Origin of the sequence: Croceibacterium ferulae, assembly GCF_003660445.1 — a bacterium.
Lineage (GTDB): Bacteria > Pseudomonadota > Alphaproteobacteria > Sphingomonadales > Sphingomonadaceae > Croceibacterium > Croceibacterium ferulae.
Genome location: NZ_QZVQ01000007.1, coordinates 56984 through 114654, shown reverse-complemented (window position 1 = coordinate 114654; position 57671 = coordinate 56984). Strand labels below are relative to the sequence as shown.

The window sequence follows — 57671 nt, the reverse complement described above, 5'->3', positions numbered from 1 at the left end:
GTGGGAGCGGAAGGGCGCCAGCGCCGAACTGCATGTGTTCGCCGATGCACCGCACGGCTTCGCGCTCGACACGCATGGGCTGCCGGTGGCGGTCTGGCCCGTGCTGTGCGAAGCGTGGCTGCGGCAGGTCGGGTTTCTGGACTAAGCGCCCGGGGCCGCCGCCCCGCTGACTTCCTGGCCGAGAGGGATTGCCCGTGCCTGTCACCGATGTTGCCACCCGCGTCTATGACCATGGCTGGCGGCTCGACCCGATCGTGCGGAGCCTGCTCGATACGGATTTCTACAAGCTGCTGATGCTGCAGCTGATCCGCCATGTGCACCCGGACGTGCAGGCGACCTTTTCGCTGATCAACCGCAGTACCTCCGTCCGGCTGGCGGAGATCATCGACGAGACGGAGTTGCGCGAGCAGCTCGACCATGCGCGGACAGTCCGCTTCTCCAAGAAGGAGCTGATCTGGCTGGCCGGCAACAACTTTTACGGCAAGCGACGCATGTTCGCGCCCGAGTTCATCGACTGGCTCGCTGACTTCCAGTTGCCGGAATACCACCTGCGCAAGGTCGACGGGCAGTTCGAACTGACCTTCCACGGTCCGTGGACGCACACCACGATGTGGGAAATTCCGGCGCTGGCGATCATCAGCGAGCTGCGTTCCCGTGCCGCGTTGCGGGGCAGGGGGCGCTTCGAGCTGGACGTGCTCTATGCCCGTGCCAAGGCCAAGCTGTGGCACAAGGTCGAGCGGCTCCGCCATTTGCCCGACCTCGTCATCTCCGATTTCGGAACCCGCCGCCGTCACAGCTTCCTGTGGCAACGCTGGTGCGTCGAGGCGTTGCGGGAAGGGCTGGACACCCGCTTCATCGGCAGTTCCAACGTGTTGCTGGCGATGGACAACGACCTGGAGGCGATCGGTACCAACGCGCACGAGCTGCCGATGGTCTTCGCGGCGCTCGCCGATGACGATGCAGGCGTGGCGGCAGCGCCCTATCGGGTGCTGGAGGAGTGGAAGGCGCATTATGACGGCAACCTGCTGATCGCGCTTCCCGACGCGTTCGGCACCGCCGCCTTTCTCCGCGATGCGCCGGACTGGCTCGCCGACTGGACCGGTTTCCGTCCCGATTCCATGCCGCCGATCCAGGGCGGGGAGCAGATCATCGACTGGTGGAAGATGCACGGCCGTGATCCTGCCACCAAGCTGCTGATCTTTTCCGATGGAATGGATGTGGACAGTATCGAGGCGACCTACCGCCATTTCCAAGGCCGGGTGCGGATGAGCTTCGGCTGGGGTACCAATCTCACGAACGACTTTCGCGACTGCGATCCTGCGGGAAGCCTCGATCTTGAACCGATCTCGCTGGTGGCCAAGGTGACCTGCGCCAACGGACGCCCGGCGGTGAAGCTGTCCGACAATCCCCTGAAGGCCACCGGCGCTCCTGACGAGATCGAGCGTTACCTGCGGATATTCGGGCGGGCAGGACACAGGCAACAGATCCCGATCGTGTGATTTCCGCCAGCTGATCGCAGTCGACGGCAACCATGGCCGGCCTTTATCGTTCAACAGCGATGACCGGACGCTCGATAATCGCCCGCTGCCGGCGGAATGCCTCATGACCAGATCGTGGCCCTCCCGCCTGTGGATCATCCGGCATGGCGAAAGCGCCGGGAATGTCGCACGTGCCGCGGCCTATGCCGGGGGCGCCGAGCGGATCGAGCTTACCCTGCGTGACATGGACGTGCCGCTTTCGGCCAACGGTCGCGACCAGGCCGCCGCCCTCGGTCGCCAGTTCGCGGGCCGTCCGGCCGGCGAACGCCCGGAGGTGCTGTTCACGTCCCCCTATCTGCGCGCACTCGACACGGCGCGGCTGTTCCGGGAGGCGGGCGGCTTCGACCCGGATGAAGCGATCTGTATCGACGAGCGGCTTCGCGAGAAGGAGTTCGGCACCCTCGACGGGCTGACCACCGTGGGCATCGCACGGCACGAACCACAACAGGCGGAGCTTCGCCGCAGCCTGGGCAAGTTCTACCACCGGCCGCCCGGGGGGGAGAGCTGGTGCGACGTGATCCTTCGGCTGCGCTCCTTCATGGACACGGTCGGGCTGCACCATGCCGGGCGCCCGGTGATGATCTTCGCGCATCAGGTGGTCGTGCTCTGCCTGCGCTACATCCTCGAAGGCATGGATGAAGAGGCGATCCTCGCCATCGATCGGGCGGGCAATATCGGCAATTGCGCGATCACCGAATACCGCTTCGATCCCGCCGGGGGACCGGATGGCCGCATGGCGCTGACCTGCTTCAACGTTATCCCCGCGCTCGCCGGAGAGGAAGGGCTGCCCACGGCCGAACCACGCCGCCGGTTGCCCCCGGCATGATCGAGATCGACGCCGCCTGGCGGGCGGCCAATCCGCTCCCGCCGGTTCAGGACGACAGCACCAAGAAGAGCCGCGGCCGTGTGCTGGTGATCGGTGGTGCGCAACGCCTGCCCGGGGCCATCCGCCTAACCGGCGAAGCGGCGCTGCGGGTGGGTGCCGGGCGCGTGCGGATCGCCACGCTGCAGTCGCATGTGGCGCTGCTGGGCATGGCCTTCCCGGAAGCGGGCATCATCGGCCTGCCGGAGCAGGACGGGGAGCTGACACCGGGGCCATCGGACCTGCTGGTGCAGCAGGCGGCCGTGCATAACGCTGTTGTGCTGGGTTCCGGCATGGCGGACAAGGACGCGGCGGCACGGCTGATCGAAACACTCGGCCGGTCGCCTGCGCCCGGAACCGCCCTCGTGCTCGATGCAGCGGGCGTAGCCTGCGCCAGGACGCTCTGCGATCAGCTGAACGGCTATACCGGGCGGCTGGTGCTGACGCCGCACGCTGGCGAAATGGCGGCGCTGTCCGGCCGGAGCGAGGAGGAGGTCGTTGCGGACGGCACCCCGATCGCGATCGAGGTAGCGGCGCGGTTCGGCGCCGTGGTGGCGCTGAAGGGACCGGACACGGTGATCGCGACGCCCGATGGCACATTGATGCATTACCGCAGCGACTGCTCCGGCCTGGCGACTGCGGGTTCCGGCGATGTGCTGGCGGGTATGATCGGCGGGTTGCTGGCGCGCGGGGCCGACCCCCTGTTGGCCACGGCCTGGGGCGTGTGGCTGCATGGCGAGGCTGGGCATGCCTGCGCCGCAAAGATCGCACCGGTGGGCTTCCTCGCGCGCGAGCTTCTGCTCGAGGTACCAGGCCTGCTGCCCCGGTAATGGATCGAGGTCCGCAGCCCCAGGTGGCTTAAGGGCCGGCGACCTCCACGCCCAGGATCTCCAGTGCATCTTCAGCCTGACCGAAGGGCAGCCAATCCCCCACCTGCGCCCCCAGCATCGCGCGGCTTAACGGGGCGTTGAACGAGATCAGGCCCGCGGCCGGGTCGGCCTCGTCATCGCCAACGATCCGCAGCGTGCGTGGCTTGTCGTTCAGGGCAAAGCGAACCACCGTCCCGAACTCGACCTTCTCGCCCGACGGAACGGGCGCCAGCACTGCCGTGACCTGCCGGGTCTGCCAGTAGCGCAGGTCGCGCTGCAAGGCGGTGACCGCTGCCGGTTCTGCCGCCTGCGCAATGGCGGTCTCCAGAGCCGCGATCCGCTCCACGATCAGGGCGAGACCGCGCGCGGTGACCAGGTTCGGGCCGGCGGGGATCGGCAATTCGAACTTCGGCTCCAGATGCTCCTCGTCGCTCTCGCGACGGAATGCCACGCTCATCAGCGCTTCTTCTTGGAGATGGTGGCGGTGAAATCCGGATCCTTGTTCGCTACCCAGTCGACGAACTTGCGCACCGCGGGATTGGCCAGCAGCCCTTCCACATCCAGACCATGGCGCTGCAGTTCGGAATTGGTGAAGTTCACGGTCAGCGTCTGCTGGCAGATTGGATGCATCGGCACGACATCGCGCCCGCCCCGGCTCTTGGGAACGGGATGGTGCCATACGATCGTTTCGCCGGTGGGCCGCCCGCACAGCCAGCAGGGTACCGCGGGCGCCGGGGTGTCGTCTTCTGCCGTAGGAAGGTCTTCGTAGGAACCATGCTTGGGGTGCTTGCGGGCCAAAGTGCTTGCCTTGAACGGAGGTGTTTCCGCAGCCTGTATAGGTTGCGCGCGCGGCATTGCCACGCTGCCAATCCATCGCCGCCTGATCTTCTGAACGGCGATACCGTGCTGCACTGCACAACTTTCGTAATCTGCAGGTAACAATTCTGTCCCAGCGGGCGTGGCCACACGGGGTCAAGCGGCCGCCCAGCCATGGTGCGGCCCGGTAACAGGGCAGGGACACGCAAGTCATGACATCTTCGAACAGCCGCGGCGCGATGGCGCGCCTGCTGGCGGGCAGCGCTCTGCTCGTCGCCACTACGCTGCCGGCATCGGCGCAGCAGGATGTTTCGGCCGCCGACGCGAACCAGGTGCAAGCGGAAGGTGAAAGCGCCGGTACCGACGACAACGCGATCATCGTCACCGGCTATCAGGGCAGCTTGCTGGAAGCGATCGACATCAAGCGGAATACGATCGGCTTTTCTGATAGCATCGTCGCCACTGACATTTCGGACTTCCCGGAACAGAACCTCTCCGAAGCCCTGCAGCGCCTGCCGGGTGTTACCATTGAGCGGGACCGCGGCCTGGGCACGCGCGTCAATGTGCGCGGGCTGCCATCCGAATACACCTTCGTATCCATCAACAAGCTGGCGACCGCATCGGGCAGCGGGGGTCGCGATGTCGAGTTCGACATCTTTGCATCCGAACTGATCCAGACGGTCACCGTGCACAAGTCGCCCGTCGCCTCTGACGAGGAGGGCGGCATTGCCGGCTCCGTCGCGATCAGCACCGCGCGCCCGTTCGACAATCCGGGTCTGCGGGTGGTGGGCTCGCTTGAAGGGGCCTACAATACCATTTCGGAAAAGGTCGATCCGCTGTTCAGCGTGCTGGCGAGCGACACCGTTGGCGATTTCGGCGTGCTGGTCTCCTTCGCCAGCCAGCAGCGCACGAACCGCACGGACAGCAATTCCGGCATCAATTTCCGCCCGATCTCCCGCTGGACCGATCGCGGCAATGCCCAGACTACGCAGGCGCTTGCGGTGCTGGAACGGGACGCGGGGATCGTGTTCGACGATGTTAAAGATCACGACGAGGTGAACCGCGTCGTGTTCCTCGACAAGGTGGGCGACCGCGTCTTCTTCGACGATCAGGAACGCTACGGCCTGTCGGGCTCTGTCCAGTACAAGCCGGGCAATGACTTCAGCCTCAGCTTCGACGGCTTTGTCGGGTCCTACGACACCGATGTGGATGAATATGACGCTGCGGGCTACTCGGCGTCCAGCACCTCCACGCTGGGGGTCATCCACGATTACGACGACACGACGCTGGCCAAGGACGGCATCGTGGTGCTCCGCGACGTGTCCTATACCCGCACGCAGCACGAATTTCTCAGCAAGGAATATCTGAACCGTACCGACTACAAGCAGTTCGGGGGCGAGCTGAACTGGACGCCGGGACGCTGGGCCATCAACGTGCTTGGCGGCTATTCCGGGGCGGAAAAGTCGATCGACTTCTCCAACCTGAAGCATGTCGCCTACGCCCCGTCGCGCACCCGCTACACCGCCAATGGTGGCGAGACGATTCCCAGCGACGATCCGAACACGATCGACATGTACAATGCACCCGGCAGCTACCTGTTCGAGGCATACGAGACCACGCGGGAGCGGATCCAGGACGACAAGTACGCCGCGCAGGCGGATGTCTCCCGCTTCTTTGACGGCGTGCTGGACCGCATCAATCTGGGCGTGCGCTACACCAGCAAGACCAACGAACGCCATTATGGGGAAGAGAAGCTGCAGGGGCCGACCCGCGGCAGCACCGCCTATGTGAACACCCGCACACTGGCCGACAGCCCGCTGGAAAATGTCACCGCCATCACTGGCGGCAAGTCCTATCAGGCGCGCGACCTGGACTGGGCGCAGGTGTCCAACAGCTATGCCCGCGACTTTTTCCGCCCGGACGGGTTCGAGACGCCGTTCGACGATGCGCAATACTACAAGGTGCAGGAAGACAGCTGGGCTGCCTGGGCGATGGCCGATCTGGCGTGGGACTTCGGCAGTGTGCCGGTCTTCGTCAATGGCGGCGTGCGCTACGTCAGCACCAGCGTCGACTCCGAGGGCTTCCATCAGGTGCAGAACCCGGATGGCACCACCGGCTATACGCCCGAGCCGATCTCCAGCGATGGCAGCTACGACAAGTTCCTGCCGTCGGTGAATGCCCATGCGGAGCTGCTGCCCGACCTGCTGCTGCGCGCGGCCGCCTCGCAGACGCTGATCCGTCCGGCGCTGACCGATCTCGCCTACAAGCGGACGGCGAGCTGGAATTCGTTCCGCTTCTCGGATGGGAACCCGGCGCTCGAGCCGACCTTTGCAGACCAGTGGGAGGCCGGACTGGAATATTACCTCCCGGGCGGCGGGCTGCTGTCCGCGTCCTACTTCTGGAAGAAGATCAAGGGCGTCATCACGAACCAGCTGACCGGCACCGTGCCGAACGTGACCAAGTACAATGCGAACGGCACGATCGACGGCGTCTACGACTTCGAGGTGTACCAGCCGGTCAACGCCGACGGTTCGTTCACAGTGAAGGGCATCGAGCTCGCCGCGGTGCTGCCGTTCAGCATGTTCGTGCCCGCGCTGGACGGGTTCGGCCTCAACGCCAACTACACGGTGCTCGACAGTTCGCTGACTGATGAATCCGACCTCGGCATCGACACTTCGCCAATCGGCCTGGCCGACAACACGTACAATGTGACGCTGTACTGGGACAAGGGTCCGTTCGCGGCGCGCGCGTCCTACAACCGCAAGAGCGAGTATGTGGAATACATCCAGAACAACAATTACCCGGTCTATCGTGACGCTTACGGCCAGGTGGACATCGCCGCCAGTTATCAGGTGACTCCGAACTTCCGGGTGGAACTGCAGGGCATCAACGTGACGGAGGAGGCGACAACCGGCTATACGATGGATCCGTCCTTCCCCACGATGTATGAATTCTCCGGTGCACGGTACAGCCTGGGAGTGCGCGCCCAGTTCTGACCGTGGCGGCTCGGATCGGGCCTGGCCGCAACGTCAGGCCCGCCGCTGCCGCTCTTCTTGCTATCGCCAACGATCTGTTCCGAACGGGACGACACCTTTGCCTGCTGAAAGGCCCGCCATGCTGCTTCGCCCACTGCTGCTCGCCACCGTCCTGCTCGCCACCCCTGTTCTGGCGCAGGAAGCGGAACCAGACCTGTCGCGCGCCGCGGGCGGCGATCTGGCCGAACCGGGCGGCGCGCGCCGCATTGGCGGCGACCGGACGGACCAGTTCCGCCAGCTGATCGACGGGGCGCGGCCCCGCAACGTCATCCTGCTGATTGGTGACGGCATGGGGGATTCCGAGATCACCCTGGCGCGCAATTACGCGATGGGTGCGGGAGGCTATTTCCCCGGTATCGACGCGCTGCCGATCACCGGACATTACACGCACTATTCGCTCAACAAGGATGACGGCAAGCCCGACTATGTGACGGACTCGGCCGCGAGCGCGACCGCGTGGGCCATCGGGGTCAAGAGCTATAACGGCGCGATCGGGGTCGACATCCACGAGGCTGCTCATCCCACCATCCTGGAGCTGGCCAAGGCGGCGGGCCTGGCCACCGGCAACGTCTCCACTGCGGAGATCGAGGATGCCACGCCCGCTGCGCTGCTGGCGCATGTCACCAGCCGGCGCTGCTACGGCCCGGTAGCGACCAGCGAGACGTGCCCAGGCAATGCGCTGGAGAATGGAGGCGCAGGCTCCATCGTCGAACAGATGCTGGAACTGCGGCCCGATCTGGTGCTGGGCGGCGGTGCCCGCACTTTCGAGGAGGTGGCAAAAGCTGGTGAGTGGCAGGGCAAGACCCTGTTCGTGCAGGCTGCAGATCGGGGCTACCATGTGGTGCGCAACGCTGCTGAACTGGAAGCGGTAGATGGGGCCGATGCCGACCGTCCGCTGATCGGCCTGTTCGCCCCCAGCCACATGCCGGTGCGCTGGACCGGTCCGAAGGCGGCGCACCATGCCAATCTGGACGAAGCCCCGCTGCGTTGCGCGGCCAATGCGCAGCGTACCGCCGACATCCCGACCCTGGCCGGAATGACCGCCAAGGCGATCGCGCTGCTGCGCGCCAACCCCGCCGGTTTCTTCCTGCAGGTGGAGGGTGCCTCCATCGACAAGCAGGATCACGCCGCGAACCCGTGCGGCCAGATCGGCGAGACCGTCGACCTGGACGAAGCGGTGCAGGTCGCACTGAACTTCGCGCGAGAGCAGGGCGACACGCTGGTGATCGTTACCGCCGATCATGCGCATACCAGCCAGATCGTCGGCAATGATACCCGCTCCCCCGGCCTGACCCGGTCGCTGATCACGCATGATGATGCGGTCATGACGGTGAATTACGCCACAGCGGAGGATGGCTCCCAGGCCCATACCGGCACGCAGTTGCGCATTGCCGCCTACGGCCCACAGGCGGCCAATGTCAGCGGCCTGATCGACCAGACCGACCTGTTCTACATCATGCGCGACGCACTGGGGCTGCCGGCGACGACGCGCTAGAGTCGGGCGGACGGGTCGTTGCGCTCGACAGCCGGGGCTGCAGCGCTTTAGGGGAGCGCCGTGGCCCGTCTGATCCTGTTCAACAAGCCGTTTGGCGTGCTGTCGCAATTCACAGACGGCAGCGCGGCCGCCCGCGCAACCCTGTCGGACTTCATCGACGTTCCCGGAGTCTACCCGGCGGGGCGGCTGGACCGTGATAGCGAGGGGCTGCTGCTGCTGTGTGATGATGGGCACTTGCAGGCACGGATCGCCGATCCGCGGTTCAAGCTCGGCAAGACCTACTGGGTGCAGGTCGAAGGCGAGCCGCAGGATTCCGCCCTGCTGCAGCTTGCGGCCGGCGTGCGGCTGAAGGACGGGCCGACCCGTCCGGCCGAGGTGCACCGCATGGCCGAACCTGCCCTGTGGCCGCGCGATCCGCCGATCCGCGTCCGCAAATCCATTCCCGACAGCTGGCTGGCCATCACCATTCGCGAAGGGCGCAACCGGCAGGTTCGGCGCATGACGGCGGCGATCGGCCATCCGACTTTGCGGCTGGTGCGCTGGTCCGTGGGCGACTGGACGTTGGCGGGGATCGCGCCGGGCGAGTGGCGCGAGGTCGAGGTTCCGGGCGGCCGTCTCTGATCCTATCCGTCGAAGGCGATGGCGCCTTCGTTGATCAGGCTCAGCAACAGCTCGGCGGATGGCGGATCGGCGATCGATGCAGGCTCCACCTCCAGGCGGTCGCGGGCACAGATCCGTTCCGCCAGGGCGGCGGCAGGCCCGTCGCAGGGAATGGACCGGCCGTTCACGAACAGCAGCAGGGCGGCATTGCCCTGTCGCACGAAGGAGAAGCGCGCCGCCGGGTTGCGCACCAGATCGCCGGAAGCCAGCATTTCCGCCAGATCGTCCTGGCCGATCGGCTGGTCCGGTCGCCAGTCGATCTCCGGATATTTGGGCCGGGTGCTGTGCTGCCCGAACCAGCGGGCGAAGCCGTCCATGTCCAGCAAGCCTTCGGTCGCCATGGCGTGCAGCCGGGCCAGCGCGGCGGGCGTGATCTCGCCAGGATTGTCCTGCTGCGGCAATGCCGGATCGGCGTAGCGATCATCCTCGGTCAGGGCGTCCAGCAGGTGTTCCGTCCATCCCTCCACCAGTTCGGCGCGCGATGGTGCGCGGAAGCCGATCGAATAGGTCATGCAATCATTGTCCAGCGCGACACCGTCATGCGCGATGCCGGGCGGGATGTAGAGAATGTCGCCCGGTTCCAGCACCCATTCCTGTTGCACGTCGAACTCGGCCAGCAGCCGCAGATCGCCATGCGGCAGCAGCGGGGAGCTGTCGTCGCACCGTTTGCCAAGCTGCCACCGGCGGCGGCCCGCACCCTGGATCAGGAACACGTCATACTGGTCGAAATGCGGACCGACCCCTCCGCCCTTCGTGGCGTAGCTGACCATCACGTCATCCACCCGCCAGTTAGGTATGAAACGGAACGCGTCGAGCAGCGCGGTCACCTCTGGCACATGCTGATCGACCGCTTGCACCAGAAGGGTCCATGGCGCCGCGTCCAGCCCGGCGAACCGACTTTCCTGCAACGGGCCCTGTTCCATTTGCCAGCTACCGGCTGAGCCGGTGACCAGACGGGACTCGACCTCGCTTTCGCACGCCAGCCCGGCCAGCTCGTCCGGCTCCAGCGGGTTGGTCCAGCCGACCCAAGGGTTCCTGATCAGCTGCGGCTGCTGCTGCCAGTGATCGCGCAGGAAGGCATCGCGGTCAAAGCGGGCAGGGTCCATCTGCATCACTCCTGTCCCTGTCCACCGGCTGCGACCAGGTCCATGAAGTTGCGTGCGGCGTCGCGATCGTCCGCTTCGGTGAAGGCGACGTCCAGATCGGGCGAAGCATCCAGCAGGTAGAGCAGGCACCACAGCCCGAACCGCTTGGCCCGGTCCCGCTCCAGCCCGAAATCGACCTGGATCTTCTCGATCCCGGCAGCCAGCGCCCCGGGGGGAACAGAGCCGAGATCGGCCGAGCCGAAGTAGCGTTGCAACAGGTCATCCAGGTCCATCGCCACCTGCTAGACTGTTGGGGCGGCGGCGCAAGGCTGCGGTCAGGCGGCCTTCTCGTCCAGCCGCTCGCTTGCCTCCAGCCAGCGTCCCTCGACATCGGTCAGCTCGCTCACCAGTGCGGCGCGTTCCTTCGTCAGTTCGCCTGCGCCGAAACCGGTGCTGCCACCAAGCAGCCGTTCGTCGATCTTGTCGATCTGGCTTTGCAGGCGTGCGATACGCTTCTCCAGCTCCGCCACCTGCTGCTTCGCTTCGCGCGCCTGCTCGCGGGAGCGGGTCTGATCCGCGCGGCTCTTCTTGGCCGGCTTCTCGGGGACTTCGGCCTTGGGCTGGTTCCGGCCGAGCACGAAGTCGATATAATCCGACATGTTGCCGGTATAATCCTTGGCCGTACCATCATCCACCAGCACCAGCCGGTCGGCCGTCAGCTCGACCATGTGTCGATCATGGCTGATCAGGATGACCGCGCCCTCATAGGCGTTCAACGCCTGCACCAGTGCCTCGCGCGCATCGACGTCGAGGTGGTTGGTCGGTTCGTCCAGGATCAGCAGATGCGGTGCGTCCCGAGTGATCAGCGCCAACGCCAGTCGCGCCCGCTCCCCGCCGGAAAGCTTAGCGACCTGCTGCGTCGCGCGGTGGCCGGAAAAGCCGAAGCGGCCCAATTGTGCCCGCACCGCTCCGGCGGTCTTGCCGGTCATCGCGCGGGTCATGTGTTCCAGCGGGGTGTCGCCGGAGGCCAGCTCCTCCACCTGATACTGCGTGAAATAGCCGACCTGCATCTTGCCCGACGCGTTCATCGCGCCTTCCAGCGGCGGCAGCTGCGCGGCGAGCAGGCGGGCGAGGGTGGTCTTGCCATTACCGTTGCGCCCAAGCAGCGCGACCCGCTCGTCCGGGTCGATCCGCAGGTTCAGGCGGCGCAGCACCGGGGTCTCGCCATAGCCGACGGCGGCGAGGTCCAGCGTGATCAGTGGCGGCCGAAGTTCGTCCGGATTGGGGAAGTCGAAGCTGAGGCTAGGGTCGTCCGCCAGCGCCGCGATCGGCTGCATCTTGGCGAGCATCTTGGCACGGGACTGCGCCTGCTTGGCGGTCGAGGCGCGGGCGCTGTTGCGCGCCACATAATCCTGCAGCCTGGCGCGTTGCGCGTCCTGGGAGGCCGCGGCAGCGGCCAGATGCGCGGCCCGTTCGGCCCGCTGCCGCTCGAAATCGTCATAGCCACCGGCGTACAGCGCGATCTTGCCGCCCTGCAGATGCAGGATCGTGTCGACGACATTGTTCAGCAGGTCGCGTTCGTGGCTGATGATGATCAGCGTGGCGGGGTACGACTTCAGGAAGTTTTCCAGCCACAGGGTTGCTTCGAGGTCAAGGTGGTTGGAAGGTTCGTCCAGCAGCAGGATGTCCGGCGCGGAGAACAGCAACGCGGCCAGCGCGGCCCGCATCTTCCACCCGCCGGAAAAGCTGCTGAGCGGCTGCGCCTGCATCTCCTCGTCAAAGCCCAACCCCTGCAGGATGCGGCCGGCACGTGCCGGGGCGGTGTAGGCGTCGATCGCCAGCAGCCGGTCATACAGGTCGCCGAGCCGGTCGGAGTCCTCGCAGGTCTCGGCTTCCTCCAGCAGCTGGGTCCGCTCCACATCGGCGGCGAGGACCGTGTCGAACGGCGTCGCCGAACCGTCAGGCGCGGATTGCGCGATGTAGCCCAGCCTTGCGCGGCGCGGCACGCTGATGGCGCCCGCGTCAGGCTCCAGCTCGCCGATGAGGACCTTCATCAGGGTGGACTTGCCGGCGCCGTTCCGCCCGACGATGCCGGCCCGTGCGCCCGGCGGGATGGAGGCGCTGGCGCCATCCAGGATCGTGTTGCCGCCAAGCCGCACGGTGATGTCGTTGATCGTGATCATGTGCGGCCCCCTATCAGGGCTGGCGCTGCTGCCAACGGCGAAGGGCCGCTTTTTGTCGCCGCCAACGCTGCCGCCCGCCTGGAAACGGCGTCATCGATCCCGATCTTGGCCCCATGATGGACCTCTTCGGCACACCTGTCCTGCCCGGCCTGGCGACGGTTCCGGACCTCGTGGCCGAAGCCGAGGAAGCGCGCCTGATTGCGGCGATCGACGGCACGGATCTCACGCCCTTCCGGTTTCAGGGGTGGGAGGGCAAGCGTCTGACATTTTCATTCGGGTGGAACTACGACTTCGATACGCAGCAGGTCGCCCGTGCAGAACCGATTCCGGAGTGGCTGCTGCCGATCCGGTCACGCATGGCGGAGTTTGCCGGGCTGGATGCCGGCACCCTGATACAGGCGCTGCTGATCCGCTACGATCCAGGCGCCGGGATCGGCTGGCACCGCGACCGGCCGATCTACGAACATGTGCTCGGCCTGTCGCTCGGCGCAGCGGCGGAGATGCGATTCCGGCGGCGCCGGCCTGACGGCGGGTTCGATCGGCGCACGGTGCCGCTGGAGCCGCGGGGCGCCTACCACCTCTCCGGCGAAGCGCGGCATGGGTGGGAGCACAGCATCGTCGAGCAGGACCAGCCCCGCTGGTCGGTCACGTTCCGCACGCCTTCCGCGCGGTGGAGCCTGCCGCGGGAGCCTTAGCCACGCAGTCACGATCGCGCTCGCCGCTCGCATCGTGCCGTACAATGCGCGCCGGATGACAGCGTGCCGGACAAAGGCCAAATCCGGCAGTCCAGGCCAGCCGCCATGAGCCTCGCCGCCACTTCGGGCTTGTCCCCGGGGCACACGCCGCACTAGGCGGCCGGCATGACGCGACCCGGCTTCGACATCATCCCATGACCCAGTCTCTCCAGAGCCGTTCGGCCGGGCTGGACTTCGGCACCACCAACAGTGTCGCCGCGCTGGCGGGCGCTGGGGGCGGGGCGCCGCAGATGGTCATGCTGGAAGGACCGGACGGGCCGGCGGAGGTGTTCCGGTCGGCGCTGTGCTTCTGGCGGGATGCCGATGTGCGCGGTGGGCTGGACGTGGAGGTCGGGCCGGCCGCGATCCACGAATATCTCGAATTCCCTGGCGACAGCCGTTTCCTGCAATCGTTCAAGTCCGTCGCCGCCAGCCGCTCGTTCGAGCGCGCATCCGTGTTCGGCCGTCCCTTCAAGTTCGAGGATCTCGGCCGCATCTTCCTCGACAAGCTGGCGTCCCATGCCGGCGGCACGCTGGACAGGCTCGACCGGATCGTGGTGGGGCGCCCGGTCCATTATGCCGGCGGGCGACCGGACCCGGCGCTCGCGCGGCAACGCTATGACGCGATGTTCGACGGCTTCGCGCGGGAAACGCATTACGTCTACGAGCCGCTGGCCGCCGCCTTCAGCTATGCCTCTCGCCTGAGCCAGCCGGCGACGTTGCTGGTGGCCGATTTCGGGGGCGGCACCAGCGACTTTTCCGTGGTGCGGGTCGAGGAGCCCGGGGCGGCGCAGCGCTGTGTTCCGCTGGGCCATGCCGGCGTGGGACTGGCGGGCGACCGGTTCGATCAGCGGATCGTCGATCACCTGGTGCTGCCGAAGCTGGGCAAGGGCACGTCCTATCGCTCCTTCGACAAGATTCTGGAGATCCCGCCCGGCTATTTCGCGGACTTCTCCGACTGGTCCAGGCTGGCGCTGATGCGCAACCGCCGGACGCTGGACGAGCTTGCGCGCCTGCGGCGCAGTGCGGTCGATCCCGACGCCATCGGCCGCATGATCGCGATGATCGAGAATGAGCTGGGCTTCCCGCTCTACGATGCGGTGACGCAGCTGAAGCGGACGCTGACGGCGGAGGATCACGCGACATTCCGCTTCTCCGGCGCCGGCGTGGAGATCGAAGCGCCGGTAAGCAGAGCCGAGTTCGAAGGCTGGATAGAGCCGGACATCGCCCGCATGGCGCAAGCGGTGGACGATGCACTGGCCGATGCCGGCGTGACGCAAGGTGAAATCGAGCGGGTCTTCCTGACCGGCGGCACATCGCTGGTCCCCGCCGTCCGCCGTGTCTTCACCGACCGCTTCCGGCCGGAGCAGATCATGTCCGGCGGAGAGCTGACCTCGATCGCGCATGGCCTCGCCCTGATCGCACAGGAGGATGATCCTTCAGCCTGGCGGGCCGGCGAGTAGAAGCCTCCTCCGCCTCGTCGCGCCGTCTTCCACCTGCGCAGTCGATGCGCGGCCTGCCTGCATCGCTGCGCATCGAATGGCCTACGCGGCTGCGCGCCGCGCGACATCGCCGATCGCGGAGACGACCCGCTCCGGGAAGGCGTAGTGGAACAGGTGCCCCTGCTCGGCAATCGTGCGCAGCTCCGCATCTGCGATTTCATCCGCGAGGCGCTCGGCATGCTTGTTCACATGGGTGATGAGGTCTCCCGTGCCTGCCATGACGATCACGGGAACCGCCAGCCGATCGTAGCGACCGCTGAGCTCGATCGCGGCCGGCACCATCATCGCAGTGTCAGCCGCAGTTGCCCTGACCTGTGAGGGGCGCAGCGTCAGTGCCAGCGGGAAGGCGGCAAACTTCTCAGGTATTGGTGCGGGCGAGAAGCTCGCCTTGATCGCTGCCGGACCGATCAGCCGACCGGCCAGCGGCGAAAGAGTGTTGGCCAGCAGGTCGCCGAGCAGCGGTATTGCCGGCACGGAGAACGGCCAGACATCGGGCCGCGCCGTGCCGTAATAATATCCCGACAGCAGGACCAGACCTGAAACTGCCGCAGGCTCATCAAGCGCCATGGCCAATGCGACCAGCGTACCCCAGCTGTGACCCACGACCACGGCCGGACCGACGCCGAGTTCATTCAATGCCTTGGCGATCAGGCTGGCCTGGGCGGCGGGCGTCCAAACCGTCGTGCGTGGGCGCTCGCTGTATCCGAAGCCGGGCCGGTCGAATGCGATCACCCGATGCTGCTCCGCCGCCAGATCGAGAACGCCGCTTGCCTCGTAGTCCTGGAAGGTCACGCCATTGCCGTGCAGCAGCACGACCGGCGTGCCGCTGCCCCGGTCCACATAATGCAGGCGCACGCCATCCACCTCGATGAACGAACCGGCCGGCGGTGTGGCAGCCTCCGCGCGCCGCTTGCTCGCCCGATTGAACAGGGCGCTGGCAGCCAGGGCGCCGAGGCCAGCAGCTCCCGCGATCCAGCTCGGCCCCGACCCCCTGCGACCGCCTCGTGTTGGGAAGTTGATGCCGTGCGGCAGGTGCGATCGGAGGCTGGTTTTCTGTGTCATGTCCCTAGAACCATTGTGCAGCGCACAAGTTGCTTGCACTGCACAAACTACTGCGGGCGAAGCTGTGCCTCGCAGATGATGTGATCGTGCGGGCACTCGCGGCGCACTGTTCGGCCGCGCCTCGCGGAAGCTTTGGTACGATGCATGACTACATGGACCGAGCGGCTCGCAAGTGATTGCTTCCCTACGATCCGCGATCTAATCGTCGGATTACAGAAGCATGGCACCAGGCAGAACTTGCAGGGATGATCGTGCACGGAGGGGTGAGGTTCCTATGATCATCGAGTTCGCTCTCTCGGTGCGTGGTCTGCGGGCAATGGCGCTGTGCGGCGTGTGTTCGGCGGCGGTCTTGCCGGGTGCTGCCATCGCGCAGGATGCCGCCTCCCTCCCTGCGGAGGCCAGTGCAAGTGCGGACACCTCCGCTTCGCGGGACGTGCCCGGCAATGCCATCATCGTCACCGCCACCAAGCGCGAACAGACGCTGCAGGAAACTCCGGTGGCCGTAACCGTGACCACGGCCGAGACGCTGGAGCGCGAGCAGATCCGCGACCTGCGCGACCTGCAATCGGTGGTGCCATCGCTGCGGGTGACGCAGCTGCAGAGCTCCGCCAACACCAATTTCATCATCCGCGGCTTCGGCAACGGCGCCAACAATGCCGGCATCGAACCCTCGGTCGGTGTGTTCGTGGATGGGGTCTATCGTTCGCGCACCTCCGCGCAGATCGGCGACCTGCCCGATGTCGCCCGCATCGAGGTGCTGCGTGGGCCGCAATCCACCCTGTTCGGCAAAAATGCGAGCGCGGGTGTCATCTCCATCGTCACCCGCCTGCCCAGCTTCACGCCGACCGGATCGGCCGAGCTGTCCTATGGCAATTACGACGCCCTCGTCGCCCGCGCCTATGCCAGCGGCCCGCTGGACGATCACGTCGCGGTGAGCCTTGCCGCCGGCATCAACCGGCGGGACGGATACAATCGCGACGAAGGCTCCGGCACGCGCACCAACGAACGGGATCGCTGGTTCATTCGTGGGCAGGGGCTGTTCGACAATGGTGGAGCGCTGACCGCGCGCCTGATCGTGGACTATGATCGCATCGACGAGAATTGCTGCGGCGTCGTGAACCTGCTCAGCTCGCCCGCCACCGCCGCGATCCGCGCGCTGGGCGGGCAGGTGAGCGATCCGGCCGACCGGTTCGGCAATGTGGTGTACAACAATTTCCCCTCCACCAACGTCATCGACAATGTCGGAGTGTCGGGGCAGTTCGACCTGGACCTCGGCCGGGTGGCGCTGACCTCCATCACCGCTTTCCGCACGACCGACGGTACCTATGGCCAGGATGTGGACTTTACCTCCGCCGACCTGCTGCGCCGTTTCTACGACCAGACGCTGGAAACCTTCACGCAGGAACTGCGCGCCACCGCAACCTTCGGGCCGGTCACCGCGCTGCTCGGCCTCTATTACTTCGATGAAAAGGTGCGGGAGCGGCAGGATGTCGTCACCGGCGATTCTTTCCGGACCTTCGCGGACATCAGCGTCGGTGGGAATGGCAGCGGCGCGGCGGTGACGAACCTGGAAGGCACGCTGGGCACGCTGTATGGCAACCCTGCGCAATATATCGGGCGGTTCTTCGTGCCTGGTGTGAGCGAAACGGGCACCTTCGATCTCGAGAACCAGGCGCTCTCCCTGTTCGGCCAGTTCGATGTCGAGATCGCTGCTGGCCTCGTCCTGACACTGGGCGGGAATTACACGATGGACGAGAAGCGGGCGACCACCACTTACGCTTCCTCCGATGTGTTTTCCGGCATCGATCTGGTGGATGCCGGCGGCCGGGCGATCACAGCGCAGGGCATTGCCACCACGGTGGGCACTCTGCTCGGGCTCGGCCGGCCTGCCACGCAGGCGGAGATCGGCGGCTTCGCGCAGGCCAGCCCGGCCGGCTTTGCCCAGGTGCAGGCAGGGGCGCAGGCCTTCGCCGCCGTCAACGCGGCCAACCCGCAGGTTAACCCGCTGCTCGGCGCGCGCGCGCTTCAGCTGTTCCCACCCTTCGTCAACCTTCCCAATGCGGTGGAGAGCGGTGAGACCGACGACAATGATTTCGCCTATACGATCCGCCTGGCCTACGATGTGGATGACGCGCTCAATGTCTATGCAAGCTATGCCACCGGCTTCAAGGCGAGCTCTTTCAACCTGTCGCGCGACAGCCGCCCGTTCCTCGGCGACGCGGCGGCGCTTGCCGGGGCGGGGCTGGCAGTCAACAATCTCACCTATGGCAGCCGCTTCGCAGGTCCGGAGGAGGCCAGCGTCATCGAAGTGGGACTGAAGGCCAGCAGGGGCCGTTATTCGGCCAATCTCACCGGTTTCCGGCAGGACATCGACGGCTTTCAGTCCAACATCTTCACCGGCACCGGCTTCTTCCTCGCCAATGCCGGCAAGCAGCGCACCTGGGGCGTGGAGTTCGAGGGCACGGCCAATCCGGTCGACCCGCTTACGCTCAGCCTGGGCGTCACCTGGCTGGATGCGACCTATCAGGAGTTCCCGCTATCCTCGGTCGGCGACCTGTCTGGCCTGAGCGTGGCCGGGGTGCCGGACTGGACCGTGGTGGTGGGCGGACAATGGATCCAGCCGCTGCCCGGCGGGGACGAGCTCGTGCTGCGCTCGACCTTTCATCACGAGGCCGAGACCAACATTGTGGAGGGCCTGCCAGGCTTTGTCAGCCAGGGTCAGGGCGCAGCCATTGCGGCGGCCGACCAGTTCACGCGGGAAGTGAACGAGCTGTCGGCCTCGCTCACCTATGTCATGGATAGCGCTGGCGTGGAGCTGTCGGTGTGGGGCCGCAACCTGCTCGACAATCGCTACCTGCTTTCGGTGTTCGACTCGGTGGCGCAGCCCTTCGCAGTGTCGGGATATACCAACCAGCCGCGCACCTATGGCGTGGGGGCGCGCTACCGGTTCTGAGCCCGCCACCCCGCGGCGCGGGGTGATGGGCAATCCAACTCAGAAAATTCCGAGGAATTTCTTGCGCGGCTTGGTGGTCGCCGTGGCGGTTTCGCCATCGCCGACGTCGTCGCGCCGTTCGCCGTCTCGGGTGCGTTGCGCCTCTGCAGTGGCCCCGGCCAGAACCGGTCCGCATGCAGCGCTTTCCGCATCGCCGACATCGACGAAGGCCAGCAATGCCGCCGGCGGCGCGGCCAGAGCGGCGAGCCCCAGGCCTATTCCGGCACGGCCAAGCAGTTCCGGGCTGACCACCGCCAGCGAAGGCTCCGAGAAATAGCCGCCGACTCGAACCGGCGACTGGCCTGAGAACAGGCTGAACTTCTTGGCGTCCGCACTGAAGGCGAGGTCCATCTGCTCGGTCGCGAAGCTGAACCCGCCTCGCCCGGTGATGACGTTCTTGCGGGTGTCGATCAGGATCGGATCGGCAGCCGCAACCCCGCGCCGCACGGTGAACGCGACCAGGCCACAATTGATGTTCACCGGCTCCTCCAGCCGCTCCTCGAACATCTTCTGCACGAACGTACCCAGGTCCAGTTCGGAAAGCTGGACGTTGCGGGTCGTCAAGGTGCCCTGCGGGATGACAAAGGCGATACGGCCGCGCGAGGTGGCCAGTGAATCATGCAGCGTGTCGCCATCGCCCTCCAGCTGCAAACGGCCGCTGATCGTGCCGTTGGTTCCGGCCTCGGCCACGCCGAATCCGCTCAGCAATTGCGTCATCGGGGTAGCGCCCAGCCGGAAATCATAGGTGATGCGCGCAGGCCGCCTGCGCCAGTCGATGCGCACATCCGAAGTGACGGCGCCACGCGCCATCGTGAAGCCGAACGGGGACAGGCTGAGCAGCCCGTCATCCAGCGCCACGATCACCGCGATATCGGTGACCGGCATCTTGTCCGATCGCAGTCGCGCGACCTTGTAGCGCACGTCGGCGTCGAACGCGCGCAGCCCCTCTGCGCGGAGCGTGGCGTCGGGCAACAGGCGTGCAGGCGCTGCACCCGTCGCCCTGGCTGCTGCGGCATATCCCTTGCTGGCGACCAGATCGGGGTTGTAGCCGATGAAGGGCGCAACATCGACGATGTCGAGCATCCGCGTGGCCAGATCGGCGTCGATATGGACGCGTTCGCCGCCATTGTTGATGGTGAATGCCCCGGCAATGTCGCTGTCGCCGAAGCGACCGGACAAATCGCCGAAGCGGTACCGGCTGTCCCGTTTCACCAGTGTCGTCTTCAGCTGATAGACGCGCGTACGCGGCACGACGATGCCGAGGATGGCGAGCAGTTCGGAAACGTCGTTCCCGCGTGCGGTCACCGCCAGCGGCACGCCTTCAATATCGGCGAGACTGGGCAGCGTGCCGGACATGGTGATGTGATCGTTACCGGCATCAGCCTGCAGGACGAGCCGGTTGCGTCCGCCTGCAGCCGTCGCGTTGGGGGTCAGCAACTCGCCGCGCAGCGTGAACGGGGTCTTCCGGATGCGTCCGTCGCCGGTGAAGCGGACCGCCTCACCGATACGGGCGTTTTGCGAAGTGACTGACGAGAAATCGAGATCGGCCAGGAGGTCGAGCTGCGGATCGCGGTAGCGAAGCGCGGTCGAAACCAGCTTGGCGCGCTCGATGATCGGCATCTCGAACGGCTCGCCACCGCCGTCGCTGGAGAAGGTCCAGCTGTTGGCGGTATGCGCCGCATTCCATTCCAGATCCAGGGCGGCATCGTCCAGGTCCAGCCAGCGCAGTCGCCGCTTGCCGAACAGCAGTGACAGTGGCGCAATCCTGGTATCAATGCGGCGCGCGGCGAACAGATGACGCTGCGTGGTCCATGCGGGATTGGCGACCGTCAGCCCTTCGGCGAACAGCTTGATATCGAACGGTGCGAAGTAGAGCTGGAAGTCCCCGCGTACCGTCACCGGCCGGTCGATCAGGCTGGTCACCGTGCGCTCGAACGGACCCTTTAGAAAACGACCCTTGGTGATGAACAGCACCAGCCAGAGGATGGCGATGACGGCCACGAGGCAGACAGCGACATTACGGGCGATCCGCCAGGCCTTGTGACGGCGCGTGTCCGCGTCAGTCACGCCCCCGGCGGCTTCAGGCTGCGCGCCGGTCTTGACCGGATCCGCCTCGTCACCCTCGATCATGCCGTGCACCAATCATCACCGTGGATCCAGTCTGGCCCATACGCCTCAGCACCTTGCCACAATATGGCCAGTTCCCGGCGCAAACAGTCGCGGGACGCTTCTCTGCCGCTGCCCTGCAACAATCGCTGGCCAGCCCAACGGTTTCGTCGATCAGCTCTGGCGTGCTGTGTCGGTCATCGGTTCGGCGAGTTCCCGCGGAGAAGCGTCGCGCATTCCGGGCAGCGTGCTGGTCTGGCGCTCGATCATGCGGTGCACGACAGGCCGCGCGCCGCCGATGTGCAGCGCCAGGATGTCACGGGTGTTCTGCGCGTCCTCCTGCGTGCGACGCTGGTTGTGGCGCACGTAATCGAGCCAGGTCGCGACATGGTACCGCTCGATCCACAATGCGCTCTCGCCCAGATCGCGCAGCAAGGTCCAGTGTCTCGCCCCGTCGCGCCTGCGGATCCGCCTGCGCTCGTGCATGACGTTGAGGAAGCGGGCGATATCTTCGGGCGCGATGCGATATTCGATCGTCACCACGATCGGTCCGCTACGTTCGTCGACCGACACGGCCGTCTCCGGTTCCGCCCACTCGCGCAGCGCCAGGTCCAGGTCGCGCGCGGCGGGAAGGGGAAGGACGAGCCCTGCCAGAATCGTCAGCGCCTGAACACCCGCCGCCACAAGCAAGGTAGTCTGCACGCCCTCAACATCGGCGATGCTGCCGAACAGCACCGCTCCGCCCGTCATGCCGCCGAACGCCGACATCTGATAAAGCGACAGCGCCCGCGCCACGACCCAGCGCGGTGCCGACAACTGCACCGTGACGTTGAACGTCGACAGCGCCAGCACCCAGCCGCCACCAGCCAGTGCCAGCGCCGGGATGGTCAGCAGCAAGGTCTGGCTGAGCCCGGTCACCACGCTGCCGCCTACCATCGCGGCGGCTGCCACACGGACGATCATCTCCACCTTCATGCGGTCGCGCAACCGGCGGACCATCAGCCCGCCGCCGACGGCGCCGATCCCGAAAGCGCCCAGCAGCACGCCATAGGTGAGCGAATTGCCCACGATCACGTCCCGCGCGATCAGGGGCATCATCGCCGGCACCGCGCTCGCGCCCACGCCGAATATCAGGGCGCGCATGAGCACGGTGCGGATGTCGGGCGACATGGCGACGTAGCGCACCCCGGCCGCCATCGCATGGCCCAGCGTCTCGCGCGGCAGGACGCGCACGGCAAGGTCGGGTTTCCACCGCGTGAGTACGGCGATCAGCCCGACATAGCTGACCGCATTGACGACGAACGCGGCCGCCGCGCCCGCGGCAGCGACAATGGCCCCGCCGATCGCCGGACCAAGGCTGCGCGCGATGTTGAAGCCCATGGAATTGAGCGCGACCGCACCGGGCAGCGCGGCACGGGGGACCATGTCGCCCACCGATGCCTGCCATGCCGGGCCGTTCATCGCTGCGCCGCAGCCGATCAGGAACGTGAAGCAGAGCAGCAGCCAGGGGGTGATCCACCCGGCAAAGGAGACGGCCGCCAGGGTGACGGACACCAGCAGCATGAAGCCCTGCGCGGCAAGCATGACACGCCTGCGGTCAAGATTGTCCGCGACCGCGCCCGACCATAAAGAGAGCAGCAGGATGGGGAGGGCCGTGGAAGCCTGCACCAGGGCGACCATCTGGGAGGACGGCGTAAGCGAGGTCATCAGCCACGATGCGCCGACCGACTGGATCAGCCCGCCGAAGTTGGACGCCATGCTCGCGATCCACACGGCGCGAAACACCGGGAACGACAAGGGCGAGTTCGGCGAGGGATCTGCCATCCCGTGCCAGATGCGCGATCCTTTGATCGATGCCAAGCTCGGAAACCGTGCACCGCAGGTGAGTTACGCCAATCTGCGGCGGACAGACCCTATGACTTGCTGCGGCGGGCCGCATGCGCCTGCGCCCGCATCAGCAGGGCGTCGAGATCGGCCCGGCTGATGTCGAAGCTTTCATGCATCTCGTCCAGCGCCCTGTCGATATCGGCAGGCTGCAGGTTGGGGGTCGGGGCGGGCAGCGGTGGGACATGGGGGTAGGAGCGGGCCGTCGCACGATGGATGAACAGCGCCAGCGCGACCAGGGCGATCGAATTGATCCCGACGGGCGCAAATGCGAAGGCATAGCCCGCCCCATGCACCCCTGATCCGCCGATCACCGCCGTCAACGCCGCCGCGCCGCCTGGCGGGTGGAGGCAGCGCAGGAGCGACATGACCAGGATGGCACCACCCACTGCCAGTCCGGCCGCCACCGCTGGCTGGGGCACCAGTTGAAATGCGGTGACGCCCACCAGCGTGGAGATGATGTTGCCGCCAACCACCGGCCAAGGCTGCGCCAAAGGGCTGCTCGGCACAGCGAATACCAGCACGGCCGACGCCCCCAGCGGCGCGACGATGATCGGGATATCGGCCGCGCCGATCGGCAGGCCGGCGCACACGACCATGGTCAGGCCGATGCCGATCGCGGCGCCAAGGCATGCGAGAAGCCGCTCGCCGAAATGCGCGCCGGCCAGCAAGGGTCTGAACAGGGACATGCCGTCGGCAACTAGGCGAATGCAGGGCCGCGAAGCAAGCTCAGGCAGGAGGTGGCGGCGTTACTCGACGGCCTGGTAGATCAGGGTCCGCAGCTTGCCATGATCGTCGATGTCTCCACCGGGCAGGAGCTGCGTCAGATAAACGACGGTGAGGCCCTCCTTTGGATCGACCCAGTACTGGCTGTGATACGCGCCGCCCCAACTGAACTCGCCCTCCGAGCCGGGCTGGCCGGCGGCACCCAGGTCGAGGCGAATGGCGAAACCGAGCCCGAAGCCCATCCCGGGATCATACTCGATCTGCCCGAGGTGGTTGGAGGTCATCAGCTCGACCGACTTGCGGCCCAGATACCGCCGTCCGTCAAGCTCGCCACCCTGTCGTAGCATCTCCAGGAAACGGCTGTAATCGGCCGCGGTCGAGAGAAGACCGGCTCCGCCCGAATAGGCGACGCGAGGACCGTGGAGATAATGGCCCTGGCCAAAATGTCCGCCGCCGGTCCAGGCGTCTGCGTCAGCCGCGCGCCTGACGCCGCCTTGCTCGGCCTCGTAGACGACCGCCAGCCGCCCGGCTTTCTCGCGCGGCAGGTAGAAGGACGTGTCCTTCATGCCCAGCGGCGTGATCAGGCGTTCATCGAGAAAGGCCTGCAGCGACATGCCGCTGAGCTTCTCGACGATCACGCCAAGAATGTCGGTGTTGTAGCCATAGACGAACTTCTCGCCCGGCTGCTCCGCCATCGGCAGCGACGCCATGCGGGCGACGGCAGCCGACACAGGCTCGCTGCGGTCGGCAAAGTACCAACCAGCCAGGCCCGCATTACGCCACGCCTGCTCGGCCGGCCCACCGCCATAGGAGATGCCGGCAGTATGGGTCAGCAGATCGCGGATGGTGATCGGCCGATCGGCCGGGACGATGTCGTAGCCGCCTTCGGGCGTGGCGACCGCCACTGTGGGATTCTGCCACTCCGGCAGGTGCTTGCCGACAGGATCGCCGAGCAGCAGCTTGCCTTCCTCCATAAGCATCAGCACGGCGACGCTGGTCAGAGCCTTGGTCTGGGACGCGATGCGGAAGATGCTGTCTTCCTGCATCGGGTCGCCCGCTTCCCTGTCGCGCCAGCCCACGGCTTCCGACAGGACAGGCGTGCCGTTCTGCGAAACCCGGACCACCGCTCCTGCCAGCCTGCCTTCATCGACATAGCGCTGCAGTTCGGCACGAAGGCGGTCCAGCCGCTCCGAAGAAATGCCGGGCGGCGACGCAGCAACGGCCTGATGGGATGCCTGGGCATGGGCCACGCCCGAAAAGCCCAGCAAGGCGGTCGAGATCACAAGGGACGAGGCGATCCGTGCGGCCGTCATACCTAATCGCTTCATACCCTGTCCCTTGCCCTGTTTCCCGTGCCGCGTCGCAGGCATCTGCCCGCGCCGCTCTGATCGTCGCGCATAGCAAGCACCTGCCGCCAGTTCGCGCGCTTTCTTCTCCACAGCGTCGATCGAAAGCAGGCAAGTAGTCATCGCCACCGGCGGGATCTTGGTGCCCATCCTCCGTCCGGCTCGCCTGTTCCTGGCGGCCTAGATATCTGGGCCGATGTCGCCGCTCCGGCCGATTGCATTGGAGGCGCTGGATGGCTGCCGGCGTTCACGAGCAGGAGACGGACCGGGCACCATCGGTGCCAAAGCGCCAGATCGTTGTCTGGCGATAGGTCTGGCCGGGTCGCAGGATCGTCGTCGGGAACTGCGGTTGGTTGGGGCTGTCGGAAACATGCTGCACCTCCAGCGCGATGCCGTCGCCGGGCTGATAGACATGGCCGCTCGGCCCGGCATCGGTGCCGTCGATGTAGCCGCCGGTATAGACCTGGATCGAAGGCTCGGTCGTTTCGATCGTCAGCGTCCGGCCTGACCCGGGATCGATCAACAGCGCGACCGCCGCAAGCTGCCCATCGGCCTTGTCGAACAGCCATGCATGATTGTAGCCCCGCGCGGTAAGCGGCGGAGCCGGGTTCGCGATCCGCTCACCCAGATTGTACGGACAGCGGAAATCCATCGGCGTGCCGGCTACCGGTGCCAGCTCTCCCGTCGGTATGCCGCCCTCGTCGGTGACGATGTAGCGATCCGCCTCCAGCTTCAGCCATTGGCCGGCAACGATTCCGCTACCTTCGCCCGCCAGGTTGAAGTAGCTGTGATTGGTGATGTTGAACGCCGTCGGCCGGGTCGTGCGTGCGCTGTACTCGATGTGCAGCGCATTGTCGGCAGCCAGTCGGTAAGTAACCGACACCGACAGCTCGCCGGGGAAGTTCTGGAAGCCATCGGGGCTGACCAGCGTGAACGTGACCTCGTCCGCGCCAGCCTCACTGCTGGCCGCGTCACCGGCAGACGGGCGGCTGACCTGCCAGTCGGCAGTATCGAAGCCTTCGGCTCCGCCACCATGGAGCGCATTGGCGCCGTCATTCGCCACCAGATCGATCTGCCGGCCATCGATGGTGAAACGCGCGCCTGCGATCCGCCCGGCATAACGCCCGATTGTCGCACCGAAGCCGTTCTTCTTTACCTTGGTGCGATAGTCGGTAGCCTCGGGATAGCCGAGCACGACGTTCGCCATCTCGCCTGTCCGATCCGGCACCATGATCGCCTTCACGATCGCACCCTGGGGAATGACCTCAACGGACATGCCGCCTGCATTGCGCAGGACAATGGTGGGATCCTCTGACGACTGCGCGGCAGCGCCCATGGGCAAAGCGGCGGCAAGAAGGGCGATGATCTTCATGCGCTGCTTTCTATGGCAAGCGCTTCGGGATCGCGACCCTCATCTTGCGCGGTACTCTGGCCCGCTCGGCCAGGGCAATTATGCGCCCGGCCGGATCGGTCGCATGACTGGCGGTATTCAGTCCCCGCCGATCTCCTTAGCCGGGGTGTTGAGCGCGGCGAGCGCCTGCTCCAGCCGGCCCTCCCGCTCGGCGTTCCGCAGGAAGCCTACCCGTTCCACCAGGATCTCCGGCGGGGTCGGCACTTGCGAGAACAAGGTCATCACCTCGTCGATGAACGCGTCCAGCGGGAGGTAGCCTTCGCGGCTCTCCTGCCCCGGAGTCAGCTTTGTCTGCACCGCCGGGGGGACGAGTTCGATCACCTCGATCCGGCCACGCAGGACCTCTCTCAGCGACATCGTGTAGGAGTGGATTGCCGCCTTCGTCGCACTGTAGGTCGGCGATGTCAGCAGCGGCACGAAAGCCAGCCCTGAACTCACATTTATGATCGCGGCATCGGGCTGCGCCGCCAGATGATCGATCAACGCATTCGTCAGCCGGATCGGTCCGAGAAGGTTGGTGGTGACCGTCGCTTCCGCATCGCCGAGATCACGGGCGTGGCCCAGCTCCTCGATGCGCATGATGCCGGCATTGTTGAACAGGACGTTCACGGTCGGATGCTCCGCCAGCAGGCGCCGGGTGAAATCGGCAAGGCCTTCCGCATCCTCGACGTCCAGCTCGATCGCATGCATGTTCTCGCGTCCGGCGATGGCGCTTTCCAGTGCCTCTCGCCGACGCCCGGCGACGATCACCGTGTTGCCGGCATCGTGGAACCGGTGCGCCAGGGACTCACCGATGCCGGAGCCGCCGCCCGTGATCAGAATGGTGTTCCCGCTTGTCTTCATGGTTCCGCTTTCCTTGATGGTTGATGCAACGCTGGGATGCGAAAGGCGGCATTTGCTCTAGGTGGTGTTGCCGACCATGGCACAGTCTTGAGAAACTGCAGGGGCGCAGCGAGGTTTCACTCCTATGCCGTGCTTCTACACACATGTGTCCTATGCGAAACAGTGCGCCCGGGACCTTGAAGGAGAGTGGTTTGCAGATCTCGACGCAGCTCGTGAAAGTGCACGCCAGAGCGCGCGCTTGATGATCTCCCAGATGATTGCTGCCGGAAACGACGCGATCAGGCTCGAATACCGGATCTGCGACGCGGCGGGGGCGCTGCTTGCCACGGTACCGGCCTCCGCATCGATCTCGTGGCTTGAATAGATGCAGATGTCAGGGCGGTCGTGATCCGCCACTTCAAGCCGGCGCCGTCGTGGCCGGTCATTGAACGGAATCGTGATGGCATCCGGCCTCGACCCACAAGGCAGGGAGTCGACGGCCCCACGTGACACTCGCCCAGCATGGCGGGGCGCCCCCGGGCGCCCCGTTCGACCTCAGAGCTGGCCCAGCATGTATTCTGCGCTGCTGACCTTGAAGTCGCCCGCCTGCTCCACGTTCAGCTCGGTCACTACGCCATCGTCCACGATCATGGAGAAGCGCTGCCCGCGCTTGCCCAAGCCGAAGCCGCTGCCGTCCATGGTCAGGCCCAAGGCCTCTGCGAACTCGCCATTGCCGTCGGCCAGCATGGTGATGTCCTGCGACCCGGACGCCTCGTTCCACGCGCCCATCACGAAGGCATCGTTCACCGCGGTGCAGGCGATCTCGTCCACGCCCTTTGCCTTCAGCTCGGCCGCTTTCTCCACGAAGCCGGGCAGGTGACGCGCGGAGCAGGTGGGGGTGTAGGCACCAGGGACGGAGAACAGCGCCACCTTGCGGCCGGCGAAATAGTCGGCGGACTGCACTGCGTCCGGACCCGCGGGCGTGACCTTGGTCAGCTTCACGTCGGGCAGGCGGTCACCTTTGGCAATGGTCATGCGGATAGAGCTCCTGTTGATGTCCGTCGCCCAGATAGGGGGTGGGGGCCCTTGCGCAACCGCCGGTTTGCAAGGCTCCGTCCGCCGCGCTAAGGGGCGCACCACCACGGCGCCGCGTGGAGCCCCGGCAGCGCCCTCAGCCAACCAGCAGGAGTTCGTCCACGTGGCCACCGTTGCGCCTGAACACGACTACGTCATCAAGGATATCAGCCTTGCCGATTACGGCCGGGCGGAGATCGAGATCGCCGAAACCGAGATGCCCGGCCTGATGGCCGTGCGCGAGGAATACGGTGCACAGCAGCCGCTGAAGGGCGCGCGGATCACCGGGTCGCTGCACATGACGATTCAGACCGCCGTACTGATCGAGACCCTGGTGGCCCTTGGCGCCGAAGTGCGCTGGGCCACCTGCAACATTTATTCGACGCAGGACCACGCCGCCGCGGCGATCGCCGCGGGTGGCACGCCGATCTTCGCCATCAAGGGCGAAAGCCTGGCCGATTACTGGGACTATGTCGGCCGCATCTTCGATTGGTCGAGCGAGGCCGACGAGGACCTGACCTGCAACCTGATCCTGGACGATGGTGGCGATGCCACCATGTTCGCGCTGTGGGGCGCCCGGGTCGAGGCGGGCGAGACCCTGTTCGAGCCGAGCAACGCCGAGGAGATCGAGTTCGTCCGCGCACTGAACGCCTTCCTGAAGGCCAAGCCCGGCTACCTGACCCGCACCGTGCAGGCGATCAAGGGCGTCAGCGAGGAGACCACCACCGGCGTCCACCGCCTGTATTCGCTGGCCAAGCAGGGCCGCCTGCCGTTCCCCGCGATCAACGTGAATGACAGCGTCACCAAGTCGAAGTTCGACAATCTGTATGGCTGCAAGGAATCGCTGGTCGACGCGATCCGCCGCGCGACGGACGTGATGCTGGCCGGCAAGGTCGCCTGCGTCGCCGGCTTCGGCGATGTGGGCAAGGGCAGCGCCGATTCGCTGCGCAATGGCGGCGCCCGCGTGATGGTGACCGAAATCGACCCGATCTGCGCATTGCAGGCCGCCATGGAAGGCTACGAAGTCGTGACGATGGAAGAAGCGGTGACCCGCTGCGACATCTTTGTCACCACCACCGGCAACGAAGACGTGATCACGGCCGAGCACATGAAGGCGATGAAGCCGATGGCCATCGTCTGCAACATCGGCCACTTCGACAGCGAGATCCAGATCAGCGCACTGGACAATTACGACTGGCAGGAAGTGAAGCCCGGCACCGACGTGGTGACCTTCCCTGACGGCAAGAAGATCATCATCCTGGCCAAGGGCCGGCTGGTGAACCTGGGCTGCGCCACCGGTCACCCCAGCTTCGTGATGAGCTGTTCCTTTACCAACCAGGTGCTGGCCCAGATCGAGCTGTTCCAGAAGGCGGAGCAGTACAAGAACGACGTCTATGTCCTGCCCAAGCACCTGGACGAGAAGGTCGCCGCGCTGCATCTGGAAAAGCTGGGCGTGAAGCTGACGACGCTGAGCCAGAAGCAGGCCGATTACATCGGCGTGCCGGTCACCGGCCCCTTCAAGTCGGACCATTACCGCTACTAAGCCGGCCGTGGCTCTTGCATCGCGCCGCCTGCGCCCATAGCGCTGGCGGCCGATGCAATTGTCGCCCCTCGCGCTGGTCCTGCTCGGCCTGCTGCTCTCCGCCTGGAGCGTGGGGGCGGCGTGGATTGCGCTGGGGGCCCGGTCGCGGGAGCGGCAGGCCCGCAGCGCCCGGGCCAATGTCCGCCGTCTGACCCGCATGATCGACACCGCGCCGGCCCTGCCGCTGCTGGTCCGGTCGGACGGGCGGATCGAAGGGCCGGAACGACTGGCATCGCTGCTCGGCCTCGATCGCTTGCCCGAATACCTGCCCGAGCTTGGCCGGCATGCGACCGGCCTGAACCCGGCCGATGTGGACAGCCTGGCGGAACAGGTCCGCCGCACTCAGAAAAGCGCCGCATCCTTCTCCATCGTGCTGCAGGCACGCGGCGGCAAATCGCGCAGCCTGTCCGTGCAGGGCCAGCTGGCCGATCCCGCCGTCGCACCGGAAGGGACCGCGCTGCTGTGGTGGTTCGACGTATCGGACAGCGATGCCGAACTTGCCAGCGCGCGCAAGCAGGCGGCGGAGGCTTCCGCCGATTTCACCGCGCTGGTCGGGCTGGTGGAACAGGCGCCTCTGCCCATGTGGGTGCGGGGCCCCGATGGCACGTTGCGGTTCGTCAACCAGCCCTATGCTGATGCGGTGGGTTTGCCCGACGCCGCAACCGTGCTTGAATGCGGGCTGGAGCTGGTCGAACCGGTCGACGGCATGAACGCCCGCGCCGCCGCCGCCCGCGCAGCGGAAAAGGGCGCGCCCTTGTCGCGCCGGGTGCAGGCGACGATCGCCGGCGAACGGCGCGCGCTGAAGGTCACGGACCTGCCGATCGCAAACACTGAAAACGTCGCCGGTTACGCGCTGGACGTGGAGGAGCGCGAGCTGCTGGCCCGCGAACTGGCCGCATTCCAGTCCAGCCAGCGCGTCCTGTTGGACAATCTGCCGCTGGGCGTCGCGCAGTTTTCCGCCGCCCGCCGGGTGGACTTTGTCAACGATCCGTTCACCCGCATCTTCGGTCTGGATCCCACCGCGGCGGTGGACAGCCTGCCGCTCGATCGCGTGCTCGATCGGATGCGGGAAGCCGGACGCCTGCCAGAGATGCGCGACTTCCCCGCATTCCGCCGCGAACTGGCCGGCTGGTTCCAGGCAAGCGAGCCGATGCGGGCGGACTGGGTGGTGAAGGGCGGTACGCATCTGAAGGTGCTGGGCCTGCCGCTGCCGGATGGCGGGTTGGTGCTGGTGGCGGAGGATCGGTCGGAACAGCTGTCGGTGCTGGCTGCACGCGATACGCTGCTGCGGGTGCGCACCGCCATGATCGACAATCTGTTCGAGGCGGTTGCGGTGGTCGCGCCGGACAGCCGGCTGCAGCTGTGGAACCGCCGTTTCGGACTGTTGTGGGATCTGCCGGAAGACCTGCTGCCGCCGGGCACCGGTCCCGATCCGGCGGCGCCGCGCTTCGACACGGTACTGCAGGCGATCGCCACGCGGCTGGCCCGCCCGGCGCAATCCGCTGCGATCGCCGATGTGGTGCGTGCGGCCACGCTCGACCGGCGGATGCGGGCAGGGCAGGTGATGCTGGCGGATGGCCGCACCCTGGCCTTTGCCGGTATCCCGCTGCCTGATGGCAACGGCCTGCTGACCGCCGTCGATGTCACCGGCCAGAAGTTGCGCGAGGATGTCCTGCGAGAGCGGGCCGATCTGGTGGAACGGGCCGATCAGGCGCTGCAGCACGAGACCGGCCCGATCGTGTCCGGTGCCCGCGAGACGGTCGAACTGCTCCCGTTCGTGACCCGAACCGTCCGTGCGCAGGAACAGGAGATCGTCGCCCGCGGCCTGAAGCTGGATCTCCGCGGCGATCGCAGCGCGGGCGAGGTGCAGTCCGATCCGCAGCAACTGGACGCCGCGTTGGACATCCTGCTGCAACGGGCCATTGCCGATTGTCGGGACGGCGGTCGCATCCAGGTCACCCTGGCTGGTCCCCGCAAGCCGGAGCGTATCGTGCTGGCGCATGACGGACTGCCGCTGGCGCCCGTTGTGCTGGAGGAGGCGCTGGGCAGTGCGCCGGCGCGCAGCGAGGCCGGGCGGGCGCTGGCCCGTGCACGGCTGCTGGTGGAGGCGCAGGACGGGCAGCTGCGCCTGCGATCCGATGGTGTGCGCGGCACCGTTGCCAGCATCGTGCTGCCGTGACCCGCACGATTGACCTGCCGGACGAAGCCGCCACGCAGGCACTCGGGCGGCAGATAGAGGCGGCATTGCGCCCCGGCGACGTCGTGGCGCTGACCGGCGGGCTGGGTGCGGGCAAGACCACGCTGGCGCGCGCCATCATCGCCGCTGCGGGCCATGCGGGGGAGGTGCCGTCCCCCACTTTCACCATCGTGGAAACCTATGATCCGCCCGCCGTACGCCTGCCGCTGGTTCACGCGGACTTCTACCGGCTGCGCTCGCCGGACGAGGCCGCAGAGATCGGGCTGGACGATTACCGCGCCGGCGCGGCGCTGATCGCCGAATGGCCCGACCATGCCGGCGGCTTCGCGCACGAGCCCGGCTGCCTGTCGGTCCACATCGAAACAGTGGGTGAGGCGAGAAGGGCGATTGTGGAACCGGGCGCGGATTGGCATGGCCGTGCCCCATGAATGATGCTCTGCCTGCGGGCCTCGACGAATTCCTGAGTGAAGCCGGCTGGGCCGATGCCGCGGTGGAGCCGCTGGCCGGCGATGCCAGCTTCCGCCGCTACTTCCGCATCCGCGCCTCCGACGGTCGCACGGCCATGCTGATGGACGCGCCGCCTCCGCATGAAGATCCGCGCCCCTTCCTGCATGTCGCCGGATGGCTGGCCGATCACGGGCAGCGCGCGCCCAACATTCTGGCCGCCCAAGCGGAGCAAGGCCTGGTGCTGCTGGAGGATTTCGGCGAGGCGCGCATGCGTGACTGGCTGGACGACCATCCGGAGGATGAAAGCGATGTCTATGCCGCGGCGATCGACACGCTGGTGGCATTGCACCGGCAGCCGGCCGGACCCTTCCCGCCCTATGACCTGACCATATACCAGCGCGAAGCCGCCCTGTTCGTCGAATGGTACTGCCCGGCCATGGGGCTTTCGGTCGATGCGGCGGGTTGGCACGCCGCCTGGGAACAGGTGCTGGAGCCGTTGCTGGCCCGGCAGGCGCCTGGCGTGACCGTCCTGCGCGATTACCACGCAGAAAACATCATGCTGCTGGATGGTGGCGCGCAAGGGCTGATCGACTTCCAGGATGCGCTGGTCGGGCACCGCGCCTATGATCTGGTGTCCCTCCTTCAGGATGCCCGGCGCGATGTTGCACCGGAACTGGAGGCCGCGATGCTGGACCGGTACTGTGCCGCCGCCGCAGCCGACGATACCTTCCGCGCCGATTACGCCCGCCTGGGTGCACAGCGTAACGCCAAGATCGTGGGCATTTTTGCCCGGTTGTGGAAGCGCGACGGCAAGGCGCGCTACCTGGCCTTCGTACCGCGTGTCTGGGATGCGCTGGAACGCGACCTTGACCACCCCGCGCTGGCACCGGTCGCCGCCTGGTTCGCAGCCAACATTCCGCAGGAAGTGCGCGATACGCAAGGCGGGGAACTGCAATGAACGCACCGGTAAAGGGCTTGTTGCCGACGCTGGCATCGGACACCTGCATGGTGCTGGCCGCGGGTCTGGGCAAGCGCATGCGGCCGCTGACCATCAGCCAGCCCAAGCCGATGGTGCGCGTCGCCGGCAAGCCGCTGCTGGATCACGCGCTCGACCGCCTCAGCGCCGCCGGCATAGCTCGTGCCGTGGTCAATGTGCATTATCTGGGCGACGCGATCGAGGCCCATGTAAAGGAGCGCACCAACCCGCAGGTCGTGATCTCCGACGAGCGGGACCAGCTGCTGGAAACCGGCGGCGGGTTGGCGCGGGCGGCCGGCCTGCTGCCCGATCCGTTCTTCTGCATGAACAGCGACAATCTTTGGCTGGATGGACCGTACGACGCCTTCCATGAACTTTCGCGCGCCTGGGATCCGGCGCGAATGGATGCGTTGCTGCTGGTGACGGGTCACGCCCGCACGCACAACTTCCTCGGCACCGGCGACTTCCACATGGACGGCCTGGGCCGCCTCAGCCGTCGCCGCGCCGCCCGGGTCGCGCCCTTCGTGTTCACCGGGGTGCAGCTGGTATCCAAGCGCCTGCTGCGCGACGCACCCGACGGGCCGTTCTCCACCAACCTGCTGTGGGATCGCGCGATCGAGGAAGGCCGGCTGTTCGGCATTGCCTTCACCGGCGAGTGGTTCGAGGTCGGCACGCCGCAGTCGATCGCGCCGACCGAAGCGATCCTGGCAGGCGGCTGACCGCCTTGAGCCAGGAGAGCATAGGCGGGGGGCTCAGCCGCGGCGCGCCGCGCGTCCACGCGATCACCGCCCATCGTGGCTTCGCCGATGCCCTGGTCGCCGGGCTGGTGCCGCGATACTCCGATACGGAGCTGGGCCTCGCCCGGCTGACCCTGCTGCTGCCCAGCACCCGCGCCATCCGCACCGTGACGGAGGCGTTCATCCGGCATTTCGGCGAGCATGGCGGGCGAAAGGCGGCTGACGGGCAGCGCCGGGCCGGCCTGCTGCTACCACGCATGGTGGTTGTCGGCGATCTGGATCTGGACGAGGCGCTCGGCCCCGTGCTGGACCCGCTGGCTGCGGGTGCGGACATCCCGCCCGCTGCCGACCCGACCTATCGCTGGCTGCGCCTCGCCGAACTGATTGCGGGCGAACGGCCGGGCTTGCCCGGCGCGGCGCTGCTGCGACTGGCGCACGAGACCGCGCGCACCATGGACCGCCTGCTGGTGGAAGAGATCGCGCCGGAGGACCTGCTCGGCGACCTGGTGCTGGATACGCTGGGCGACCTGGCAGAGCACTGGCGCAAGAGCCTGGCGCTGTTCGCACGCGTCCAGCAGATGTGGCGCTTCGAACTGGAGGAGCGCGGGCAGGTTGACGCCGCCACCCGCCGCAACCTGCTGTTCCGCCACGCCGCGCAGAGCTGGCGACGCGATCCGCCGGCCACCCCGATCATCGCGGCCGGTGTGACCAGCGCAGCGCCCGCACTGGCGCGCCTGCTGCGGGTCGTTAGCGAACTGCCGCAGGGCGGGGTGGTGCTACCCGACTTCGATCTCGCCTTGCCGGAGCATGTGTGGGACGAACTGGGTCACGCCGGAGCGCCCGATGCAGTGCCGCCGCTGGCGCATGGCGACGCGGTCACGCACCCGCAATATCACCTCAAGGTGCTGCTCAACCGCATGGGCGTAGGGCGGGAGGAGGTGCAGGCCTGGCATCGCGCCGGCCTCGGCGCCGCGCCGCCGGCCCGCAGCCAGGCGCTCAGCAGCCTGTTCCTGCCGCCGTCTGCCAGCAGAGGCTGGATAGACCTGCCGCCGGAAAAGCGCCGCATGTCCGGCGTGCGGCTGATGCAGACCGCTCACCCGGAGGAGGAGGCGCAGGCCATCGCCCTGCTGGTGCGAGAGGCGCTGGAGGTGCCGGCGCGGCGCGTGGCAGTGGTCACGCCCGATCGCGGACTGGCCGGGCGGGTGGTGGATCATCTGCGCCGATGGAACATCCAGGCGGACGATTCGGCTGGGCGCCCCTTGCCGCAGACCGCCGCCGGCCGGCTGTTCCTGCTGCTGGCGCAATTGGGGGCGGAGGGCGCCGCGCCCGTGCCGCTGATCGGACTGCTACAACATCCGCTGATGCAGGCCGACGATCCGGTGACGCGCGCCCGCTGGCTGGACCACGTGCGACGCCTGGATCTGGCGCTGCGCGGTCCGCGTCGTGCGCCCGGGCTGGAGGCGATCGGCTCCGTCGCTCAGGCGGCGCGACTGGATCGCTGGTGGGACGCGCTCGCGCCAACGCTGACGCCCGTGGTACAGACAGGTACGGCTCCGCTGGCGGACCTGCTCGACGGGCTGGTCACGGCAGGGGAGGTGCTGGCCGGCGAAGCATTGTGGGCGCGGGAGGATGGCCGGGCGCTGGCCGAGTTTGTGGAGGATCTGCGCCTGCACGCCGGTGCGGTCGGCACGATGCTGGACGTGGCGGAGCTGCCGGCCGTGCTGCGCGAGGCGATGGAGCGGGTGGCGGTGCGGCCATCCTATGGCGGGCACCCGCGGGTCACCATCTACGGCCTGCTGGAATCGCGCATGGTCCGCGCCGATCTGGTCATCTGCGGCGGGCTGAACGAAGGAGTCTGGCCTGCCACGCCCAGCACCGACCCGCTGCTTGCCCCCGCCGTGCTGCGGGCGTTGGGCGTGCCCGGCGCGGATTTCCGCATCGGCCTTGCTGCGCATGATCTGGCCGGGGCGCTGGGCGCGCCCGAGGTGGTGCTGAGCCGGGCGGAGCGCGATGCCGGCGGTCCGGCGATCGCCAGCCGTTTCTGGCTGCGCGTCCAGGCGCTGCTGGGGGAGGACCTGCTGCCCCGGCATCAGGAACTGCGCATCCCGGAACTGGCGCGACTGCTGGACCAGACCGGCTACGAACCACCGCACCCCCGCCCGCAGCCCAGCCCGTCGCCCGAACAGCGGCAGGTGCGGATCAGCGTCACTGCGCTGGATCGGCTCCGGTCCGATCCGTACCAGTTCTACGCTTCCTCCATCCTGCGGCTGAAGGAACTGCAGCCACTGGATGCCGAGCCGGATGCCGCATGGCGCGGCACCGCGGCGCACGCCATCCTGGAGGCCTGGCACCGATCCGGCCGGCCGCTGCCCGATGTGGCGGAGGAGGAGCTGGCGAAGTTCGGCCAGCACCCGCTGATGCTGGCGCTGTGGCGCCCGCGCCTGCTGAAGGCGCTGGAATGGGCAGCGGCGGAGATCGCCCGCCATCCGGAACGTGCGCCTGCCCTGTTCGAAGAGTGGGGCGAGATGGTGGTGCGCGGCGTCACCATCTTCGGCAAGGTCGACCGGATCGACCGGCTACCCGGAGGCGAACTGGCCATCATCGACTACAAGACGGGCCGGACGCCAAGCGGTGCGGAGGTCGAGGCCGGCTATGCCCTACAGCTGGGCACGCTGGGCCTGATGGCGCGGGCTGGCGGCTTTCCGGAACTGGAGGGAGAGCCGACCGCCTTCGAATACTGGACGCTGGCCAAGGCGAAAAGCAGCGAGACCGGCTTTGGCGCGGTGGTCACGCCGTTGCTGGTCGGATCGAAGCGCAGCGGCATTCCACCGGCTGACTTCCTGCCGGAGGCGGAACGCTATCTGCACGATGCGCTCAGCCGCTGGATCCTGGGCGAGGAAGCCTTCACCGCGCGCCTCAATCCCGATGCGCCGGGCTATGCCACCTATGACCAGCTGATGCGCCTGGATGAATGGATGGGGGAACTGTGAGCAAGGTCCATCCCCTGCGTGGCGAGCAGGCGCGCGCGGTCAATCCGGCGGACAGCGTATGGCTGAGTGCCAGCGCCGGCACCGGCAAGACGCAGGTGCTGTCCGCCCGGGTGCTTCGGCTGCTGCTGCAGCCCGATGTGTCGCCGGAACAGATCCTGTGCCTCACCTTCACCAAGGCCGGAGCGGCCGAGATGGCGGAACGGGTCAATGCCGTGCTCGCGCGCTGGGTGCGGCTGGAAGAGACGGTGCTGTTCACCGACCTGCTGGCGATCGGCGCACCGACGGACGATGCCACGCGTGATCGCGCCCGCACCCGCTTCGCAGCAGTGCTGGACACGCCGGGCGGAGGTCTGCGGATCGACACGATCCATGCCTTTTCCCAATGGCTGCTGGGTGCCTTCCCCGAGGAGGCGGAGATGGCGCCGGGCACGCAGCCGATGGAGGATCGCGACCGCGACCTGCTCGGCCGGCAGGTGCTGGCCGATCTGCTCGGCCAGTGGCAGAGCACCGGCGATGGCGAGCCGGTCGCCGCACTTGAGGCTTTGTCCTTGCGGCTGGGGCCGGACAAGGCGCGCGGCTGGCTGATGCGCTGCGCCGCCGCGCGCGACCTGTGGTGGGGGCCTGGAGCGTGGCAGGAGCCGCTGCGCCCGCGGATCGAGCCGGCGCTGGGCCTGCCGGTGGGCGCGGGGCCGGAAAGCCTGCACGAATTATGCGCCGACGGGCTGTTCGACTGCGTTGCCCTGCAGCGCTGCCTGGAGGTCAATCGCAGCTGGGGGACGGCCACCGGGCTGAAATGCGTCGACGCGATCGCGCTGTGGCAGGGCAGCGACGGTGCGGCACGGGCAGAGAGTTTCGAGGCGCTGAAAAGCGCACTGTTCACGAAAGAGGGCAAGCCGCGCTCCCTGAAATCGCTGGAGAAGCTCGACGCCAATTACGAGGGCACGGCGGCCCGCGTGCTGGAAAGCATCGTGCGGGTGCAGGAGCGGGCCGCACTGCTGCAGCTTGCGGACATGCTGGTGCCGGCCCTGTCGCTCGGCCGCCGCTTCGCGCTGGCATGGGATGCGGCCAAGACGCGTGAGGGGCTGATCGAGTTCGACGACCTCATCCGCCGCGCCGCCGCGCTGCTGACGGTGCCGGGCATGGGCGAATGGATCCGCTACAAGCTGGATCGCCGGTTCGATCATATCCTGGTGGACGAGGCGCAGGACACCAACAGCAGCCAGTGGTCGATCATTGGCGCGCTGACAGAGGATTTCTTCGCAGGTCAGGGCCAGCACGACAACAAGCTGCGCACCATCTTTGTCGTCGGCGACTACAAGCAGGCGATCTTTCGCTTTCAGGGGACCAGCCCCGAAAATTTCAGAGATGCGAAGAACCGTTTCGCGCAGGCGATGCTGGACCGGGTCGACAATGTCCGCCTGCTGCCCGAACGGATCGACGCGCGCGAACTGGTGGAGCTGGGCCTTGGCCGCTCGTACCGCACGGCGCAGCCGGTGCTGGACTTCGTGGATGCCGCCATTGGCCTGATCGGGCACGGGAGCATGGGGCTTGATCGGCCGACGACCCCGCATGTGGGGGACGAGCGCGCCGGCATGGTCACGATGTGGCGGCCGGTCGTCGCCCAGCCCGGCGAAGACGAGGAGCCCGACGAGGAAGGAGAGGGCGGCGAAGGCTGGCTCTCCGCCCCCGAACGCCGCATGGCCGACCGGATCGCCGCGCAGATCAAGGCGATGATCGGCACCTATCCGCTGGTGAAGGGCACTCCGCGAATGGCGGGGCCGGGCGATTTCATGGTGCTGGTGCGCAAGCGGCGTGAACTGGCGGGGCTGATTGTCGCGCGGCTGCATGCCGCGGGCGTGCCGGTGGCGGGCGTGGATCGGCTGCGGCTGGGCGCGCCGCTGGCGGTGAAGGACCTGCTGGCGGCTTTGCGCTTCGCCACGCAGCCGCTGGACGATCTCAGCCTGGCGTGCCTGCTGGTCAGCCCGCTGGTGGGCTGGAGCCAGGAGCAGCTGCTGCAGCATGGCTGGCGCGGGGACAGCAAGGCGCCGCTGTGGGATCACCTGCGCCGGTCCGACCATCCGGAAGTGCTAGCCCTGCGCGTGCAGCTGGATGCACTGCTGGCGCGCGCGGATTTCGAGCCGCCCCATGCGGTGCTCCACTGGCTGTTGCTCGGTCCATGGCAGGGCCGGGCCCGGCTGGTGGCCCGTCTGGGACGGGAGGCGAATGACCCGATCGACGAGCTGCTGAATGCGGCGCTCGCTTTCTCCGCCACGCAGGTGCCGGGGCTGACCGCCTTCCTGCGCTGGTTCGATGCCGGGGAGGGAGAGCTGAAGCGCGACCAGGCCGGCGCGGGCGGGCTGGTGCGGGTGATGACGGTGCATGGGTCCAAGGGCCTGCAGGCGCCGATCGTGATCCTGGCGGACTCCACCGGCAACCCCGATGCCAGCCCGATGCGTGACCTGGTGCTGCCGGAGGAGGTGCCCGGTTCTGCGCGGGTCATCCCGCTGCCCGATCCACCTCGGGAACTGAAGGTCGGCCGCATCGCCGCGGCCGAGGCGCGGGCGAAAGCAGAAGAGCGGGAGGAGCACTGGCGGCTGCTCTATGTCGCGATGACGCGGGCGGAGGAGGCGCTGTTCATCGGCGGCGCGCTGGGCAAGCGGGAGACCGAACCCGCCGAAGATAGCTGGTATGCCCGCCTGTCGCCCTTGATGTTTGGTACCGAGATTGACGATCCGGTGTGGGGCGGCCGGCGCGAATGGGGCGATCCGCCCGAAATCCCGCGCAGCCTGCAGCGCCGACAGGCCGAGCTGCCGATCCCCTTCGTGCCTCCGCAATGGGCGGTGCGCGCCGTCGGCGAGGAGCCGCGTCCGCCGCGCCCGCTGGCGCCATCCGCTGCCGGCAGCGAAGAGGGCTCCGACCCGCCGCTGGCACCGGGTGAGCCCAGCTTCGCCGCCCGCCGGGGCGTGCTGATCCACCGCCTTCTGGAACGTCTGCCCGCCGTGCCGGTGGCAGTACGGGAAGAGCAGGGCTCTGCATGGCTGGCCCGCCACGCGGCCGACCTGCCGCAGGACATGCGGCGCGAGATGCTGGCGACCACGCTTGCTGTGCTGGCCGAACCCGCCTGGGCGGAGCTGTTTGGGCCGGACGCGCTGGCGGAGGTGCCGCTGGCGGCGACGGTCGACGGGCAGGTGATCGCCGGCACCGCCGATCGCCTGCTGGTGACGCCGGAACGAGTGCTGGTGGCCGACTTCAAGACAGCACGCCGTCCGCCGGCCAGCGTTGATGCGATCCCCGCCGCGACCCGGCGGCAGATGGCCGCCTATCTCGCGGCGCTCAGCGAGATCTACCCGGATCGCCGGGTGGAAGCGGCGGTGCTCTACACGCAGGTGCCCGCGCTCTACCCGCTGGCGGCCGCCCCCGCGGGCACATTGCGGGACACGAAGGAAAGCTTGGCCTGATGGCCGCTTGCCTGCGGGCGCGTCACGCTTACATCACGTCCCAACGATAGACAGGAGCATCAATTCATGGCCACCAAGACCGTTACCGACACCAGCTTCCAGACCGACGTCCTCGATTCCGATGTGCCGGTGCTGGTGGATTTCTGGGCCGATTGGTGCGGACCGTGCAAGATGATCGCCCCCGCGCTGGAGGAGATCAGCGAGGAGCTGGACGGCCGCGTGACCATTGCCAAGATGGACATCATGGACAATCCGGAGGTCGCCGGCCGCATGGGCGTGCAGTCGATCCCGCTGATGGTGCTGTTCAAGAATGGCGAGCCGATCGCCCAGAAGCTGGGCGCCGCGCCCAAGAGCCAGCTGAAAAGCTGGATCGAAAGCGAGATCTGATCCTGGAGGACTGATCGGGGGGAGCCGATGGCTCCCCTTTTCAGATCCGCGAATTGGTCATGGTGTTAGCCGTCGCTCAGCCGCCAGCCGGATGCCCAGCTGATCCAGCAGAATACGGACAGCCGTCCGCAGGCGAAATCTCCACCTGATCTTCCTCGCCCAGATCCAGCCAGCGCAGGACGGCAAAACCGGCCCATTGCAACGCACCGGGCAAACCATGTGGCAGCACCGGATTGGGCCCGACCGCCTGCAAGACCGGCACCTGCCGTAGGGTAGCGAGCAGGGCGCACTCGTCTGCGGAAGGTGGCCCATCATCGCTGCCGGCCTGCAGCGCGCGAGCGAGAGACGCCTCCGTCAACGCGAAGAAGCTGTCGCAGGCGACCGCCAGCTGGGCGCTGGCATCTGCTGCCAGACCAGCCTGCCGGCCATGCTCCGCCGCCTGCCTCGCCATCGCCGGCAGCGGGTTCGCGCCATCCTGACGGTGCCGGTCCCACTGCCGGAACAGCGCCAGCAACGCCTGCTCCCCGCAGCCCGATCCCCCGTCAGCAATGGCGCAGACATACATGCATATTATCCCACGAAGGCCCGCTCGATCACGTAATCGCCAGGCTTGTTGTTCGCGCCTTCCACCAGGCCGAAGGTTTCCAGCTTGGCGGCCAGATCCTTGATCATTGCCATGGAGCCGCACAGCATGATCCGGTCGCTCTCCGGATCGAAGGTGGCCGGGCCGGACAGACCCTTGAACAGGGTGCCATCATCGATCAGCGCATCAATGCGGCCGGTCGTGTGGAACTCCTCGCGCGTGACGGTCGGCACGTAATGGAACTGGCGTGCGGCCTCGTCCTCCACGAGCGGGTCGCCCGCCAGCTTGCTTTCCAGGAACTCGCGATAGGCCAGATCGCCGACCTTGCGCACGGAGTGGACGACCACGATTTCCTCGAACATGTCGTACACGTCCGGGTCGCGCGCCAGGCTTAGGAAGGGGGCCAGACCCGTGCCGGTGGACAGCATGAACAGCCGCTTGCCCGGCTTCAGCGCGTCGGTCACCAGCGTGCCGGTCGGCTTCTTGCCGACATAGACCTGGTCGCCCGGCTGGATATGCTGCAGGCGGGAGGTCAGCGGACCTTCCTGCACCGCGATGGACAGGAACTCCAGCTCCTCGTCATAGGAAGCGCTGGCAACAGAATAGGCGCGCAGCAGCGGCTTCTTGTCGGATGGCAGGCCGATCATCACGAATTCGCCCGAACGGAAGCGGAAGCTTGCGTCGCGGGTCAGGCGGAAGCTGAACAGCCCGTCCGTCCAGTGCTGGACCCAGGTGACCGTCTCCACGCTCAGCGCTGCGGTAGGCTCCAGCACCATGCCATTGCTAACCAGATCGTTCATGTATTCCCCATATCATTCGCGCCGCCACGGCCCTGCGACCGTCCGCCGGCCCGATCTTCCGGCGCTGCGCATAGCAGGTCCCGCGCAAATAGCCGCAATGCAGACTGGCGCAAGGCACCGGCTAGGTGGGGAGCGGGCTGCACATGCACAATCCTTCTGGCAGTATCGCTTCCCTTTCGACACTGCAGCGGCGCAGACCTTGTATCAGCGCGGGCAATCGGCTGCGGCAAAGCCGAGCCTGGCGTCGGCAAAGGCGCCGGCCAACGCCTTGAGACTGGCGGCCAGGGCAGGCGCGGCCGACAGGTCGACCAGCGCTTCGCAGATTGCATCCACCGCCTGGTCGCGGCCGTGATCCGCCGCGACTAGGGCGGAAAGCAGGATCGCCTCGTGCTCCGTCACAGATGTGCGCTCGACTGCGCCGAAGCGCATGGGGGTGCGGCCATGGTGGCATAGCGCCCGCATCCCTTGATGGAGCGGCTCGGTTGCCCCGCGCAGGTCGGCGGAGCGGAAGGCGCAATCCACCAGCCGGCAGACGCACCGCCCGTCGATCGCCGCAGTCGCCCATTGGCGCATCGCCCAGACGAACAGCTGGACCCCGCGATCCTGCCGCGCAAGCGGGCGGTCGACGAATTCATACATCGGCGCGCACCGTTCCGGGGTGGAACCTTCCATCCCGATATCGCAGTGACTGCGCCAATACGGCGCATGGAGGGCGGACCTCCAGGGCTGTGGCGCCGGACCGCGCCGGCCATTGCGAACATCCGCATGCCAGGTGATGGCTGAACAGCAACTCCATCCTGCATCTCCGCTATTGCAACTGAATTGCAGGCAAACTGCAGCTCTGGCGAGGCTTGGTCAAGCTGCCTTTTGCAATTTATTCGCAGGATGGAAGCATCACTCCGGTGGCAACATCGCCTTCAACTCCGCCAGCCACACCGCCGAGCTGGCATCGGACGGCGCCCGCCAGTCGCCCCGTGGGCTGAGCGCCCCGCCAGAGCTGACCTTCGGACCGTTGGGAATGGCGCTGCGCTTGAACTGGGTCGTCGCAAAGAAGCGGTGCACGAACTTCTCCAGCCAGTGCCGGATCGTGGCAAGTTCGTACTGGTTGCGGCCGTGTTCCGGGAACTCGGGCGGCCACATGCCGCCCGTCACATCGCGCCATGCGTGCCAGGCCAGGAAGGCAACCTTGGACGGCCGCTGCCCGAAGCGCATGATGTGATGCAGGAAGAAGTCGTTCAGCTCGTAAGGGCCGACAGTGCCCTCCGTGCTCTGCAACTCCTCATCCTCCCCTTGCGGGATCAGTTCGGGGCTGATTTCCTGTCCCAGGATCGCTTCCAGCACAGTATCGGTCGCCTCGTCGAACTGGTTGGTCCGGGTGGCCCAGCGGATCAGATATTGCATCAGCGTCTTGGGCACGCCGGCATTGACTGCATAATGGCTCATCTGGTCGCCCACGCCATATGTGCACCAGCCAAGCGCCAGTTCACTGAGGTCTCCCGTGCCGATCACGAAGCCGCGATGCTGCCCTGCCAGGCGGAACAGGTAATCGGTGCGCAGGCCCGCCTGCACATTCTCGAAGGTCACGTCATAGATCTTCTCGCCCCGCGAATAGGGATGGCCGATATCGGCCAGCATCCGTTCTGCGGCTGGTCGGATGTCGATCTCCTCCGACTGGATGCCCAGCGCATCCATCAGCTTCCATGCATTGGACTTCGTACCGGCGGAGGTGCCGAAGCCCGGCATGGTGAAACCGCGGATGGTGGTGCGCGGCAGGCCCAGGCGGTCGCACACCTTGGCGGCAACGATCAGCGCATGGGTGGAATCGAGCCCGCCCGACACGCCGATCACCATGCTTTCGCCACGAGTAGACTCAAAGCGACGCATCAGGCCATCGACCTGGATGTTGAACGCCTCGAAACAATCATCGTCCAGCTTCTGTGGACGGTTGGGCACGAAGGGGAAACGCCGGATCGGCCGGATCAGCGCTGCATCGGCCGGGGCAGCGGCGGGCTGGTGGTCGAAGGTGATGGTGGTGAAGTGATCCTCCGGCCGGCCGGCTTCCTCCGCATTGTCGTTGAACGTCTGCAATCGCAGTCGGTCGCCCAGGATACGCTGCGTATCGACATCGGCGATGCACAATTCGGGGCTGCGTTCGAAGCGGGCGCTTTCGGCCAGCAGGTCGCCCAGTTCGTAGATCATGCCCTGACCATCCCAGGCGAGATCGGTCGTGCTTTCCCCATGGCCGGCGGCCGAATAGACATAGGCGCTGGCCGTGCGCGAGGAGTGCGCACGGCACAGCAGATGGCGTTCGTCAGCCTTGCCGATCACGATGTTGCTGGCGGACAGGTTGGCCAAGATGGTCGCCCCGGCGAGCGCGCCGTAGCTGGAGGGCGGGATGGGCGCCCAGACGTCCTCGCAGATCTCCGCATGGAACATGAAGCCGGGCAGCCGGGCGGAGGCGAACAGCAGGTCGCAGCCGAACGGGACATCCTCTCCGGCGACCCGGATGGACATGCCGCCGCGGATGTCGCGGCCATGGGCGAACCACCGCTTCTCGTAGAACTCGCGGTAATTGGGCAGGTAGCTCTTCGGCACGACGCCCAGCAATCGCCCGTCGGCAATCGCCAGAGCGCAATTGTACAGGCGGCCACGATGTCGCAACGGTGCACCGACCAGCAGCACGGGCGCCAAGCTGGCACTCGCCTCCACTAGCATGGCCACGGACTGCTCGACCGCGTCCAGCAGCGCATCCTGCATCACCAGATCGTCCAGCGAGTAGGAGGATAGGGAAAGTTCGGGATAGACCAGCAGGTCCACGCCGCAATCGTGCGCCCGGCGGGCTTCTGTCAGGATGGCATCACGGTTGAAGATGACGTCGGCCGTGCGCACCGCAGGGGTAGAGGTCGCCACGCGCACGAAACCGTGAGTGTGCCGGTCGTAGAATGGGTGATCTGCGCTCACTGGCTCAAAGCCTCCGCCAACATGTCCAGCGCGGTCCTGAGTGCGGCGATACGCACCCCGTCCCGCCCGATCGCGCCGAAGCGCTCCTCCCGGTGGAAGGCCTCTCCACCCTTGCGGGCGCAGCCGAAATGGACAAGCCCTTCCTCACCATCCTCGTCCTTGCCGGGCGGGCCGGCATAGCCGGTTACCGACACCGCGATATCGGCCCGGGATGCCGCCAATGCGCCGGTGGCCATGTCGAGCGCGATCTCCCGACTGACCGCGCCGCAACTGTCGACGCGCTTGCGTTCGATCGCCAGAAGGTCGCACTTGGCCTGCTTGGAATAGACTACGAAGCCACGTTCGAAGGCATGGCTGCGGCCGGGCACATCCGTCAGCAGCGCCGCCAGCAGGCCGCCCGTGCAGCTTTCCGCGGTCGCCAGCATCAGATCGCGGTCGCAGGCGGCATCCAGCACCTTCTCGACGGCTTCCACGATGTCGTCCGGGAGGGCGGGGTCGAGCGTCTCGGTCATTTGTTCTTTCCTCACCCGGCCATCGCAGCTTCCCGGGTGAGAGGACTAACACGTGTCGAAAGCGCTGCGTTCCCGATGGCACATCAGGGATTTGCGGCAAGCCGGGCATGCCGCGCCGCGCTTCGGCGAGCCGGGCCGGCCAGCCTGTCCTGAGTGTCGCGGTGTTCGCGAAGCAGCCGGCCCAGCAATTCACGACCGAAAGTCCAGTCACCCAGGCCGGACTCTGCGTTGATGTGCCCGATCCTGCCAGCGGACACGAATCGCGAACCCCAGTCTTGCGCCAGCATCCGCGCGGTACGCAGCTGGCAATAATCGTCATTGTCGCTCGCCACCAGGAAGGACGGGAAGGGCAGCGTCGCGCGCGGGCAGGCACCGAAGCGGGCGAGGCGCAGATCGGTGCCGGGACGGTCGACATCGGGCGGCGCCACCAGCAGTGCCGAGACGACCGGATTGCCGCGACTGGGCTGCTCATATTCGGCCCACCACGCGACCGCGAGGCAACCCAGGCTGTGCGCGACCAGCACAACCGGCCGCTCGGCCCGGTGAATGGCGAGGTTCAACTTGTTTACCCAGGTGTTGCGATGGGGGTCGTCCCACATGCCGAGGTCCACACGGGCGCAATCGTCCCGCTGCCGTTCCCAGCGCGACTGCCAGTGTCGAGAGTTGGAATTGTTGATGCCCGGCACGATCAGGATCAGCGGATCTTCCGTCAGCCGGTTGGGGGCGAGATCGAGGTAGTGGGCCATGTCTGCTCTCCTGCAAGGTCAGTTGCGCAGCCGTCCGACTCGTGTGGTTCGACAGCTGGATCATAACTCAACCAGGTAAGTAGAGAATAGCTTGGCGGCGGGCCGCATCTGGCGTGAGCCGAAGCGATTTGTTGATCCGGTTGGCAGCGAACAGCATTGGCAAGCCGGCCGGCTTGCAGCAAAGGAACGGTGATGACCTCGCGCCAATTGACCAGCCTGCTGTCCCTTGCTCCCGTCCCGGGAGAAGACGTGCCGGGCGTGCATGGCAGTGACCGGCTGCACCGGCTGTTCTACGGCGCGATCGGCTGGCCGTTCCTGGCTTTCAGCCTGTGGGGTGGCACCCGCGCCAGCAAGCGCCACCTGCTGTCGCGTATCGGGCTGGAAGAAGACGCGTTGCCGCATCTGGGCAGCTGGAAGGCCGACACCGGCTTCCTGCACCGGATCGTGGACGCGATCGAACTGTTGCGTCCTGCCATGGTCGTGGAGCTGGGTTGCGGCGCGTCCAGCCTGGTGGCTGCGCGGGCGCTGGAGCTGAATGGCGGCGGACGGCTGGTCAGTTACGATCAGCATGGTGGCTTCGTGAACGCCACACAGCGCTGGCTGGAGGAGGAGGGCGTCACCGCCAGCCTGCGCCATGCACCCCTGCGGCCGGCGGCGAGCGGCGACTGGCCGGGCAGCTGGTACGATCTGCACGATGTGCCGGATTCGATCGACCTCCTGATCATCGACGGGCCGCCGTGGACCGTGCATCCCTTCGTGCGCGGCGCGGCGGACCAGCTGTTCGGCCGGCTGCGGCCCGGCGGCATGGTGCTGCTGGACGATGCGGCCCGCCCGGGGGAGCGGGTCGTGGCGCGGCGCTGGCGCCGGCGCTGGCCCAACATGCGCTTCGAACGGGTGGGCGGCAGCACGGCGGGCACGCTCGCGGGTCGCAAGAGCGCGGACGTGATACCTCTGCCGCGGCGAGAGATCGCCATGGTCGCCGGCACGCGGCGCGTGGCGTTCGCCGCGGCGCTGCTGGTGGGCGGATGGCTGCTGCACGATGCGGCCGAAAGCGTGGCACCGCCGGTGCAGGCGGCAACCTTCGTGGACGAGGCCGAGGCGTCTTATCGCGCCAGCCTGACCCGGCAGGCGATGCTTTCGCAACCGGAAAGCACCTTGCTGGACCGCACCGAACTGAGCCGCGCCACCGGGCTGAGCCTGCCCGTCATTCCTGCCGACTGGCGGGTGCTGGACGTGCAGGTCTATCCGGCGAAGAGCGGCATGGCGATCGCCATGGTGCTGCAGACGGACAAGGCGGAAACCGTCGCGCTGTTCACCACCCGGGCGGAAACCCCGGCGGAGCGGCTGCCGCTGCTCGACCGGCGCAACGATCGTTCCGTCGCCTATTGGGAGGAGGGCCCGGTTGCCTTTGCCCTGACCGGCGAGCTGCCGACAGCTCGCATGCTGTCGCTGTCGGCAAGTCTCGCCAGCAGCTGAAGCCAACGACGGCAACATTCCGTAATTCGCCGAAGCACCCTTCGCACGCAGCGTCGTCACTACTATATAGCCATGGCTAAGGAGGTGGGCACTTGCGAACAATGCACATGACAAGCCGACGTGATGCGTTGCGGCTGGGTGCGGGGGCCTTGGCATTGGGGGCTCTCGCCGGGTGCGCCAGCGAGCAGCAGGCCGGCTTCACGGTCGTAACCACCTTCACCATCATCGCCGACATGGCCCGCAACGTTGCAGGCGATGCCGCCAGGGTGGAATCGATCACCAAACCCGGTTCCGAAATTCATAATTACCAGCCCACGCCGGGCGACATGGTCCGGGCGCGTGGCGCTGACCTGATCCTGTGGAACGGCCTGGGGCTGGAGCTGTGGTTCGAGCGCTTCCTGAACAATATGGGCGATGTACCATCCGCCGTGGTGTCGGATGGAGTCGATCCGATCGGCGTCGGCTCTGGTCCGTATAGCGGACGGCCCAATCCGCATGCCTGGATGTCCCCAGCGGCAGCGCTGGTCTATGTCGAGAACATCGCGGCAGCCTTGGCCGAGCATGACCCGGCAAGCGCCGCAATTTACGCCCGCAACGCCACCGCTTACAAGCAGCAGATCGAGCAGACCGTGGCGCCGATCCGCGAACGGCTGGCGGCCATTCCGCCACAGCGACGATGGCTGGTGACCAGCGAAGGCGCCTTCAGCTATCTCGCGCGCGATTTCGGCCTGCGGGAACTGTATCTCTGGCCCATCAACGCCGATCAGCAGGGCACGCCCCAGCAGGTACGCAGCGTGATCGACCAGGTGCGGCAACATCGCATCCCGGCGGTGTTCAGCGAAAGCACGATCTCCCCCGATCCAGCGCAGCAGGTCGCGCGCGAAACTGGCGCGCGCTACGGCGGGGTGCTGTTCGTAGATTCGCTCAGCGAAGCAGGCGGCGCGGTTCCGACTTACCTGGACCTGCTGCGCGTCACTACCGAGCGTATCGCGGAAGGTCTCGCCTGATGGACGGCGCCGAAGCCGGATCCGGCCTGGACGTCCGGCAAGCGACGGTCACGTACCGGAACGGCCATACGGCGCTGTCGGATGCCTCCTTTGCAATCCCGACAGGCACGATCACCGCGCTGGTCGGCATCAACGGCAGCGGCAAGTCCACCCTGTTCAAGGCGATCATGGGCTTTGTCCCTGTGCGTGGCGGCAGCGTCTCCGTTCTGGGCCGCCCTGTGCGGCAGGCATTGCGCGAACAGCTCGTCGCCTATGTGCCCCAGAGCGAGGATGTCGACTGGAACTTCCCGGTCCTGGTCAGGGACGTGGTGATGATGGGGCGCTATGGCCGCATGGGCTGGCTGCGCCGCCCGCGGGCAGCCGACCGGGCCGCCGTCGCAGACGCGCTGGAGCGGGTGAACATGACCGCCTTCGCCGACCGGCAGATCGGGGAACTGTCCGGCGGGCAGAAGAAGCGCGTGTTCCTGGCCCGTGCGCTGGCGCAGGATGGTCGCGTCATCCTGCTGGACGAGCCGTTCACCGGGGTAGACGTGACCACCGAAGAATCGATCATCGCCTTGCTGCGCACCCTGCGGGACGAAGGCCGGGTGATGCTGGTTTCCACGCACAATCTGGGCAGCGTGCCGCTGTTCTGCGATCGCACCGTGCTGCTGGACCGGACAGTGCTGGCAGCCGGACCGACTGCGGAGGTGTTCACCGAAGACAATCTGCGCCGGACCTTCGGCGGCGGCCTACGCCGCCACGCTTTGCCCAATGCCGAGGGGCAGGGCACCACCACCCTGCTGTTCGATGACGAGCACCCCTTCATCCTGCACGGTCGGAACGGCGAGAGCGCGGGCGGGGCATGAGCCTGGTCACGTTGCTGGCCGAGCCGTTCGGCTATGGCTACATGGTCAACGCCATGTGGGTCAGTGCACTGGTCGGCGCCGTCTGCGCTTTCCTGTCCGCCTATCTGATGCTGAAGGGCTGGTCGCTCATCGGGGACGCGCTGTCCCATTCGATCGTGCCGGGCGTCGCAGGCGCCTACATGCTGGGCCTGCCCTTTGCCTTCGGGGCCTTCCTGTCGGGCGGGTTGGCGGCGGCGGCCATGCTGCTGCTGAACCGGCGCACCCGGCTGCGGGAGGATGCGATCATAGGGCTGATCTTCACCTCCTTTTTCGGGCTGGGCCTGTTCATGGTGTCGATCTCGCCCACTTCCGTCAACGTGCAGACCATCGTGCTGGGCAACATCCTGGCGGTGACCGCGGCCGACACGGTGCAGTTGGCGATCATCGCCGGCGTGTCGCTGGCCATCCTGCTGGCGAAGTGGAAGGATTTGATGGTCGCCTTCTTTGACGAGAATCATGCCCGTGCCGTGGGCCTCAATCCGACGTACCTGAAGGTCCTGTTCTTTGCCCTGCTGGCTGCCTGCACCGTTGCCGCGTTGCAGACCGTCGGGGCTCTTCTGGTGATCGCGCTGGTGGTGACGCCGGGGGCGACGGCCTATCTGCTGACCGATCACTTCCCGCGACTGATCGCGATCAGCACCGCGATCGGCACATGCACGAGCTTCGTCGGCGCCTATCTCAGCTATTTCGTGGATGGGGCGACCGGCGGAGTGATCGTGCTGCTGCAGACCGTGGTGTTCCTGCTTGCCTTCGTGTTTGCGCCCAAGCACGGCGTGCTGGCGGCAAGACAGCGGGCGAGGCCACCCATCATGGTTGCACGACAGTGATGGACCTTCTCGCACCCTTCGCCTTCCCGTTCATGCAGCAAGCCTTCCTGATCGGGGTGCTGATCGCGGTACCGGCGGCGACCCTTTCCTGCTTCGTGGTGCTGAAAGGCTGGTCGTTGATGGGCGACGCGGTCAGCCATGCCGTGCTGCCCGGGATCGTGCTGGCCTACATCGCCGGCCTGCCGCTGATCATCGGCGCTTTCGTCGCCGGCCTGGGCTGCGCTTTGGCGACCGGCGCGCTGAAGGATCATTGCAGGGTGAAGGAGGACACGCTGCTGGGCGTGGTGTTCTCCGGCATGTTCGCGCTGGGTATAGTGCTGTTCACCAAGGTGCCGACGAATGTGCACCTGGATCACATCCTGTTCGGCGACATGCTGGGGGTAAGCGAGGGCGAGATCATCGAAACCGCCATCATCGCGCTGGTGGCGGGCGGCTTGCTGCTGCTGAAATGGCGCGACCTGCTGCTGCACGCCTTCGACCCGCAACAGGCGCGCGCAATCGGCCTGCCGGTCCGGCTGCTGCATTACGGGCTGCTATGCGTGCTGACGCTGGTGGTGATCGGCGCCTTGCGGGCGACCGGCATCATCCTGGCCGTCGCACTGCTGATCGCGCCGGGCGCGATCGCCTTCCTGCTGACGAAGCGGTTCGAACGGATGCTGGCCGTGGCCGTTCTTACCGCCACCGTCGCCAGTCTGCTGGGCGTCTATCTCAGCTTCTTCCTGGACAGCGCGCCGGCACCGACAATCGTGCTGATCCTGACGCTGATCTTCATCGCCGCGTTGTTCCGGTCAAATCCGATTGTCACGGCGCGCGCCTACGAAGGTCAAGCGCCGGAAGAGCGGTAAATCTGAGGAGGGGTGGTGGACGCACTTGGGCTCGAACCAAGGACCCGCTGATTAAGAGTTTGGCCTGAGCGAGGTTAGCAGGGGTTTGCACAGGTACTCATAAGTAGAATAAACGGCAGAAAAACGCGGTATTTGCCTCGTGGACGTAAGGCGTGGGTTAGCGTAGGTAAGTCCCAGCTACTTACGACAGACTTACGAGGGGTGCTTACCGTGCCACAGCTGAAGCTCACCAAGACCAACATTGACCGGGTTGCCAAGCCGCACTCAGGCAAGACTGACGCGCTGTATTGGGACACCGACACAAAGGGGTTCGGCCTGCGGGTTACGCCCAAGGGTCTGTCGAAGTTCATCACGCAAGGCCGGGTCGACGGCACCATGACGGACGTTCGTATTACCATCGGAAGCTACGGCGCGTGGACGGTGGACGAGGCGCGTCGGAAAGCGGACGAGTACCGGCACCAATTCGAGCAAGGCATCGACCCGCGAGAGGTAGCCAAGCAGCAGAAGGCGCTGAGCGTGACGCTGCAAGCCGTGCTGGATGCCTACGTGACCCGCCCCGGCAAGCTAAAGGACAGCACGGCGGCGGAGTACCGGCGCCAGGTCGAAAGGGTGTTCGCAGACTGGGTCAGCAAGCCCATCGCAAGCATCACCCGCGATATGGTGCAGCAGCGTCACCGCGAAATGGTGGAGCGCGGTCTGGAAGGGAAGAAAGGTGGCAAGAAGGCTGCACCCGCGAGCGCCAACGCCGCCTTCGTCACCCTGCGCATCCTGTTCAACTATGCCATGGATGAATACCGGCGCTCGGACGGGTCTGCCATGTTTGACCACAACCCCGTCGCCGCGCTCAAACGCCACTGGGCCAAGCTGGGCACCCGCACCGAGCGGTACATCGACAAGGGGAAGGTCGGCGCGGTCTGGAACAGGCTGATGGACGAGCGCGCCAGCCCACGCAGCCGGGATGCGCTCGCGGGCATAGACCTGACGATCTTCCTGCTGCTGACCGGCGCACGGCGCGACGAAGCGGCTGCGCTCACGTGGTCAAACGTCCACATTGAGGATGACTCGGCCAAGTGCTGGTGGCACCTGGACGACCGCAAGCGCGGCGATCCCATCTGGCTTCCGCTGAACACGCAGGCGGTCGCATTGCTCAAGCTGCGCCCGCGGCAGAAGCTGGAAGATGGCACGGAGTCGCCGTTCGTATTCCCCTCGTGGGGCAAGTCGGGCCGCATCATGGACGCCCGCGCTGCAATGGAGACGGTCAGCGAGGTAGCGGGCAAGCACCTGTCGCTCCACGACCTGCGCCGCACCTTCACGAACATCGCCATGCGCGAATGCCGCATTGAAAAATTCCGCACCGATATGCTCACCGGCCACAAGCCAGCGCAAGAGGACGTGACTGCCCGCAACTATCTCGATCTAGCGCACCTGGACTGGCTGTACCCCGAGGTGCAGCAGATCGGTGATTGGATCGAGGGGCAGGGCACCGTGGCGGCGGCGCAGGCAAAGGGCGAGAACGTCGTGCCGCTGCGGGCTTGATCCAGCAGTCAGCCCTCTAGCCCTTCCAAAAGGTGAGTTGGGGCCACCTCGCCTTTGAGCAGCTTCACGTAGCCGATCAGGTTGTCGAATAGCTTTCCCGTGCGGTGATACTCCTCGAAAAGATCATCTAGAACTCGGGTTGTCTCCCCTGCCTTTGTGCGCTTCCGCAGTTCCATACGATCTTTCTCAGGTCGTCCAACACACACCACCTGCATCTTTTCGCGGTCTAGAACGAGGTCGATCCTGCCGCCCCGCACAAGCGGACTCGCGTGAGCAATCTCGTTCCTAGCCTTCGCCGCGCTGGCCACGCGGACCAGCAAACTGGGCCAGTGCTTGGCAAGATCATCTTCTCGCCCGATTAACGCGGCTGAGATGATGTTTAGCTTGGCTTCAAGACCTCGAGCCACAGCAAACAGGGCGGCCGCCCGATCTACGTTTCCGCCAAGTGCCGCGCTGAACACGTCGTCCAAATAGTCTTCAACAGACTGGTAGAGCGTCACGCAATGCCCGATCAGCTCAAAGAACTTTTTGTAGTGCTTGTCGAACTCGTCTCGTCGTGCCTGTTCGTCGGGATCAGGAGGTTGATTCATGCTTCACCTTATCTGACTGGCGGCTCGTTGTCAGGCGCGGCCGTGTACCGCGCCCCACAGCGCTGACGGTGGTGCGGTGCCGGTGCAGTGGCGGCGCGCTGCCTGCCGAGCCCCACGCCGGCGCGCTGTCGAGAAATCTGCATGATCTTGTCAGCAGCGGCGGGGGCGGCTAACGAGATATTGCCGTTCAGTCCAAGCGTGATGCGGTGCCGTCCGAAAGGTCGGTTGGACTGGCATAATAGTCTGCATGGCAGGCTGGCGTTGACAGCAAATCGCTTGTCCGCCTGCCTGTTTGAAAATGGCGGATGGGCACTCAAGGAGTGTTCAGAATGATTTCCCAGCTCAAGCAAGTCTTGTTGTTCACCCAAGATGACATTTGGGTGATTCTAGATACGGCGCAGAACGAGATTGAAAGCTGGTTGGAAAAATCCGGTAGAGACAGAATGTCGATCGATGATCTAACTTCGGTTGTTATGCACAGCGTGCGTGTAAATCTTGAGGTTGGTATCACAGAAAGTTTTTACGGCGACGAGTAAAATATCAAACACTGCCCCGCGAGCTTGTGCTAACTAATACCTACCGTGGCACTATCCAAAGTCTCGTGGGGCATACTTTAATCACCCGGCAGATGCCGAAACTCCCAATGACGCCAGGGCAATGGCGGGGAGTTCACGCCATGACCATCAGCCAAACGCTGCTCTCCAATACGGAGGCCGCTGCGCTGCTCGGCATCACGCCCAACACGTTGAAGTTCTGGCGCCATAAGGGGCGTGGCCCTGCCTTCGTGAAATATGGGGAGTCCGCCCGTTCGGGCGTCGGGTACGACCCGGCGGACGTTGCGGCATGGATCGCGGAGCGGAAGTTCGCCAGCACCAGCGCCTACAGCCCGGCAGCGCGGGCGAACGCCAAACCAAACGTAAGGCGGTCTGCCGACGTATCCGCGTGAAATGCGGTCTAGTTTGCGCGTCAGCATGGCGCGGCAAGACCATCGCAAGACCAATCACGAAAAGCGGCAGGACGCACCACCATCCCGCCGCTCATATCGAAGGTTCACCTAACAATGACCACTGTACCGAACGGGCCTGAAAGTCCGCAAGCTGAGACTGCGTTCCTGCAAGCTGCCGACTTCGACGGCGATGAGCAGGACTGGTATATCGAGCAATGCGCCAACGAGATCGGCGTGGACCCGCGCGAAGCGGTCCGCGAGGTGCGGGCCGCCCAGAAGCGGCGCGCTCGGCTGCAAGGGCCGACGGTCGCTGTTGGAGAGCAGGGGGGCGACGCACCAAGCTCCAGCGCTGTAGCCCCGGCGCAGCCGCCCACATCAAGCGGTCTGGCTCCACCCCCCGGCTTTTCTGGCGCATTGGCACAGTTCATCTACGGGGCGGCTCCTCGCCCGGTGCCGGAAGTGGCGATTGTCGGTGCCCTGGGACTGCTCGCAGGTATCTGCGGGCGCGAGTGGAATATCCCGCAATCGGGACTGAACATCTACATGGTGCTGGTCGCTCGCTCTGCCATTGGGAAGGAAGCGATGCATTCTGGCATCGCGCATCTCGTCGCAGCAGCCAACAAGAAGTACAATCGTGCCCGCGAGTTTGTTATCTATGAGGACTTTGCCTCTGGACCCGCATTGGTAAAGCACCTCATTAACTTTCCATGTTCAGTCAACGTGGCTGGTGAACTTGGCCACAAGTTCCGGCAGATGGCGGAAGATAAAGACAATGCGATGCGCTCTCTGCGCAAGCAACTCACCAATCTCTACTCCAAGTCAGGCCAGAACAACATCGCGGGCGGGATTGCGTACAGCAATCAAGAAAATAACGTGATGAGCATGGAAGGAGTGGCGTTCAGCCTCATTGGCGAAACGACCCCCGGCCCGTTCTTCGAGTCCATCACACGCGGGATGATGGAGGACGGCTTCATGTCCCGGTTCAACGTCATTGAATACACCGGCGACCGACCCGCTAAGAACCTGTTCCCAACGCAGGTGCCCAGTGGCGCGGTAGTAGATCACCTCGTTGGTCTGATGAGCCACGCTCACCTGCTGCGAGATCGCAAGCAGTTCCAACCTGTGTCATTCGCGCCAACCGCAAAGGCGATGCTGGACGCGTTTGAGACGGAGTGCGATGCCGCTATTATTCGCGCACCTGACGATGAGGGGCGCCGACAGATGTGGAACCGAGCGCACCTCAAAGCCCTCCGAATGTCCGCGCTGCTGGCCGTTGGTGACCACCCCCTGTTCCCGACCGTTAGTGACGGCCACGCAGATTGGGCGATCAGTCTCGTGCGCCACGACATTGCCGTATTTAGCAAGCGCATTGAGAACGGGGATGTTGGCGAGGGGTCTGACGACGGGCGCGAACGGAGGCTGGTCCAGCTATGCCGCGAATATCTGATGATGCGCGAGGGTGACGTTCCACCCTCCGCCCGCAAGTGGGACAGCATCCGCCAACGCGGGTTGGTGCCTCACAGCTACTTGTCCCAGAAGACGCAGCGGCTTGCAGCGTTCGAGAAATATCCGCGAGGTCACAAGACGGCGCTCGACCTCGCCATTCGGACGGCAATCGACAATGGGAGGATGAGCGTTCTCGGTCCCGCCATCCTCAACGAACTTGGGCTCACGACAAAGGGCAAGATTTACGCGGTGCTGGACGCCGACCTAACTTGACCACACCGGCGGGCTAACGTCGCCGCTTGCGTTAGCCCGTCTAGCCCGCTGCCTGAGCAGACCGAGCGCTAAACTAGCGGATATTAGCGGAACCGAGGCTAACGAGTTTTCTGCAATGTACAGAAGGGGTTACATACACAAAACACACACTTTTAGCCTATTAGCCTCTCCTCCCTGCCGCTCCTTTTTACCCCGGCATGTGGCGATGCAGGGGAGGGGGGGGAAGACTAATGCTAAATGGGCTAAGGTGGTCAAGTTGAGCCGTTCGCTTTCGGTGCGGGGAGCCGTTTAGGTCGCGCGGGAATGCTGCTCTTGATGGTCAACGCCTTCTGCCCAACGATGAATGCGCGGTGCAGGAACACCTCCAACGACGACAGCAGTTCTGCCACTTCTCGAATGTCCGGTTCCCAACCCCGATGGGCGGCCGCGTTGCCCGCGTCGGTCACTACACCGAGTATGTCGCGCTCCGTTTGACCAATCCAACCGCCTTCGCGCAGTTCGTCCAGCTTCTCCTCGAACGACTTCGCCGGATCAATCCCCAGCACCTCCGTTGCCCTGTCCAGCGCCGTCCTGAGGCCGATGGCGGTCAGGATGTTGGCGTGGTTATCCTGCGCGACGTACATCTGACTCAGGATGTTGTGCAGCTGAGCGTCAACCTTCTGCATGGCGTCGAACCAAACAGGCTTCGTCTTCGCCTCCGGCTTCGGATAGGTTTGAACCTCTTTTGCGTACTCGTACTGCGGCTCGCCCATCCCGTCGTAGTAAGGGTCCACGTCCTCGCTGTTCCAGCTGGAGGTCTCGTAGAACACCGTCTCGCACCCCCGGCATTCAAGCAACGTGTGATCCACGCCGCCATTCATCGAATGACCGTGATACTTGTCCTCCCAATCCCAAGCCTTGTAAATCGCGCCATGCACCTCACACGTCCGCTCACCGTCACAGGTCGGGCAGTGCGCTTTCCGTGTCGTCTTGGGTTCGTCAGCCATAGCTGCTGATACCGAACCCATCTGACGTCGTCACCACCAACAGACGGCAGCGCCGCTGGCTAGGGCGCAGCAGCTACCCCGCCGCCATGCTGGTGCCGCTAGCGCTTTGTCAGCGCTGCTGCCGGCTGTGCGGGTGCGTGGTCATCATCCGCAAATCGCCGCGCAGTCCCGACGAGCAAATGTCTTGTAAGACGTTCGATGCAGCGAGAGTAGATGTAAGCAACTATTAAAGACAAATAACAGTAGCGGAACTAACAGGCGAACAGGTAAATAA

General features: G+C 66.1%; 49 protein-coding genes (1 of these 49 cut by a window edge). 28 read left to right on the top strand and 21 right to left on the bottom strand.

Annotation, left to right across the window (positions count from 1 at the left end):
• From D5S08_RS09425 to D5S08_RS09410, 4 genes are all read left to right on the top strand, one after another.
• Nucleotides 1–145, top strand: the end of a protein-coding gene (locus D5S08_RS09425) for an alpha/beta hydrolase (protein WP_241557331.1). It extends 722 nt beyond the left edge of the window; 145 of the gene's 867 nt are visible here — the last part of the coding sequence; its start codon lies off the left edge, out of view; it ends in the stop codon at nt 143–145.
• Between the two features lie 49 nt (nt 146–194).
• A complete protein-coding gene (gene pncB / locus D5S08_RS09420; RefSeq protein WP_121117862.1) occupies nt 195–1499 on the top strand; it encodes a nicotinate phosphoribosyltransferase in 1305 nt (434 codons plus the stop codon).
• Between the two features lie 103 nt (nt 1500–1602).
• A complete protein-coding gene (locus tag D5S08_RS09415) occupies nt 1603–2364 on the top strand; it encodes a histidine phosphatase family protein (protein ID WP_121117860.1) in 762 nt (253 codons plus the stop codon).
• Nucleotides 2361–3230 carry an NAD(P)H-hydrate dehydratase gene (locus tag D5S08_RS09410; RefSeq protein ID WP_121117857.1) on the top strand — a complete coding sequence of 290 codons (870 nt, stop codon included), beginning with the start codon at nt 2361–2363 and terminating at the stop codon, nt 3228–3230. Before D5S08_RS09415 ends, D5S08_RS09410 begins: the two co-directional genes overlap by 4 nt.
• Nucleotides 3231–3258: 28 nt before the next feature.
• Here the strand turns inward: D5S08_RS09410 and D5S08_RS09405 are convergent, their stop codons facing one another.
• Nucleotides 3259–3726, bottom strand: a complete 468-nt coding sequence (locus D5S08_RS09405; RefSeq protein WP_121117855.1) for a GreA/GreB family elongation factor — start codon at nt 3724–3726, stop codon at nt 3259–3261.
• Nucleotides 3726–4067, bottom strand: a complete 342-nt coding sequence (locus D5S08_RS09400) for a hypothetical protein (RefSeq protein WP_121117853.1) — start codon at nt 4065–4067, stop codon at nt 3726–3728. The genes D5S08_RS09405 and D5S08_RS09400 overlap by 1 nt, the downstream gene beginning before the upstream one ends.
• A 230-nt stretch (nt 4068–4297) precedes the next feature.
• Here D5S08_RS09400 and D5S08_RS09395 point away from each other — a divergent pair, with 230 nt between their 5' ends.
• The 3 genes from D5S08_RS09395 to D5S08_RS09385 all read left to right on the top strand — a co-directional run bounded on the left by D5S08_RS09395 (nt 4298) and on the right by D5S08_RS09385 (nt 9236).
• Entirely contained in the window at nt 4298–7081 is a 2784-nt protein-coding gene (locus D5S08_RS09395; protein ID WP_121117851.1) for a TonB-dependent receptor, read from the top strand.
• Between the two features lie 118 nt (nt 7082–7199).
• Nucleotides 7200–8615, top strand: a complete 1416-nt coding sequence (gene phoA / locus D5S08_RS09390; RefSeq protein WP_121117849.1) for an alkaline phosphatase — start codon at nt 7200–7202, stop codon at nt 8613–8615.
• 60 nt (nt 8616–8675) lie between these two features.
• Nucleotides 8676–9236, top strand: coding sequence for a pseudouridine synthase (locus D5S08_RS09385; RefSeq protein ID WP_121117847.1), 561 nt, complete (start codon nt 8676–8678; stop codon nt 9234–9236).
• 2 nt (nt 9237–9238) lie between these two features.
• On the opposite strand, the gene D5S08_RS09380 is transcribed toward D5S08_RS09385, so the two are convergent.
• Genes D5S08_RS09380 through D5S08_RS09370 form a run of 3 tightly spaced genes read right to left on the bottom strand, consistent with a single transcriptional unit; the run spans nt 9239 to nt 12543 of the window.
• Entirely contained in the window at nt 9239–10381 is a 1143-nt protein-coding gene (locus D5S08_RS09380; protein WP_121118143.1) for a cupin domain-containing protein, read from the bottom strand.
• Between the two features lie 5 nt (nt 10382–10386).
• Entirely contained in the window at nt 10387–10653 is a 267-nt protein-coding gene (locus tag D5S08_RS09375; protein ID WP_121117845.1) for a hypothetical protein, read from the bottom strand.
• Nucleotides 10654–10695: 42 nt separating this feature from the next.
• Nucleotides 10696–12543 carry an ABC-F family ATP-binding cassette domain-containing protein gene (locus D5S08_RS09370; protein ID WP_121117843.1) on the bottom strand — a complete coding sequence of 616 codons (1848 nt, stop codon included), beginning with the start codon at nt 12541–12543 and terminating at the stop codon, nt 10696–10698.
• Nucleotides 12544–12656: 113 nt separating this feature from the next.
• Here D5S08_RS09370 and D5S08_RS09365 point away from each other — a divergent pair, with 113 nt between their 5' ends.
• Both D5S08_RS09365 and D5S08_RS09360 read left to right on the top strand, forming a co-directional pair.
• The gene (locus D5S08_RS09365; protein WP_121117841.1) at nt 12657–13238 is read left to right on the top strand and encodes an alpha-ketoglutarate-dependent dioxygenase AlkB; all 582 of its coding nucleotides are present in this window, start codon (nt 12657–12659) and stop codon (nt 13236–13238) included.
• 194 nt (nt 13239–13432) lie between these two features.
• The gene (locus D5S08_RS09360; RefSeq protein WP_121117839.1) at nt 13433–14740 is read left to right on the top strand and encodes an Hsp70 family protein; all 1308 of its coding nucleotides are present in this window, start codon (nt 13433–13435) and stop codon (nt 14738–14740) included.
• Between the two features lie 81 nt (nt 14741–14821).
• Here D5S08_RS09360 and D5S08_RS09355 read toward each other — a convergent pair whose 3' ends face one another.
• The gene (locus tag D5S08_RS09355; protein WP_121117837.1) at nt 14822–15841 is read right to left on the bottom strand and encodes an alpha/beta fold hydrolase; all 1020 of its coding nucleotides are present in this window, start codon (nt 15839–15841) and stop codon (nt 14822–14824) included.
• Nucleotides 15842–16115: 274 nt separating this feature from the next.
• Between D5S08_RS09355 and D5S08_RS09350 the strand changes: the two genes are divergently transcribed.
• A complete protein-coding gene (locus D5S08_RS09350) occupies nt 16116–18794 on the top strand; it encodes a TonB-dependent receptor (protein WP_241557330.1) in 2679 nt (892 codons plus the stop codon).
• Nucleotides 18795–18833: 39 nt separating this feature from the next.
• Here the strand turns inward: D5S08_RS09350 and D5S08_RS09345 are convergent, their stop codons facing one another.
• From D5S08_RS09345 to D5S08_RS09320, 6 genes are all read right to left on the bottom strand, one after another.
• On the bottom strand, nt 18834–20963 hold the full coding sequence (locus tag D5S08_RS09345; RefSeq protein WP_121117835.1) for an AsmA family protein: 2130 nt from the start codon (nt 20961–20963) through the stop codon (nt 18834–18836).
• Nucleotides 20964–21113: 150 nt separating this feature from the next.
• Nucleotides 21114–22763: an MFS transporter gene (locus D5S08_RS09340; protein WP_121117833.1), complete on the bottom strand. Its 1650-nt coding sequence runs from the start codon at nt 22761–22763 to the stop codon at nt 21114–21116.
• A gap of 89 nt (nt 22764–22852) precedes the next feature.
• A complete protein-coding gene (locus D5S08_RS09335; RefSeq protein WP_121117831.1) occupies nt 22853–23512 on the bottom strand; it encodes an HPP family protein in 660 nt (219 codons plus the stop codon).
• A gap of 60 nt (nt 23513–23572) precedes the next feature.
• The gene (locus D5S08_RS09330; RefSeq protein ID WP_206610310.1) at nt 23573–25045 is read right to left on the bottom strand and encodes a serine hydrolase domain-containing protein; all 1473 of its coding nucleotides are present in this window, start codon (nt 25043–25045) and stop codon (nt 23573–23575) included.
• A 97-nt stretch (nt 25046–25142) separates the two neighbouring features.
• Nucleotides 25143–26267, bottom strand: a complete 1125-nt coding sequence (locus D5S08_RS09325; protein WP_194074836.1) for an aldose epimerase family protein — start codon at nt 26265–26267, stop codon at nt 25143–25145.
• Nucleotides 26268–26384: 117 nt separating this feature from the next.
• The gene (locus D5S08_RS09320; protein WP_121117827.1) at nt 26385–27149 is read right to left on the bottom strand and encodes an SDR family oxidoreductase; all 765 of its coding nucleotides are present in this window, start codon (nt 27147–27149) and stop codon (nt 26385–26387) included.
• Nucleotides 27150–27273: 124 nt separating this feature from the next.
• On the opposite strand from D5S08_RS09320, the gene D5S08_RS09315 reads away from it, so the two are divergent.
• Entirely contained in the window at nt 27274–27513 is a 240-nt protein-coding gene (locus D5S08_RS09315) for a DUF6894 family protein (RefSeq protein ID WP_121117825.1), read from the top strand.
• Between the two features lie 170 nt (nt 27514–27683).
• Here D5S08_RS09315 and D5S08_RS09310 read toward each other — a convergent pair whose 3' ends face one another.
• A complete protein-coding gene (locus D5S08_RS09310) occupies nt 27684–28163 on the bottom strand; it encodes a peroxiredoxin (RefSeq protein WP_121117823.1) in 480 nt (159 codons plus the stop codon).
• A gap of 163 nt (nt 28164–28326) precedes the next feature.
• On the opposite strand from D5S08_RS09310, the gene ahcY reads away from it, so the two are divergent.
• From ahcY to trxA, 8 genes are all read left to right on the top strand, one after another.
• Complete coding sequence (gene ahcY, locus D5S08_RS09305) at nt 28327–29745, top strand: adenosylhomocysteinase (RefSeq protein WP_241557329.1); 1419 nt, start codon at nt 28327–28329, stop codon at nt 29743–29745.
• Between the two features lie 52 nt (nt 29746–29797).
• On the top strand, nt 29798–31963 hold the full coding sequence (locus tag D5S08_RS09300; RefSeq protein WP_121117819.1) for a PAS-domain containing protein: 2166 nt from the start codon (nt 29798–29800) through the stop codon (nt 31961–31963).
• Nucleotides 31960–32409, top strand: coding sequence for a tRNA (adenosine(37)-N6)-threonylcarbamoyltransferase complex ATPase subunit type 1 TsaE (tsaE, locus tag D5S08_RS09295; protein ID WP_175578916.1), 450 nt, complete (start codon nt 31960–31962; stop codon nt 32407–32409). Before D5S08_RS09300 ends, tsaE begins: the two co-directional genes overlap by 4 nt.
• Complete coding sequence (locus D5S08_RS09290; protein WP_121117817.1) at nt 32406–33386, top strand: aminoglycoside phosphotransferase family protein; 981 nt, start codon at nt 32406–32408, stop codon at nt 33384–33386. The genes tsaE and D5S08_RS09290 overlap by 4 nt, the downstream gene beginning before the upstream one ends.
• Nucleotides 33383–34123, top strand: a complete 741-nt coding sequence (locus tag D5S08_RS09285; RefSeq protein WP_121117815.1) for a nucleotidyltransferase family protein — start codon at nt 33383–33385, stop codon at nt 34121–34123. The genes D5S08_RS09290 and D5S08_RS09285 overlap by 4 nt, the downstream gene beginning before the upstream one ends.
• 5 nt (nt 34124–34128) lie before the next feature.
• Nucleotides 34129–37131 carry a double-strand break repair protein AddB gene (gene addB / locus D5S08_RS09280; protein ID WP_241557328.1) on the top strand — a complete coding sequence of 1001 codons (3003 nt, stop codon included), beginning with the start codon at nt 34129–34131 and terminating at the stop codon, nt 37129–37131.
• On the top strand, nt 37113–40589 hold the full coding sequence (gene addA / locus D5S08_RS09275; RefSeq protein WP_121117813.1) for a double-strand break repair helicase AddA: 3477 nt from the start codon (nt 37113–37115) through the stop codon (nt 40587–40589). The genes addB and addA overlap by 19 nt, the downstream gene beginning before the upstream one ends.
• A gap of 66 nt (nt 40590–40655) precedes the next feature.
• Nucleotides 40656–40976: a thioredoxin gene (gene trxA / locus D5S08_RS09270; RefSeq protein WP_121117811.1), complete on the top strand. Its 321-nt coding sequence runs from the start codon at nt 40656–40658 to the stop codon at nt 40974–40976.
• Between the two features lie 76 nt (nt 40977–41052).
• On the opposite strand, the gene D5S08_RS09265 is transcribed toward trxA, so the two are convergent.
• The 6 genes from D5S08_RS09265 to D5S08_RS09240 form a co-directional block, all read right to left on the bottom strand.
• Nucleotides 41053–41541 (bottom strand): hypothetical protein, encoded by a 489-nt coding sequence (locus D5S08_RS09265; protein ID WP_126665529.1) that lies wholly within the window; start codon nt 41539–41541, stop codon nt 41053–41055.
• A 5-nt stretch (nt 41542–41546) separates the two neighbouring features.
• Nucleotides 41547–42359 carry a ferredoxin--NADP reductase gene (locus D5S08_RS09260; protein ID WP_121117807.1) on the bottom strand — a complete coding sequence of 271 codons (813 nt, stop codon included), beginning with the start codon at nt 42357–42359 and terminating at the stop codon, nt 41547–41549.
• Between the two features lie 204 nt (nt 42360–42563).
• On the bottom strand, nt 42564–43031 hold the full coding sequence (locus D5S08_RS09255) for a hypothetical protein (RefSeq protein ID WP_121117805.1): 468 nt from the start codon (nt 43029–43031) through the stop codon (nt 42564–42566).
• Between the two features lie 222 nt (nt 43032–43253).
• A complete protein-coding gene (locus tag D5S08_RS09250; RefSeq protein WP_121117803.1) occupies nt 43254–45320 on the bottom strand; it encodes an NAD(+) synthase in 2067 nt (688 codons plus the stop codon).
• Complete coding sequence (locus tag D5S08_RS09245; RefSeq protein WP_121117800.1) at nt 45317–45832, bottom strand: CinA family protein; 516 nt, start codon at nt 45830–45832, stop codon at nt 45317–45319. The genes D5S08_RS09250 and D5S08_RS09245 overlap by 4 nt, the downstream gene beginning before the upstream one ends.
• Nucleotides 45833–45915: 83 nt before the next feature.
• Nucleotides 45916–46578 carry an RBBP9/YdeN family alpha/beta hydrolase gene (locus tag D5S08_RS09240; protein WP_121117798.1) on the bottom strand — a complete coding sequence of 221 codons (663 nt, stop codon included), beginning with the start codon at nt 46576–46578 and terminating at the stop codon, nt 45916–45918.
• 192 nt (nt 46579–46770) lie between these two features.
• On the opposite strand from D5S08_RS09240, the gene D5S08_RS09235 reads away from it, so the two are divergent.
• From D5S08_RS09235 to D5S08_RS09210, 6 genes are all read left to right on the top strand, one after another.
• Entirely contained in the window at nt 46771–48054 is a 1284-nt protein-coding gene (locus D5S08_RS09235) for a class I SAM-dependent methyltransferase (RefSeq protein WP_121117796.1), read from the top strand.
• A 107-nt stretch (nt 48055–48161) separates the two neighbouring features.
• Nucleotides 48162–49061, top strand: a complete 900-nt coding sequence (locus D5S08_RS09230) for a metal ABC transporter substrate-binding protein (RefSeq protein ID WP_145963202.1) — start codon at nt 48162–48164, stop codon at nt 49059–49061.
• On the top strand, nt 49061–49909 hold the full coding sequence (locus tag D5S08_RS09225; protein WP_121117792.1) for a manganese/iron ABC transporter ATP-binding protein: 849 nt from the start codon (nt 49061–49063) through the stop codon (nt 49907–49909). The genes D5S08_RS09230 and D5S08_RS09225 overlap by 1 nt, the downstream gene beginning before the upstream one ends.
• Nucleotides 49906–50775 (top strand): metal ABC transporter permease, encoded by an 870-nt coding sequence (locus D5S08_RS09220; RefSeq protein WP_162301949.1) that lies wholly within the window; start codon nt 49906–49908, stop codon nt 50773–50775. Before D5S08_RS09225 ends, D5S08_RS09220 begins: the two co-directional genes overlap by 4 nt.
• On the top strand, nt 50775–51620 hold the full coding sequence (locus D5S08_RS09215) for a metal ABC transporter permease (protein WP_121117790.1): 846 nt from the start codon (nt 50775–50777) through the stop codon (nt 51618–51620). The genes D5S08_RS09220 and D5S08_RS09215 overlap by 1 nt, the downstream gene beginning before the upstream one ends.
• Nucleotides 51621–51830: 210 nt before the next feature.
• Nucleotides 51831–53156 carry a tyrosine-type recombinase/integrase gene (locus D5S08_RS09210; RefSeq protein WP_121117788.1) on the top strand — a complete coding sequence of 442 codons (1326 nt, stop codon included), beginning with the start codon at nt 51831–51833 and terminating at the stop codon, nt 53154–53156.
• Between the two features lie 8 nt (nt 53157–53164).
• Here D5S08_RS09210 and D5S08_RS09205 read toward each other — a convergent pair whose 3' ends face one another.
• Nucleotides 53165–53746, bottom strand: a complete 582-nt coding sequence (locus D5S08_RS09205; protein ID WP_121117786.1) for a hypothetical protein — start codon at nt 53744–53746, stop codon at nt 53165–53167.
• A 329-nt stretch (nt 53747–54075) separates the two neighbouring features.
• Here D5S08_RS09205 and D5S08_RS09200 point away from each other — a divergent pair, with 329 nt between their 5' ends.
• From D5S08_RS09200 to D5S08_RS09190, 3 genes are all read left to right on the top strand, one after another.
• Nucleotides 54076–54282, top strand: coding sequence for a hypothetical protein (locus D5S08_RS09200; RefSeq protein ID WP_121117784.1), 207 nt, complete (start codon nt 54076–54078; stop codon nt 54280–54282).
• 140 nt (nt 54283–54422) lie between these two features.
• On the top strand, nt 54423–54692 hold the full coding sequence (locus D5S08_RS09195; protein ID WP_121117782.1) for a helix-turn-helix transcriptional regulator: 270 nt from the start codon (nt 54423–54425) through the stop codon (nt 54690–54692).
• Between the two features lie 114 nt (nt 54693–54806).
• Nucleotides 54807–56411: a DUF3987 domain-containing protein gene (locus D5S08_RS09190; RefSeq protein WP_121117780.1), complete on the top strand. Its 1605-nt coding sequence runs from the start codon at nt 54807–54809 to the stop codon at nt 56409–56411.
• A 251-nt stretch (nt 56412–56662) separates the two neighbouring features.
• On the opposite strand, the gene D5S08_RS09185 is transcribed toward D5S08_RS09190, so the two are convergent.
• Nucleotides 56663–57397: a DUF4145 domain-containing protein gene (locus D5S08_RS09185; RefSeq protein WP_162301948.1), complete on the bottom strand. Its 735-nt coding sequence runs from the start codon at nt 57395–57397 to the stop codon at nt 56663–56665.
• Nucleotides 57398–57671: the final 274 nt, after the last annotated feature.

Coding starts and splice junctions, on each gene's coding strand:
- D5S08_RS09415 (WP_121117860.1), top strand. CDS start 1,603: ATGACCAGATCGTGGCCCTCCCGCCTGTGGATCATCCGGCATGGCGAA.
- D5S08_RS09410 (WP_121117857.1), top strand. CDS start 2,361: ATGATCGAGATCGACGCCGCCTGGCGGGCGGCCAATCCGCTCCCGCCG.
- D5S08_RS09405 (WP_121117855.1), bottom strand. CDS start 3,726: ATGAGCGTGGCATTCCGTCGCGAGAGCGACGAGGAGCATCTGGAGCCG.
- D5S08_RS09395 (WP_121117851.1), top strand. CDS start 4,298: ATGACATCTTCGAACAGCCGCGGCGCGATGGCGCGCCTGCTGGCGGGC.
- phoA (WP_121117849.1), top strand. CDS start 7,200: ATGCTGCTTCGCCCACTGCTGCTCGCCACCGTCCTGCTCGCCACCCCT.
- D5S08_RS09380 (WP_121118143.1), bottom strand. CDS start 10,381: ATGGACCCTGCCCGCTTTGACCGCGATGCCTTCCTGCGCGATCACTGG.
- D5S08_RS09375 (WP_121117845.1), bottom strand. CDS start 10,653: ATGGACCTGGATGACCTGTTGCAACGCTACTTCGGCTCGGCCGATCTC.
- D5S08_RS09370 (WP_121117843.1), bottom strand. CDS start 12,543: ATGATCACGATCAACGACATCACCGTGCGGCTTGGCGGCAACACGATC.
- D5S08_RS09365 (WP_121117841.1), top strand. CDS start 12,657: ATGATGGACCTCTTCGGCACACCTGTCCTGCCCGGCCTGGCGACGGTT.
- D5S08_RS09360 (WP_121117839.1), top strand. CDS start 13,433: ATGACCCAGTCTCTCCAGAGCCGTTCGGCCGGGCTGGACTTCGGCACC.
- D5S08_RS09355 (WP_121117837.1), bottom strand. CDS start 15,841: ATGACACAGAAAACCAGCCTCCGATCGCACCTGCCGCACGGCATCAAC.
- D5S08_RS09350 (WP_241557330.1), top strand. CDS start 16,116: ATGATCATCGAGTTCGCTCTCTCGGTGCGTGGTCTGCGGGCAATGGCG.
- D5S08_RS09345 (WP_121117835.1), bottom strand. CDS start 20,963: ATGATCGAGGGTGACGAGGCGGATCCGGTCAAGACCGGCGCGCAGCCT.
- D5S08_RS09340 (WP_121117833.1), bottom strand. CDS start 22,763: ATGGCAGATCCCTCGCCGAACTCGCCCTTGTCGTTCCCGGTGTTTCGC.
- D5S08_RS09335 (WP_121117831.1), bottom strand. CDS start 23,512: ATGTCCCTGTTCAGACCCTTGCTGGCCGGCGCGCATTTCGGCGAGCGG.
- D5S08_RS09330 (WP_206610310.1), bottom strand. CDS start 25,045: ATGGGCACCAAGATCCCGCCGGTGGCGATGACTACTTGCCTGCTTTCG.
- D5S08_RS09325 (WP_194074836.1), bottom strand. CDS start 26,267: ATGAAGATCATCGCCCTTCTTGCCGCCGCTTTGCCCATGGGCGCTGCC.
- D5S08_RS09320 (WP_121117827.1), bottom strand. CDS start 27,149: ATGAAGACAAGCGGGAACACCATTCTGATCACGGGCGGCGGCTCCGGC.
- D5S08_RS09315 (WP_121117825.1), top strand. CDS start 27,274: ATGCCGTGCTTCTACACACATGTGTCCTATGCGAAACAGTGCGCCCGG.
- D5S08_RS09310 (WP_121117823.1), bottom strand. CDS start 28,163: ATGACCATTGCCAAAGGTGACCGCCTGCCCGACGTGAAGCTGACCAAG.
- D5S08_RS09300 (WP_121117819.1), top strand. CDS start 29,798: ATGCAATTGTCGCCCCTCGCGCTGGTCCTGCTCGGCCTGCTGCTCTCC.
- D5S08_RS09290 (WP_121117817.1), top strand. CDS start 32,406: ATGAATGATGCTCTGCCTGCGGGCCTCGACGAATTCCTGAGTGAAGCC.
- D5S08_RS09285 (WP_121117815.1), top strand. CDS start 33,383: ATGAACGCACCGGTAAAGGGCTTGTTGCCGACGCTGGCATCGGACACC.
- addA (WP_121117813.1), top strand. CDS start 37,113: ATGGATGGGGGAACTGTGAGCAAGGTCCATCCCCTGCGTGGCGAGCAG.
- trxA (WP_121117811.1), top strand. CDS start 40,656: ATGGCCACCAAGACCGTTACCGACACCAGCTTCCAGACCGACGTCCTC.
- D5S08_RS09265 (WP_126665529.1), bottom strand. CDS start 41,541: ATGTATGTCTGCGCCATTGCTGACGGGGGATCGGGCTGCGGGGAGCAG.
- D5S08_RS09260 (WP_121117807.1), bottom strand. CDS start 42,359: ATGAACGATCTGGTTAGCAATGGCATGGTGCTGGAGCCTACCGCAGCG.
- D5S08_RS09255 (WP_121117805.1), bottom strand. CDS start 43,031: ATGGAAGGTTCCACCCCGGAACGGTGCGCGCCGATGTATGAATTCGTC.
- D5S08_RS09245 (WP_121117800.1), bottom strand. CDS start 45,832: ATGACCGAGACGCTCGACCCCGCCCTCCCGGACGACATCGTGGAAGCC.
- D5S08_RS09240 (WP_121117798.1), bottom strand. CDS start 46,578: ATGGCCCACTACCTCGATCTCGCCCCCAACCGGCTGACGGAAGATCCG.
- D5S08_RS09235 (WP_121117796.1), top strand. CDS start 46,771: ATGACCTCGCGCCAATTGACCAGCCTGCTGTCCCTTGCTCCCGTCCCG.
- D5S08_RS09230 (WP_145963202.1), top strand. CDS start 48,162: ATGACAAGCCGACGTGATGCGTTGCGGCTGGGTGCGGGGGCCTTGGCA.
- D5S08_RS09225 (WP_121117792.1), top strand. CDS start 49,061: ATGGACGGCGCCGAAGCCGGATCCGGCCTGGACGTCCGGCAAGCGACG.
- D5S08_RS09220 (WP_162301949.1), top strand. CDS start 49,906: ATGAGCCTGGTCACGTTGCTGGCCGAGCCGTTCGGCTATGGCTACATG.
- D5S08_RS09215 (WP_121117790.1), top strand. CDS start 50,775: ATGGACCTTCTCGCACCCTTCGCCTTCCCGTTCATGCAGCAAGCCTTC.
- D5S08_RS09205 (WP_121117786.1), bottom strand. CDS start 53,746: ATGAATCAACCTCCTGATCCCGACGAACAGGCACGACGAGACGAGTTC.
- D5S08_RS09200 (WP_121117784.1), top strand. CDS start 54,076: ATGATTTCCCAGCTCAAGCAAGTCTTGTTGTTCACCCAAGATGACATT.
- D5S08_RS09195 (WP_121117782.1), top strand. CDS start 54,423: ATGACCATCAGCCAAACGCTGCTCTCCAATACGGAGGCCGCTGCGCTG.
- D5S08_RS09190 (WP_121117780.1), top strand. CDS start 54,807: ATGACCACTGTACCGAACGGGCCTGAAAGTCCGCAAGCTGAGACTGCG.
- D5S08_RS09185 (WP_162301948.1), bottom strand. CDS start 57,397: ATGGCTGACGAACCCAAGACGACACGGAAAGCGCACTGCCCGACCTGT.